The sequence below is a fragment of the Buttiauxella sp. 3AFRM03 genome (assembly GCF_003675305.1).
GTDB classification, from domain to species: Bacteria; Pseudomonadota; Gammaproteobacteria; order Enterobacterales; family Enterobacteriaceae; genus Buttiauxella; species Buttiauxella ferragutiae.
On the sequence record NZ_CP033076.1, the window covers coordinates 3,799,651 to 3,857,321 of the forward strand.

51 protein-coding genes, 1 other RNA gene and 1 pseudogene (1 of these 53 running past the window's edge) are annotated in these 57,671 nt (G+C 50.4%); 34 read left to right on the forward strand and 19 right to left on the reverse strand.

What is annotated here, in order from left to right; all coding sequences use genetic code 11:
• Positions 1 to 159 precede the first annotated feature (159 nt).
• Positions 160 to 1,338, forward strand: coding sequence for a sugar efflux transporter (locus D8682_RS19250; protein ID WP_064543515.1), 1,179 nt, complete (start codon positions 160 to 162; stop codon positions 1,336 to 1,338).
• A 203-nt stretch (positions 1,339 to 1,541) separates the two neighbouring features.
• Here D8682_RS19250 and hemW read toward each other — a convergent pair whose 3' ends face one another.
• The 5 genes from hemW to D8682_RS19275 are packed head-to-tail and all read right to left on the reverse strand — an operon-like array spanning position 1,542 to position 4,863.
• Complete coding sequence (hemW, locus tag D8682_RS19255; RefSeq protein ID WP_121814905.1) at positions 1,542 to 2,678, reverse strand: radical SAM family heme chaperone HemW; 1,137 nt, start codon at positions 2,676 to 2,678, stop codon at positions 1,542 to 1,544.
• On the reverse strand, positions 2,671 to 3,264 hold the full coding sequence (locus D8682_RS19260) for an XTP/dITP diphosphatase (RefSeq protein ID WP_064543521.1): 594 nt from the start codon (positions 3,262 to 3,264) through the stop codon (positions 2,671 to 2,673). The genes hemW and D8682_RS19260 overlap by 8 nt, the downstream gene beginning before the upstream one ends.
• 28 nt (positions 3,265 to 3,292) lie before the next feature.
• Positions 3,293 to 3,583: a DUF167 family protein YggU gene (gene yggU, locus D8682_RS19265; RefSeq protein ID WP_121814906.1), complete on the reverse strand. Its 291-nt coding sequence runs from the start codon at positions 3,581 to 3,583 to the stop codon at positions 3,293 to 3,295.
• Positions 3,580 to 4,134 (reverse strand): YggT family protein, encoded by a 555-nt coding sequence (locus tag D8682_RS19270; protein WP_064543525.1) that lies wholly within the window; start codon positions 4,132 to 4,134, stop codon positions 3,580 to 3,582. The genes yggU and D8682_RS19270 overlap by 4 nt, the downstream gene beginning before the upstream one ends.
• 24 nt (positions 4,135 to 4,158) lie before the next feature.
• Complete coding sequence (locus D8682_RS19275; RefSeq protein WP_121815739.1) at positions 4,159 to 4,863, reverse strand: YggS family pyridoxal phosphate-dependent enzyme; 705 nt, start codon at positions 4,861 to 4,863, stop codon at positions 4,159 to 4,161.
• Between the two features lie 15 nt (positions 4,864 to 4,878).
• Here D8682_RS19275 and D8682_RS19280 point away from each other — a divergent pair, with 15 nt between their 5' ends.
• Both D8682_RS19280 and D8682_RS19285 read left to right on the forward strand, forming a co-directional pair.
• Complete coding sequence (locus D8682_RS19280) at positions 4,879 to 5,913, forward strand: type IV pilus twitching motility protein PilT (protein WP_121814907.1); 1,035 nt, start codon at positions 4,879 to 4,881, stop codon at positions 5,911 to 5,913.
• Between the two features lie 84 nt (positions 5,914 to 5,997).
• Positions 5,998 to 6,462 (forward strand): type II toxin-antitoxin system HicB family antitoxin, encoded by a 465-nt coding sequence (locus D8682_RS19285; protein WP_121814908.1) that lies wholly within the window; start codon positions 5,998 to 6,000, stop codon positions 6,460 to 6,462.
• Here the strand turns inward: D8682_RS19285 and ruvX are convergent.
• The 8 genes from ruvX to metK all read right to left on the reverse strand — a co-directional run bounded on the left by ruvX (position 6,459) and on the right by metK (position 14,493).
• Positions 6,459 to 6,878: a Holliday junction resolvase RuvX gene (ruvX, locus tag D8682_RS19290; RefSeq protein ID WP_064543531.1), complete on the reverse strand. Its 420-nt coding sequence runs from the start codon at positions 6,876 to 6,878 to the stop codon at positions 6,459 to 6,461. The genes D8682_RS19285 and ruvX overlap by 4 nt on opposite strands.
• Positions 6,878 to 7,441 carry a YqgE/AlgH family protein gene (locus tag D8682_RS19295; RefSeq protein ID WP_064543533.1) on the reverse strand — a complete coding sequence of 188 codons (564 nt, stop codon included), beginning with the start codon at positions 7,439 to 7,441 and terminating at the stop codon, positions 6,878 to 6,880. Before D8682_RS19295 ends, ruvX begins: the two co-directional genes overlap by 1 nt.
• A 117-nt stretch (positions 7,442 to 7,558) precedes the next feature.
• Entirely contained in the window at positions 7,559 to 8,506 is a 948-nt protein-coding gene (gshB, locus tag D8682_RS19300) for a glutathione synthase (protein WP_121814909.1), read from the reverse strand.
• A gap of 14 nt (positions 8,507 to 8,520) precedes the next feature.
• Positions 8,521 to 9,252, reverse strand: coding sequence for a 16S rRNA (uracil(1498)-N(3))-methyltransferase (gene rsmE, locus D8682_RS19305; RefSeq protein WP_121814910.1), 732 nt, complete (start codon positions 9,250 to 9,252; stop codon positions 8,521 to 8,523).
• 75 nt (positions 9,253 to 9,327) lie between these two features.
• On the reverse strand, positions 9,328 to 10,035 hold the full coding sequence (endA, locus tag D8682_RS19310; RefSeq protein ID WP_064543538.1) for a deoxyribonuclease I: 708 nt from the start codon (positions 10,033 to 10,035) through the stop codon (positions 9,328 to 9,330).
• A gap of 92 nt (positions 10,036 to 10,127) precedes the next feature.
• Positions 10,128 to 10,643 carry a SprT family zinc-dependent metalloprotease gene (locus D8682_RS19315; protein WP_121814911.1) on the reverse strand — a complete coding sequence of 172 codons (516 nt, stop codon included), beginning with the start codon at positions 10,641 to 10,643 and terminating at the stop codon, positions 10,128 to 10,130.
• Positions 10,644 to 10,714: 71 nt separating this feature from the next.
• The gene (locus D8682_RS19320; protein WP_121814912.1) at positions 10,715 to 12,109 is read right to left on the reverse strand and encodes a sugar porter family MFS transporter; all 1,395 of its coding nucleotides are present in this window, start codon (positions 12,107 to 12,109) and stop codon (positions 10,715 to 10,717) included.
• A 1,229-nt stretch (positions 12,110 to 13,338) separates the two neighbouring features.
• Positions 13,339 to 14,493, reverse strand: coding sequence for a methionine adenosyltransferase (gene metK, locus D8682_RS19325; protein ID WP_064543569.1), 1,155 nt, complete (start codon positions 14,491 to 14,493; stop codon positions 13,339 to 13,341).
• Positions 14,494 to 15,201: 708 nt separating this feature from the next.
• On the opposite strand from metK, the gene D8682_RS19335 reads away from it, so the two are divergent.
• The 3 genes from D8682_RS19335 to speB all read left to right on the forward strand — a co-directional run bounded on the left by D8682_RS19335 (position 15,202) and on the right by speB (position 18,459).
• The gene (locus tag D8682_RS19335; protein ID WP_370090879.1) at positions 15,202 to 15,306 is read left to right on the forward strand and encodes a virulence promoting factor; all 105 of its coding nucleotides are present in this window, start codon (positions 15,202 to 15,204) and stop codon (positions 15,304 to 15,306) included.
• On the forward strand, positions 15,299 to 17,275 hold the full coding sequence (gene speA / locus D8682_RS19340; protein WP_074388524.1) for a biosynthetic arginine decarboxylase: 1,977 nt from the start codon (positions 15,299 to 15,301) through the stop codon (positions 17,273 to 17,275). Before D8682_RS19335 ends, speA begins: the two co-directional genes overlap by 8 nt.
• 263 nt (positions 17,276 to 17,538) lie before the next feature.
• Complete coding sequence (speB, locus tag D8682_RS19345; protein ID WP_064543574.1) at positions 17,539 to 18,459, forward strand: agmatinase; 921 nt, start codon at positions 17,539 to 17,541, stop codon at positions 18,457 to 18,459.
• A gap of 136 nt (positions 18,460 to 18,595) precedes the next feature.
• Here the strand turns inward: speB and D8682_RS19350 are convergent, their stop codons facing one another.
• Positions 18,596 to 19,354, reverse strand: coding sequence for a M48 family metallopeptidase (locus D8682_RS19350; protein WP_121814914.1), 759 nt, complete (start codon positions 19,352 to 19,354; stop codon positions 18,596 to 18,598).
• Positions 19,355 to 19,618: 264 nt separating this feature from the next.
• On the opposite strand from D8682_RS19350, the gene tkt reads away from it, so the two are divergent.
• The 18 genes from tkt to D8682_RS19440 all read left to right on the forward strand — a co-directional run bounded on the left by tkt (position 19,619) and on the right by D8682_RS19440 (position 41,687).
• Positions 19,619 to 21,610 carry a transketolase gene (gene tkt / locus D8682_RS19355; RefSeq protein ID WP_064543579.1) on the forward strand — a complete coding sequence of 664 codons (1,992 nt, stop codon included), beginning with the start codon at positions 19,619 to 19,621 and terminating at the stop codon, positions 21,608 to 21,610.
• A gap of 344 nt (positions 21,611 to 21,954) precedes the next feature.
• Entirely contained in the window at positions 21,955 to 22,398 is a 444-nt protein-coding gene (cmtB, locus tag D8682_RS19360; RefSeq protein WP_121814915.1) for a PTS mannitol transporter subunit IIA, read from the forward strand.
• Positions 22,399 to 22,420: 22 nt separating this feature from the next.
• Positions 22,421 to 23,803, forward strand: coding sequence for a PTS mannitol transporter subunit IICB (locus D8682_RS19365; RefSeq protein ID WP_064543584.1), 1,383 nt, complete (start codon positions 22,421 to 22,423; stop codon positions 23,801 to 23,803).
• A gap of 14 nt (positions 23,804 to 23,817) precedes the next feature.
• A complete protein-coding gene (locus tag D8682_RS19370; RefSeq protein ID WP_064543586.1) occupies positions 23,818 to 25,092 on the forward strand; it encodes a zinc-binding dehydrogenase in 1,275 nt (424 codons plus the stop codon).
• 2 nt (positions 25,093 to 25,094) lie between these two features.
• Positions 25,095 to 26,066, forward strand: a complete 972-nt coding sequence (gene glpX / locus D8682_RS19375) for a class II fructose-bisphosphatase (protein WP_121814916.1) — start codon at positions 25,095 to 25,097, stop codon at positions 26,064 to 26,066.
• Positions 26,067 to 26,081: 15 nt separating this feature from the next.
• The gene (locus D8682_RS19380; protein WP_121814917.1) at positions 26,082 to 26,591 is read left to right on the forward strand and encodes an MltR family transcriptional regulator; all 510 of its coding nucleotides are present in this window, start codon (positions 26,082 to 26,084) and stop codon (positions 26,589 to 26,591) included.
• The gene (locus tag D8682_RS19385; protein WP_064543592.1) at positions 26,588 to 27,295 is read left to right on the forward strand and encodes a nucleoside/nucleotide kinase family protein; all 708 of its coding nucleotides are present in this window, start codon (positions 26,588 to 26,590) and stop codon (positions 27,293 to 27,295) included. The genes D8682_RS19380 and D8682_RS19385 overlap by 4 nt, the downstream gene beginning before the upstream one ends.
• A 317-nt stretch (positions 27,296 to 27,612) precedes the next feature.
• Positions 27,613 to 28,632 carry an erythrose-4-phosphate dehydrogenase gene (epd, locus tag D8682_RS19390; RefSeq protein ID WP_121814918.1) on the forward strand — a complete coding sequence of 340 codons (1,020 nt, stop codon included), beginning with the start codon at positions 27,613 to 27,615 and terminating at the stop codon, positions 28,630 to 28,632.
• A gap of 49 nt (positions 28,633 to 28,681) precedes the next feature.
• A complete protein-coding gene (gene pgk, locus D8682_RS19395; protein ID WP_064543596.1) occupies positions 28,682 to 29,845 on the forward strand; it encodes a phosphoglycerate kinase in 1,164 nt (387 codons plus the stop codon).
• A gap of 102 nt (positions 29,846 to 29,947) precedes the next feature.
• Positions 29,948 to 31,024: a class II fructose-bisphosphate aldolase gene (gene fbaA, locus D8682_RS19400; protein WP_064543598.1), complete on the forward strand. Its 1,077-nt coding sequence runs from the start codon at positions 29,948 to 29,950 to the stop codon at positions 31,022 to 31,024.
• Between the two features lie 518 nt (positions 31,025 to 31,542).
• Positions 31,543 to 32,481, forward strand: a complete 939-nt coding sequence (gene tdcA / locus D8682_RS19405) for a transcriptional regulator TdcA (RefSeq protein ID WP_064543600.1) — start codon at positions 31,543 to 31,545, stop codon at positions 32,479 to 32,481.
• Between the two features lie 101 nt (positions 32,482 to 32,582).
• On the forward strand, positions 32,583 to 33,569 hold the full coding sequence (tdcB, locus tag D8682_RS19410; protein WP_121814919.1) for a bifunctional threonine ammonia-lyase/L-serine ammonia-lyase TdcB: 987 nt from the start codon (positions 32,583 to 32,585) through the stop codon (positions 33,567 to 33,569).
• Positions 33,570 to 33,656: 87 nt separating this feature from the next.
• Positions 33,657 to 34,988: a threonine/serine transporter TdcC gene (tdcC, locus tag D8682_RS19415; protein ID WP_064543604.1), complete on the forward strand. Its 1,332-nt coding sequence runs from the start codon at positions 33,657 to 33,659 to the stop codon at positions 34,986 to 34,988.
• A gap of 41 nt (positions 34,989 to 35,029) precedes the next feature.
• A complete protein-coding gene (gene tdcD / locus D8682_RS19420; RefSeq protein WP_121814920.1) occupies positions 35,030 to 36,238 on the forward strand; it encodes a propionate kinase in 1,209 nt (402 codons plus the stop codon).
• Positions 36,239 to 36,267: 29 nt separating this feature from the next.
• Positions 36,268 to 38,562 (forward strand): formate C-acetyltransferase, encoded by a 2,295-nt coding sequence (pflB, locus tag D8682_RS19425; protein WP_064543607.1) that lies wholly within the window; start codon positions 36,268 to 36,270, stop codon positions 38,560 to 38,562.
• 642 nt (positions 38,563 to 39,204) lie between these two features.
• The gene (locus D8682_RS19430) at positions 39,205 to 40,065 is read left to right on the forward strand and encodes a small-conductance mechanosensitive channel MscS (RefSeq protein ID WP_064543608.1); all 861 of its coding nucleotides are present in this window, start codon (positions 39,205 to 39,207) and stop codon (positions 40,063 to 40,065) included.
• Between the two features lie 134 nt (positions 40,066 to 40,199).
• Positions 40,200 to 40,835, forward strand: a complete 636-nt coding sequence (argO, locus tag D8682_RS19435) for an arginine exporter ArgO (RefSeq protein ID WP_064543610.1) — start codon at positions 40,200 to 40,202, stop codon at positions 40,833 to 40,835.
• A 108-nt stretch (positions 40,836 to 40,943) separates the two neighbouring features.
• Positions 40,944 to 41,687: an oxidative stress defense protein gene (locus D8682_RS19440; protein WP_064543611.1), complete on the forward strand. Its 744-nt coding sequence runs from the start codon at positions 40,944 to 40,946 to the stop codon at positions 41,685 to 41,687.
• Between the two features lie 85 nt (positions 41,688 to 41,772).
• On the opposite strand, the pseudogene D8682_RS19445 reads toward D8682_RS19440, so the two are convergent.
• Positions 41,773 to 42,758: pseudogene (locus tag D8682_RS19445) on the reverse strand (IS110 family transposase).
• Between the two features lie 319 nt (positions 42,759 to 43,077).
• Positions 43,078 to 43,977, reverse strand: coding sequence for a DNA-binding transcriptional regulator ArgP (argP, locus tag D8682_RS19450; RefSeq protein ID WP_064543613.1), 900 nt, complete (start codon positions 43,975 to 43,977; stop codon positions 43,078 to 43,080).
• A 167-nt stretch (positions 43,978 to 44,144) separates the two neighbouring features.
• Here argP and rpiA point away from each other — a divergent pair, with 167 nt between their 5' ends.
• The 3 genes from rpiA to D8682_RS19465 all read left to right on the forward strand — a co-directional run bounded on the left by rpiA (position 44,145) and on the right by D8682_RS19465 (position 47,174).
• Positions 44,145 to 44,804: a ribose-5-phosphate isomerase RpiA gene (rpiA, locus tag D8682_RS19455; protein WP_064543615.1), complete on the forward strand. Its 660-nt coding sequence runs from the start codon at positions 44,145 to 44,147 to the stop codon at positions 44,802 to 44,804.
• Between the two features lie 403 nt (positions 44,805 to 45,207).
• Positions 45,208 to 46,446, forward strand: a complete 1,239-nt coding sequence (gene serA / locus D8682_RS19460) for a phosphoglycerate dehydrogenase (RefSeq protein ID WP_064543617.1) — start codon at positions 45,208 to 45,210, stop codon at positions 46,444 to 46,446.
• Between the two features lie 116 nt (positions 46,447 to 46,562).
• Positions 46,563 to 47,174, forward strand: coding sequence for a DUF2238 domain-containing protein (locus D8682_RS19465; RefSeq protein WP_064543619.1), 612 nt, complete (start codon positions 46,563 to 46,565; stop codon positions 47,172 to 47,174).
• Between the two features lie 2 nt (positions 47,175 to 47,176).
• Here the strand turns inward: D8682_RS19465 and D8682_RS19470 are convergent, their stop codons facing one another.
• The 3 genes from D8682_RS19470 to zapA all read right to left on the reverse strand — a co-directional run bounded on the left by D8682_RS19470 (position 47,177) and on the right by zapA (position 48,353).
• Positions 47,177 to 47,773, reverse strand: coding sequence for a 5-formyltetrahydrofolate cyclo-ligase (locus D8682_RS19470; RefSeq protein ID WP_121814921.1), 597 nt, complete (start codon positions 47,771 to 47,773; stop codon positions 47,177 to 47,179).
• 25 nt (positions 47,774 to 47,798) lie between these two features.
• Positions 47,799 to 47,982, reverse strand: a non-coding RNA gene (gene ssrS / locus D8682_RS19475) — 6S RNA.
• A gap of 41 nt (positions 47,983 to 48,023) precedes the next feature.
• Complete coding sequence (zapA, locus tag D8682_RS19480; RefSeq protein ID WP_034498319.1) at positions 48,024 to 48,353, reverse strand: cell division protein ZapA; 330 nt, start codon at positions 48,351 to 48,353, stop codon at positions 48,024 to 48,026.
• Positions 48,354 to 48,521: 168 nt separating this feature from the next.
• On the opposite strand from zapA, the gene D8682_RS19485 reads away from it, so the two are divergent.
• From D8682_RS19485 to gcvP, 7 genes are all read left to right on the forward strand, one after another.
• The gene (locus D8682_RS19485; RefSeq protein ID WP_064543623.1) at positions 48,522 to 49,100 is read left to right on the forward strand and encodes a YecA family protein; all 579 of its coding nucleotides are present in this window, start codon (positions 48,522 to 48,524) and stop codon (positions 49,098 to 49,100) included.
• 24 nt (positions 49,101 to 49,124) lie between these two features.
• A complete protein-coding gene (gene pepP, locus D8682_RS19490) occupies positions 49,125 to 50,441 on the forward strand; it encodes a Xaa-Pro aminopeptidase (RefSeq protein WP_121814922.1) in 1,317 nt (438 codons plus the stop codon).
• Complete coding sequence (gene ubiH, locus D8682_RS19495) at positions 50,438 to 51,616, forward strand: 2-octaprenyl-6-methoxyphenyl hydroxylase (protein ID WP_121814923.1); 1,179 nt, start codon at positions 50,438 to 50,440, stop codon at positions 51,614 to 51,616. The genes pepP and ubiH overlap by 4 nt, the downstream gene beginning before the upstream one ends.
• A 25-nt stretch (positions 51,617 to 51,641) precedes the next feature.
• Complete coding sequence (gene ubiI / locus D8682_RS19500) at positions 51,642 to 52,844, forward strand: FAD-dependent 2-octaprenylphenol hydroxylase (protein ID WP_121814924.1); 1,203 nt, start codon at positions 51,642 to 51,644, stop codon at positions 52,842 to 52,844.
• 458 nt (positions 52,845 to 53,302) lie between these two features.
• On the forward strand, positions 53,303 to 54,400 hold the full coding sequence (gene gcvT / locus D8682_RS19510) for a glycine cleavage system aminomethyltransferase GcvT (RefSeq protein WP_064543775.1): 1,098 nt from the start codon (positions 53,303 to 53,305) through the stop codon (positions 54,398 to 54,400).
• A 23-nt stretch (positions 54,401 to 54,423) separates the two neighbouring features.
• Positions 54,424 to 54,813 carry a glycine cleavage system protein GcvH gene (gcvH, locus tag D8682_RS19515; RefSeq protein WP_064543631.1) on the forward strand — a complete coding sequence of 130 codons (390 nt, stop codon included), beginning with the start codon at positions 54,424 to 54,426 and terminating at the stop codon, positions 54,811 to 54,813.
• Between the two features lie 129 nt (positions 54,814 to 54,942).
• Positions 54,943 to 57,671 carry the 5' portion of an aminomethyl-transferring glycine dehydrogenase gene (gcvP, locus tag D8682_RS19520; protein WP_121814926.1) on the forward strand. 145 nt of this gene lie beyond the right edge of the window, so the window shows 2,729 of its 2,874 coding nt (coding positions 1-2,729); its start codon is at positions 54,943 to 54,945; its stop codon lies off the right edge, out of view.

Below are 57,671 nucleotides of genomic sequence, written 5' to 3' on the forward strand. Positions count from 1 at the left end.
ATTGGTGGTTTTCACCTGGCCAGCAGATTAATACTGCTGGCTTTTTTATACCCGTCATTCTTCGAGCCGCAGTGCCGCCTTCTCGCAACTCGAATTATTTAGGGTATAGTCGAGGCCTTGCACACTTATCACCCGCTTAAGTAAAAAGGATCTTGCTGCATGATTTGGTTTCTGACCAAAGGACGACGCCTTAACCCGGTGTACGCCGCATTTATGATTGTGGCTTTCATGATGGGGATTGCGGGGGCACTCCAGGCGCCCACTCTTAGCCTGTTTTTAAGTCGCGAAGTGGAAGTGCGCCCATTCTGGGTTGGCCTGTTTTATACCGTCAATGCGATAGCCGGGATCCTCGTCAGTCTGGCGTTGGCGAAGCGTTCAGATAACCGGGGCGATCGTCGCAAACTGATTATGGTTTGTTGCGTGATGGCTGTAGCAAACTGTGTGCTTTTTGCTTTTAACCGTCATTACCTGACGTTAATCACCGTTGGCGTGATGTTCGCCTCTATTGCCAACACCGCGATGCCGCAAATATTTGCCCTTGCCCGTGAATATGCCGATAACTCAGCGCGTGAAGTGGTGATGTTCAGCTCGATAATGCGTGCGCAGCTCTCGCTTGCCTGGGTTATTGGCCCGCCGCTATCGTTTATGCTGGCATTAAACTACGGCTTCACCACTATGTTTCTTATCGCCGCGGGGATATTTGTTATCTCGCTGGCGTTGATTTTCTTCGCATTACCCTCGGTCGCAAGGATTGAGCAGCCCGCAGATGTGGCGCTTACCCAGGTCAGCGGCTGGAAAGATAAAAACGTCCGTCTGTTGTTTATTGCTTCGATGCTGATGTGGACCTGCAACACCATGTATATCATCGACATGCCGTTGTGGATCAGCAGTGATTTAGGCCTGCCCGAATCGCTGGCTGGGCTGTTGATGGGGACGGCGGCGGGGCTTGAGATCCCGGCGATGATCCTTGCGGGCTATTATGTAAAGCGTTTTGGTAAACGGCGCATGATGGTGATTGCCGTAGCCGCCGGCGTGTTGTTCTACGTCGGACTGATTATGTTCCACAGCCGTACGGCGCTGCTGTTGCTTCAGCTATTTAACGCGGTATTTATCGGCATTGTTGCCGGGATTGGCATGTTGTGGTTCCAGGATTTGATGCCGGGCAGGCCGGGGTCGGCGACCACGTTGTTCACCAATAGTATTTCGACGGGCGTGATTCTGGCGGGGGTTTTACAAGGCGCGCTGACCGAGAGTTTTGGGCATTATTCAGTGTATTGGTTGATTGCCGGGTTAGCGGTGTTTGCGTTGGTTTTGACCAGCCGGGTGAAGAATATTTAAGTTTTGGTGTTGGAGTAATGTCGGATGACGCTTGCGCTTATCCGACCTACAACTGCATTACTGGCGGATAAGCGCAGCGTCATCCGCCAGTAATGCAAATCGGTTTTCGTAGGGGGGATAAGCGCAAGCGTCATCCGCCAGTAATGCAAATCGGTTTTCGTAGGGCGGATAAGCGCAAGCGTCATCCGCCAGACAATGCCTGATTATTCAGCCAAAAACAGCTCCAACAGCGAATTCAAAAACAGCTTCCCGTGCTCGGTAATCTGCCAATAATCCTCAGTCTCAACCAGGTAATCTTTAGCTATCGCTTCATCTAACTGCGCGCGAATCACCGACTCATCAAGCCCGGTATATAAGCTAAATTCGTTGCGTGGCGCCGCTTCGAGCAAACGAAAACGATTCATAAAGAACTCGAACGGTTTATCGGCTTGTTCCACATCGTGCTGCTTGTCGAGGTATTTACCTTCCATATAACCGCGTGGATGGCGTGTTTTCGCGGTACGAACAATGCGCCCGTCCTCGAACGTTACCTTGCCGTGTGCGCCACAGCCAATCCCCAGGTAATCGCCAAAGCGCCAGTAGTTCAGGTTGTGCTGGCACTGGTAACCCGGTTTAGCATAGGCCGAGGTTTCATATTGCTGATAACCTGCCGCAGTCAGCAGCTTATCGCCTTGCTCGAAAATATCCCACAATGCGTCGTCGTCCGGCAGTTTTGGCGGACGCGAACTAAACAAAGTGTTCGGCTCAATCGTTAACTGATACCAGGAAAGATGCGGCGGGTTGAGTGCAATTGCCTGGCGCAAATCGTCCAGCGCTTCTTCTAGCGATTGATCCGGCAGGCCGTGCATCAAATCGAGGTTAAAGCTGCGCAAACCGAGTCCGCTTGCCAGATTCGCCGCGCGTTTCGCTTCACCAGAATCATGAATACGCCCCAGACGTTTGAGCTTAGGCTCGCTGAAACTCTGCACACCAATAGAAATACGGTTCACGCCAGCACGCTGATAACTCACGAAACGGTCAGCTTCTACCGTTCCGGGGTTAGCTTCCATTGTGATTTCCGCATCGGCTGCCAGCGGCAGGCGCGCACGCACACCGTCCAGCAGGTTTTGCATCGCCTCTCCTGAAAGCAGGCTAGGCGTACCACCACCAATAAAGATGGTCTTTATTTCACGTCCTTGTGCCATTGGCGCGTCGATATCCAGATCGCGCAACAGGTGGGCGACATACTCATCGTGCGGCACGTCGCCCTTAAGTGCATGGGAATTGAAGTCACAGTAGGGGCACTTCTGCACGCACCACGGGATGTGAATATAGAGACTCAGTGGTGGCAAATTAGCCATTTTTCATTGCTTCCAGTAACAGTTTTAGCGCTTGCCCGCGGTGGGAAATGGCGCGTTTTTCGTCACGAGTCAATTCAGCGGCAGTTTTGCCTTCACTCGGGACAAAGAAAATAGGATCGTAGCCGAAGCCACCGGCACCCGCAGCTTCACGGGTAATCTGGCCTTCCCAACTGCCGTGGCAAACCAGCGGAGTGGGGTCTTCTGCATGACGCATATAAACCAGCACACAATGGAAACGCGCTTTGCGTTGCTCGTCTGGTACATCTTTCAGTGTAGCCAGAAGCTTTTCGAGGTTCTGCTGATCGGAGGCTTCTAAGCCTGCGTAGCGGGCAGAATAAATCCCCGGCGCACCACCCAACACATCAACCGCCAGACCTGAATCGTCAGCAATGGCTGGCAAACCCGTTATCTGCGCCGCATGGCGTGCTTTCAGAATGGCGTTCTCGATAAATGTCAGGCCCGTTTCTTCGGCAGACTCCACACCCAGTTCGGTTTGCGCCACGACATCCAGACCAAAATTGCTCAGTAAATCGGCGAGTTCACGCACTTTACCGGCGTTACCGGTCGCGAGGACAACTTTTTGCATAGTGAGAAAATCCTGTGAAATTAGGTAATTATTCGAGCAATGCCGCGACTTCCGTCGGGATGTGTTGCGGGTCGATAATTTTAATTTGTTTATGGCGGCCCAGATCGCCTTTCTCAAGCAGCACCTGACTTTTGGCGACTTTCAACTGTTTAGCCAGATATTTTACCAGATGGGCGTTAGCTTTGCCGTCAATCGGTGGGGCAGTGATGGCGACTTTTAGTTCGTCGCCATGCAGCCCGACAATACTATCGCGGCTGGCTTTCGGCTGAATGTACAGCCGTAAAACCAGCCCGTCTGCGGTTTGACTCACTGCACTCACAGCAAGAACCAAAGCCCCGGGAACAGATCCATACCAAGGTAGTTCAGCGCATACAGAATCAAAATCACCACCATCGCGGAGAAATCAATCCCGCCCATTGCCGGGATAATGCGACGAATCGGTGCCATCATCGGTTCAGTTAATTGCATCAGCACATATTCTACTGGGCTGCGACCCTGGCTAATCCAGCTCATCAGCGAACGAATAATAATCACCCAGAATACCAGCGTACCGGCGGACTTGAGCAACGATAACAAGCCAACCAGCAGGTTCATTGGGTCAAGTGATAGCGCACCGACCTGAATAAGCAGCAGGATCGGGTACTTCAGCGTGGTGAGAATAAACGCCACCAACAGGGAAGAAGTATCGATCGGCCCAATTGAAGGGATTATCCGACGCAGTGGCCCGACAATCGGCTGGGTAATCTTGACGATAAACTGTGCAAAAGGGTTGTAAAAATCACAACGCGACCACTGCATCCAGATGCGAATCAATAGCACCATCACATACAGTTCAATCAGTGTTTTGACCAGGAAAGTCAACGTCAGCATGGCGTTCCTCAATAATTATGGTGATTAACGAGCGGAGTAATCCCGCGCGCCGAAAATAGCGGTTCCAATGCGCACCATGGTGCTGCCTGCGGCAATCGCGGCGTCCATGTCATCGGTCATGCCCAGGGACAACGTATCAACCGTTGCATAGCGGTTTTTGAGCGATTCGAAAGCCGCTGCCATCTTCTGGCAAACCGCTAACTGATGCTCGTAATCAGGCTCAGGGGCAGGGATCGCCATTAAACCTCGTAATACCAAACCCGGTAATTCAGCGACACCAGCCGCAAGCGTTTCAAGCTCGCTCAGCGCAATACCAGACTTGCTTTGTTCATCACTGATGTTGATTTGAATCAGCACGTTAAGCGGTGGAAGCTCAACCGGGCGTTGTTCGCTTAAACGAGTAGCAATGCGTAACCTGTCGACGGTGTGGCACCAGTCAAAATGTTCAGCCACCAGACGGCTTTTGTTCGACTGCAAAGGGCCAATAAAGTGCCATTCCAGTGTGGCTTCACTGTTATCGGCAAAGTAACGAATTTTATCCACGCCTTCCTGCACGTAGTTTTCACCGAATGCGCGTTGGCCGGCAGCAATCGCTTCTGCGAGAGCGCTTGCAGGCTTGGTTTTGCTTACTGCAAGCAAAGTAACTTCTTCTGGAGCACGGCCGCAGCGTTCAGTTGCCGCTAAGATTTTGTGCTGAACCTGTGCCAGATTGTGCGTTATCTCGTTCATAGGTTGGAAAGTGATATGGATATCGAAGAAATTGTGGCCCTTAGTGTAAAGCATAATGTCTCTGATCTACACCTGTGCGCGCAGCTTCCTGCTCGTTGGCGGCGGCAAGGACGGCTTGAACTACTGCCTGGCGGCGCGCCTGAACCACAAGCATTGCTTGATGACTGGCTGTCAAAAGCACAAAAGGAACAACTGGAAGAAAGCGGGCAAGTGGATTTCGCCGTGACGCTAAAGTCAGGGGTACGGTTGCGGGCGAACGCTTTTCACCAGCTGCAAGGCAACTCACTTGCCTTGCGGTTATTGGCGTCGGACTGTCCCAAACTCGAGGCGCTAAACGTTCCACCGTTGATCCCCGAATTGTTGCAATCCCCAGACGGGCTAATTCTGGTGACTGGCGCGACAGGCAGCGGTAAATCCACCACGCTTGCGGCGATGGTTGAGCATCTCAACCATCAGCTAGATGGGCATATCCTGACACTGGAAGATCCTATTGAGTTCGTCCATCAATCAAAGCGCTGCCTGATTCAACAACGAGAACCTGGCACACATTGCCGCTCGTTTGCTGCAGCGTTACGTGCGGCATTGCGTGAAGATCCCGATGTGATTTTGTTGGGGGAATTACGCGATAGCGAAACCATACGCCTGGCGCTCACCGCTGCGGAAACAGGCCATCTGGTACTGGCAACATTGCATACTCGCGGAGCCGCACAAGCTGTAGAACGGCTGGTGGATGTCTTTCCTGCGGAAGAAAAAAACATGGTGCGCAGCCAATTGGCCGGCAGTTTAAAAGCGGTGCTGGCGCAGAAATTACAGCCTGATGCCCAGGGTGGAAGGGTGGCTTTGTTCGAGTTGTTGGTGAATACACCAGCCGTAGCGAGCCTTATCCGTGAAGGGAAAGCTCATCAGTTGCCCGGGCAGATTCAAACCGGGCAGCAATATGGTATGCAGAGTTTTTCGCACAGCGAAGCGCGGTTACGTGCGGAAGGTCGTATTGGTATTGCTCCCTCTCCTGGGGGAGAGGGCTGGGGTGAGGGATATTCCGATGATTAGAATTATTGCTTCTGTGTGTTTGCGTGTGTATGATTTTCATCTCAGAGAAGGTCAATGGATTCTTCCAATTCAGGAGTAAAGCCTATGTTTTTTTCTGTTGGCGTGGAGATGCCTGCAAACGATAACGAAGCGTATGGCATGATTGTTCCTGCGTTATGCAATGATGATTTCGGCTGTATTTCAGCGGCAGATAATCAAGATGAAATTGCACTGATGGTACGCGAGGCGATTTTATCGATTGTTGATTTCATGGTTGAGCGAGGAATGGATATCACCCAACTTAAAGATGCCGGGCCATTTGTTTATGCGGCAAATCCAGAATATGCGTACTGTAATCAGTGGCTGCTGGTGGATGTGGATTTGTCAGCTTTGGAGGGGAAGCAGCAGCGAATCAATATTTCTCTGCCAGATGCACTTTTGGAGCGGATTGATAACCGTGTAAAACAGCCGTCATCTGGTTACAAGGATCGCAGCCATTTTCTGGCAGTCGCGGCAAGGCATGAGCTGATCGGTGCGTCTTCAGACATGCCTGATAGCAAAAAAGACTAAGGGTTATAGTCAAACCAGCTTTCAAGAATGATGACCGCAGAGGCTGAATCAATGCTGCCTTTGTTAAGCGCGCGGAAACCGCCGTGTTCAAACAAACCAGCACGGGCTTCAACGGTACTCAGGCGCTCATCTTGCAACGAAACTTTTACACCAAAACGGCCATGCAGGCGATTGGCAAACTTTCTTGCGCGGACAGTAAGCGGTTGCTCGGTACCGTCCATATTCAGAGGTAAGCCAACAATCACTTCGTCGGGTTGCCACTCTTTAAGGATTTTCTCGATGACGTTCCAGTCAGGGGTACCGTCTTGTGCTTTCAGTGCTGTTAAAGGCCGTGCCGTTCGGGTAATACGCTGACCGATGGCGACACCAATACTTTTGGTGCCGAAATCAAAGGATAACAGTGTTCCGCTGCTCATTAAGCGTGCCCCGCTTCACTAGGCATATTATGAATATCAATGCCGATTAATTTTGCTGCTTCACGCCAGCGTTCAGAAATAGGGGTGTGGAAAAGAATCGACGCGTCTGCTGGTGCTGTGAGCCAGGCGTTGTCTAAAATCTCTTGTTCCAGTTGCCCTTTTTCCCACGACGAGTAGCCGAGCGCGACAATAATATCGGCTGGCTGCTTTGCGGTGCCAATGGTTTCGAGTACATCACGGGATGTGGTGATCACTGTGTCATCTGAAATTCGGATGCTTGAAGCAAAACAGTCCGGTGGGGAGTGCAGAATAAAACCACGGTCTTCTGCCAGTGGGCCGCCAATAAACACCGGTTTATCAAGGCGAATGGCTGGGTCACGCGGCTCTGGATCGATTTTGAGTTTTTCCAGAACACCGTCAACCTGAAGATTTTCGAGAGGTTTATTGATGATTATCCCCATTGCGCCATCTTCGCTGTATTCACAGATATAAACGACTGCACGCTTAAACAGAGGGTCCTGGAGCGCCGGCATGGCAATTAGAAAGTGATGCTGTAAATTCATTGTCAGAGGTTCTGGTTCCGGTTGAAAAAGCGGCATTAGATGCGCGAGGAATAGTCAGTTTATCACTTTTGAACTGCACTGGACACTCGGCCCATCCTTGGGCCGGGGTGGTGCAGGCTATTTCGCCAGACGTACTTCGATAGCGTCGAACAGCATACCCGTGATCGATACAGGGAACTCGGCTTCGATTTCGCGGATGCAGGTTGGGCTGGTGACATTAATCTCAGTGAGGCGGTCACCGATGATATCCAGACCAACAAAAATCAATCCTTTGGCTTTCAATGTTGGGCCGACACGGCGGGCAATTTCCCAATCGCTTTCAGTCAATGGACGTGGTTCGCCACGACCGCCAGCCGCCAGGTTACCACGAGTCTCACCACCTTGCGGAATACGCGCCAGGCAATATGGAACAGGTTCACCATCAACAACCAGAACACGTTTGTCGCCATCAACAATGGCTGGCAGGTAGTTTTGCGCCATGCAGTAACGATTGCCCAGCTCTGTTAGTGTTTCAGCAATAACGCCAATGTTAGGGTCGCCTTCTTTGACGCGGAAAATCGACGTACCGCCCATGCCATCTAACGGCTTGAGGATAATGTCGCCATGCTTTTGCCAGAATGCTTTCAACTGTGCTTTGTTGCGAGTGACAAGTGTTTCTGGGGTTAAATCAGCAAACCAAGCGGTGAACAACTTTTCGTTACAGTCGCGCAGGCTCTGCGGTTTGTTAACGATCAGCGTGCCTTGTTCTTCGGCGCGCTCAAGAATATAGGTAGCGTAGATAAACTCGGTATCAAACGGCGGGTCTTTGCGCATCAACACCACGTCGAGATCGGCAAGCTGAATATCTTGCTCGCTGCCAAATTCGTACCATTTATCGTAGTTCTGCTCGACAGTGACCAGACGGGTGCGCGCATGCGCTTCACCGTTGATCAAATACAGATCGGCCATTTCCATATAGTGGAGTTCGTAACCACGGCGCTGGGCTTCCAGCAGCATGGCAAAACTGGAGTCTTTCTTGATGTTAATGTTTGCGATGGGATCCATCACGATGCCAAGCTTGATCATTGTTTTCTCCGGTTTTAGCCCAGGTCGCCAAAACGCACTTGCAGTGCGGTAATCGCGGTGAGCGCGGTAGTCTCAGTACGCAGAACGCGAGGTCCCAACAGAATATCAGTAAATTGATGGCGCGAGGTCATGGCGATTTCGTCAGCAGTTAAACCGCCTTCCGGGCCAATCAGCAGGCGCACACGTTCAACAGGTTGCGGCAAGGTATTAATACTGGCGTTAGCGCGTGGATGCAGATTGAGCTTGAGACTTGCATCGTCCTCAGCACACCACGCTTCAAGATCCATCGCCGGGCGCACTTCCGGCACCACATTGCGTCCACACTGTTCACAGGCAGCAATGGCAATTTTCTGCCACTGCGAGAGCTTTTTATTCAGCCGCTCGGCATCCAGTTTTACGCCACAGCGTTCAGAAAACAAAGGGGTAATCACATTCACACCCAGCTCAACGGCCTTCTGAATGGTGAACTCCATTTTCTCGCCACGCGACATGACCTGACCAAGATGCAGATGCAGTGGGGATTCGCGGTTATCGATGGTGGCACTAAGCACTTTCACCCGCACACTTTTCTTATCTGCCTGAACGATTTCAGCATCAAAAACTTGATTGCTGCCATCGAACAACTGCAGTGCGTGGCCTGCATTCATGCGCAGTACACGGCCGACGTGGTTAGCCGCATCTTCACAAAGTGCCACGTCCTGGCCAACGGTGAGTAATTCAGGATGGTGAATGCGGGGTATACGCATGGTTTTTAATATCCAAAAGAGGTCGTGTTTTTCTCCCTCCCCCTGAGGGAGAGGGGACTAAACCGCTAGTGTAGGTTAGCTGTTTTGCGCCTGGCAAGCTCGTAGCACATAAGGGTTATGATTACCCTGAACTTTGGATATGCGCTCATCGCGCTCACATTCCCAGGCAGTGACCGGATATTGCTTGTTCCACGCCTCAAATAGCTGGGTTTGCTGGCGAGAAAGGTTGAGCTGATATTGGTCACGCATGTAGAAATAAGTACGGGCAATAGCACCACGCGCACGCGCAGGTGGCTCGGCAATCTTATCTTTGAAGTCGACTTTCATTTCACATTGCCCGTACTGACCTTCGCCGCCATTCCACTGGCTATACATGAAGTTGTTACGGTCAGCATTCACTTCGCCTACTGCGGGTTGCAGGTTGTGCATATCGCTTTCCATCTTGCGATATTCCGGATCTTTGGAGCAGTTTTTACGGCCGCCATCTTGCCAACACTGGCGCTGATGGCCGAACTGCCAGGCCGGTACGACATGCTCCCACTCTATGCGTGTCGCACGGTTTTCATTCTTACGGACTTTGTAACCGCAGGATTCGAGATCGGGAACGCCCTTTTTCCCTTCCCAGCTGATTTTACATCCGCAATAGAAGTCACCCGGCGCGTCGGCATTCACTTTGACGCCAGCGGCTTTAGCTTGAGAGAAATTATTAATACCGGCACTGAGTGCGGAAAAAGAGGAGAGGGCTGCAACAACTGCAACAGCCAAAGAATATTTGCGAGACATTTCCAGAATCCTTACTAAAACGTGCTCGCACCCTAACTGATGGGTTATCAGGATTCAATAAGCTAAATCAGGAAACTTTCCGATTATTATTTTTAATTACAGGAGGTTGTAGCGTCTGCTTTTAACAGGTCGCCGCACTGAACACAGCGGTATTCTGCTTCGCCACGCACCACACGGTTATGGCGTCGGACGGTAAGCTGATGCAACTGGCAGCGGCAGCGATAGGGAAAGGTGTTCTTACGCACGGATTGCACTTCAAACTTATGCGTGCGACGAGCGGGGACGCCAAGCACCGCTTCCATCATCCATTTCCACTCTTTGCCGTGTGGTGCTACGCGGCCAAAGTGTTTCCAGACCAACAGATGTGCCAGTTCATGCGGCACAACTTCATCAATGAAAGTTTGCTGATTTTCCATCAGCAATACCGGATTTAGACGAATTTCGTAGCTATCCATCCATGCGGTACCCGCAGCAGTGCCGCGCTGCTGATAGACCAGTTTCGGTTCAGGATAGTTTCGGCCCAACTGCTGATTGGCTTGTTGGAGTTTTTCTCGCAGGCAGCGCATAACGGCCTGTTGGAGTGCGATGGGGAGTCTTGGGGATTTCATAACGGCACAGATTAGTGCCAGGCGAAGCAGGGTGCAAGCCCCTCTCCATTGTGGAAAGGGGCGAGTGTGGTTTATTCGTGAGCGCCAATCTCACGTAAGCGGCGGCCTTTCATCAAGTTACGTTCGATGTGTTCCAGGGAAACGTGTTTGGTTTCTGGAATCAGCCACAGAGTGAGCACAATAAAGAACAGATTTAACGCCGCGTAGACCCAGAAGGTATTCGCGTTACCCAGAGTGTTAAGCATGGTCAGGAATGTTGCGCCGACGATCATGTTGGCAATCCAGTTGGTGGCGGTAGAGCAGGTGATACCAAAATCGCGGCCTTTCAGCGGTTGGATTTCAGAACACAGCACCCAAATCAGTGGACCCGCACTCATTGCAAAACCGACGATAAACATCAACAGCATTGCGATGGCGAAGTATTGCGCGCCCTGGGAGTGAATACCAATGTGCAGCATGGTACCCAGTATGCCCATGCCAACAGCCATCACCATGAAGCCCAGTACCAGCGTCGGTTTACGGCCCCAGCGGTCCACCAGACCGATCGCAATAAATGTCGCCAGTACGTTGATAAGCCCAACAATTACGGTGCCCCACATTTGTTGAGTGGTGTTGGTAAAGCCCGCTATTTCGAAGATTTTCGGCGCGTAATACATGATCACGTTCATACCGGTGAACTGCTGCATCACCTGAAGCAGAATGCCGAGGAACACCGCACGGCGGAAGTTGCTGTTGTCTTTAAACAGCGACCAACCGCTTTGTTTAACTTTCAGGCTTTCACGGATTTCTTCCAGTTCACGTTTGGCTTCGGCACTGGTATCACGCAGGCGCAACAGGACGCGCTCGGCATCGTGGAAACGACGTTTAGCAGCGAACCAGCGCGGGCTGTCTGGCAGGAAGAACACGCCAACCAGAAGAATCAGGGCTGGAATAGTAATGACGCCCAGCATCCAGCGCCATGAGCCGCTGTAGCTGAATGCGGTATCAGAAAGGTAAGCACCGAGAATCCCGATGGTAATCATCAGCTGGTACATCGAAATCATGCTGCCACGAATTTTTTCTGGAGCAATTTCAGACAGATAAAGCGGTGCGGTATAAGACGCAACACCGACTGCCAGCCCAAGCAACACGCGGGAAAGAATCAGGATTTCAGTATTCGGTGCAAACGCAGAACAGAGCGAGCCTGCAACGAATAGCACTGCGCCAATCATCAGGCTGTATTTGCGCCCGATACGGAACGAGAGCCAGCCACTACCCACTGCACCGACTGCTGCGCCAAACATCATCGAGCTGACAACCCACTCTTGTTGATGTGCGGTTATCTGGAAATCTTTCGCGATAAACGGCAACGCACCGGCAATAACGCCGATATCAAGGCCAAACAACAAACCTGCCAGGGCCGCAAGGAAACAGACGAAAAAGGTCATGCTTTTGTTCGAGCGCCCTTGTTTTTTTATGTCAGGCATAGTGCTCTCCAGTTGAATTATTTGGGGGTGTCTCGCTATTAAGGGTAGGGCAACGCTACGTGAAATTATGTGATGCAACTCACGTTAGTGTAATCGCTTACACTAATGTCAAGAAGTGTATGTATAAATTTATTATATAAAACATAGCATTAAATGCGGATAATAAAAGAGAAAATAAGTAATCCGGACTAGTCTGAACATTTATGTAAACAGTGCGTCAACATTAATCTGTCATGAGGATTAATCTTAATTAACTATCTTTTAACGCATATGTAATCGCTTTCACTGGGCGTTTGTTGGAGATGGCTGGGGGGCAGATGGGGGTTGTGGAAATAAAAAAGACCAGCAGAGCGCTGGCCTTTTAGATTGCTGACAAAGGTCACTAAACAGGTGTTGTAGGGTGGATAAGCGATAGCGCCATCCACCATTTTCGCCTGTTGTTGCAGATAAAAGTGTCGGATGACGCTGCGCTTATCCGACCTACGAAGAGGTTCGTCATCGGTCTAAAAGACCAGCAGAGCGCTGGCCTTTTAGATTGCTGACAAAGGTCACTAAACAGGTGTTGTAGGGGGGATAAGCGATAGCGCCATCCACCATTTTCACCTGTTGTTGCAGATAAAAGTGTCGGATGACGCTGCGCTTATCCGACCTACGAAGAGATTTGTCATCGCTCTTAAAGACCAGCAGAGCGCTGGCCTTTTAGATTGCTGACAAAGGTCACTAAACAGGTGTTGTAGGGGGGATAAGCGATAGCGCCATCCACCATTTTCGCCTGTTGTTGCAGATAAAAGTGTCGGATGACGCTGCGCTTATCCAACCTACGAAGAGGTTCGTCATCGGTCTTAAAGACCAGTAGAGCGCTGGCCTTTTAGATTGCTGACAAAGGTCACTAAACAGGTGTTGTAGGGGGGATAAGCGATAGCGCCATCCACCATTTTCGCCTGTTGTTGCAGATAAAAGTGTCGGATGACGCTGCGCTTATCCGACCTACGAAGAGGTTCGTCATCGGTCTAAAAGACCAGCAGAGCGCTGGCCTTTTAGATTGCTGACAAAGGTCACTAAACAGGTGTTGTAGGGGGATAAGCGATAGCGCCATCCACCATTTTCGCCTGTTGTTGCAGATAAAAGTGTCGGAAGACGCTGCGCTTATCCGACCTACGAAGAGGTTTGTCATCGGTCTAAAAGACCAGCAGAGCGCTGGCCTTTAATGTCTGGAGCTCTGACGGATTTTACTTCAGGCCGGCAGCATCACGCAGCAATTCTGCTTTGTCGGTTTTTTCCCAAGGGAAATGCTCACGACCAAAGTGACCGTATGCGGCAGTTTCTTTGTAGATTGGGTGCAGCAGATCCAGCATCTGAATCAGGCCGTACGGACGCAGGTCGAAGAACTCGCGCACCAGCAGAGTCAGTTGTTCGGTAGAGATTTTCTCGGTACCGAAGGTTTCAACCATGATAGAAGTCGGTTCTGCCACGCCGATGGCGTAAGACACCTGGATTTCACAGCGGTCAGCCAGACCCGCAGCAACGATGTTTTTCGCGACATAACGCGCCGCGTACGCCGCAGAACGGTCAACTTTAGACGGATCTTTACCGGAGAACGCGCCGCCACCGTGACGAGCCATGCCGCCGTATGTATCAACGATAATTTTACGACCGGTCAGACCGCAGTCACCCATTGGGCCACCGATAACAAAACGGCCTGTTGGGTTGATGTGATATTTGGTAGATGCATTCAACCATTCTGCTGGCAGAACTGGCTTGATGATCTCTTCCATCACCGCTTCTTGCAGCGTTTTCAGCTGTACATCTTCAGAGTGCTGGGTAGACAGAACCACGGCATCAATACCGACGATTTTACCGTCGTCGTACTGGAACGTGATTTGGCTTTTTGCATCCGGACGCAACCATGGCAGTGAGCCATTCTTACGAACTTCAGCCTGGCGTTGAACCAGAAGGTGCGCGTAAGTGATTGGCGCTGGCATCAGCACTTCGGTTTCGTTGGTTGCATAACCAAACATCAGGCCCTGGTCGCCCGCACCTTGTTCCAGTGGATCGGTACGGTCAACGCCCTGGTTGATGTCCGGGGACTGCTTACCAATCGCGCTTAACACGGCACAAGAATTGGCATCAAAGCCCATATCAGAATGCACGTAGCCGATGTCACGAATCGTTTGGCGAGTGATTTCTTCGATATCAACCCAGGCGCTGGTGGTGATTTCACCGCCAACCAGAACCATGCCGGTTTTAACGTAAGTCTCACAAGCTACGCGTGCTTTTGGATCCTGCTCGAGGATCGCATCGAGGACCGCATCAGAGATTTGGTCAGCGATTTTATCGGGATGCCCTTCTGATACAGACTCGGACGTAAAGAGGTGCTTGGCCATATTTTATTCACCCTAAGAGAATTAGGTTAGTGCAGACTGCCGCTAATTGGCGCTCGTATCAGTGCGATATACTGATATTCGGAGTTTTAGCCACAGGATTAATTTCAGGCAGTCTAACAGTTAATCGGTATAGATGGATTAACATCTGGACGGCTATTCTAGGTTATCCCTTAATCAGATTACCAGTGATTTTTCTACCCGCAAGTTTCTAAGCATAATCTTGGATGGCAATTTTTACTGACAGTGCCGCAAAGCAGGGATTTTTGTTTTGCAATTTTTGGCTGTTATCGGTATAAAGCGGCGCGCGCGGCTCATTCAACAAGCACACATTTCTACGTGTTGCCCACTTCCAGCCGGGTTGAGCAAATTTCTTAGCTTTGGCTTGTCGCATGCCCTAAATGGTATGTGTGGAGGTGTCAGGATTGAAAAACCGCTGTAATTCACAGAATCTGGCTCACCAGTCTGGTGTGCATTTGCCTCTCTCAATAAGCATCTCTTTGCTGCATTCCTGCCGATGTTATACCCATCTCGGCGCTTCTCAGGACTCTCGGGCCGGTTTTTAAACCCGTGAAATTCTGAACAAGGGCTCTCTTGTCATCGATAAGAGTATTCTCGTGGTTTCGCCGACTCGTTCTACGAAGCTCGGTTACGTGTTTTTACAATGATATGAAAAAGAAACCGGTCGCACAGTTTGTCTGTCAGCGTCTTATGCTGCCGATACGCGCTGTTAATGGGTTGTTATTGCGGGATACCCCTGCGATAGTAGTCAACTGTTTTGCACATTCGTTTAAATTTGAGGTTCGCCATGTCTGACAAAATCTCTTCTGTTTCGGGTTCGTCAGTGGGCGAGCAGGATGTACACCGCTCCATGCAGGAGGTTGCCATGAGCTCCCAGGAAGCCAGCAAAATGCTGCGTACTTACAATATTGCCTGGTGGGGCAATAACTATTACGACGTCAATGAGCTCGGTCATATCACCGTTTGCCCGGACCCGGATGTCCCGGAAGCGCGTGTTGATCTCGCTGAACTCGTAAAAGCCCGTGAAGCACAGGGGCAGCGTTTGCCTGCACTGTTCTGCTTCCCGCAGATTTTGCAGCACCGCCTGCGTTCTATTAATGCAGCGTTCAAACGTGCTCGCGAATCCTATGGTTATAACGGCAACTATTTCCTCGTTTACCCAATCAAGGTGAACCAGCACCGTCGCGTGATTGAATCACTGATTCATTCCGGCGAACCGCTGGGCCTGGAAGCAGGTTCTAAAGCAGAACTGATGGCTGTGCTGGCGCATGCGGGCATGACGCGTTCGGTCATTGTGTGTAACGGTTATAAAGACCGTGAATACATCCGCCTGGCGTTGATCGGCGAGAAGATGGGCCACAAGGTTTATCTGGTCATCGAGAAGATGTCTGAAATTCGCATTGTGCTGGAAGAAGCCGAGCGCCTGAATGTGGTACCGCGCCTTGGCGTGCGTGCGCGTCTGGCATCGCAAGGTTCGGGCAAATGGCAGTCTTCAGGCGGCGAGAAATCAAAATTTGGTCTGGCGGCGACGCAGGTTCTGCAACTGGTTGAAATGTTGCGTGAAGCCGGTCGTATCGACAGCCTGCAATTACTGCACTTCCACCTCGGTTCGCAAATGGCGAATATTCGCGATATCGCCACCGGCGTGCGTGAATCAGCGCGTTTCTATGTTGAGCTGCACAAGATGGGCGTTAACATCGAATGCTTCGATGTGGGCGGCGGTCTGGGCGTGGACTATGAAGGCACGCGTTCGCAGTCAGATTGTTCGGTCAACTATGGCCTGAACGAATATGCGAACAACATCATTTGGGCGATTGGCGACGCATGTGAAGAAAACGGCCTGCCGCACCCGACGGTTATCACCGAGTCTGGCCGTGCGGTGACCGCGCACCACACCGTGCTGGTGTCTAACATCATTGGTGTTGAGCGCAACGAATACACCACGCCAACAGCTCCGGCTGCAGACGCGTCCCGTGCACTGCAAAGCATGTGGGAAACCTGGGGCGAAATGCACGAGCCGAACAACCGTCGCTCGCTGCGTGAATGGCTGCACGATAGCCAGAACGATCTGCATGATATCCATACCGGCTACTCGGCGGGGAGTTTCTCTTTGCAGGAGCGTGCCTGGGCGGAGCAGCTTTATCTGAGCATGTGCCACGAAATTCAACGCCTGCTTGACCCTAGCAACCGCGCACACCGCCCGATCATCGACGAACTGCAAGAACGTATGGCGGATAAGATTTACGTCAACTTCTCGCTGTTCCAGTCCATGCCGGATGCGTGGGGTATCGATCAGCTGTTCCCGGTACTGCCGCTTGAAGGGCTGAATCAGATCCCAGAGCGTCGTGCGGTACTGCTGGATATCACCTGTGATTCCGACGGTGCTATCGATCACTACATCGATGGTGACGGTATTGCGACAACTATGCCGATGCCAGAATACGATGCGGAAAACCCGCCGTTGCTGGGCTTCTTTATGGTTGGGGCATACCAGGAAATCCTTGGCAACATGCACAACCTGTTTGGCGATACCGAAGCGGTTGACGTGTTCGTCTTCCCTGACGGCAGCGTAGAGGTGGAGCTTTCTGATGAAGGCGATACCGTTGCGGACATGCTGGAATACGTTCAGCTTGATCCAAAAACTCTGCTCAAGCATTTCCGTGATCAGGTCAAACAGACCGATCTGGATGCCGGTTTGCAGCAGCAGTTCCTCGAAGAGTTTGAGGCTGGGTTGTATGGCTATACTTATTTAGAAGACGAGTAAATTACTCGGCGTACTTCGAGTCGCAGGGGTGTTGGCCGCACTCACTTACCCCAGTCACTTACTTAAGTAAGCTCCCGGGGATAAGCTCCTTTGCCGCCTACCTGTAACGCGAATTACTAGAGTAATTAGTATACAAATAAGGTTACATTCGGCGATAATCCGCCAACAAGCAGTCTGAATGAATCCAGTCCCTTCCTCGTCGGGTTAACGACGCGGAAGGGACTTTTTTTTGCAAATAATTACCATCATCGTGAGGTCAAACCATGAGCACCTTAGGCCATCAGTACGACAATTCCCTGGTATCCAATGCCTTCGGTTTTTTACGTTTTCCACTGAACTTCATGCCGTATGACAGCGATGCCGATTGGGTGATCACTGGCGTTCCTTTTGATGCGGCAACCTCTGGCCGTGCAGGCGGGCGTCATGGCCCTGCGGCTATTCGTCAGGTTTCTACCAACCTGGCGTGGGAAGGTAACCGCTTCCCGTGGAATTTCGACATGCGTGAGCGTCTGAACGTTGTTGACTGTGGCGACCTGGTTTATGCCTTCGGTGATGCGCGTGATATGAGCGAACGCCTGCAAGCTCACGCAGAAAAACTGCTGGCTGCCGGTAAGCGTATGCTGTCTTTCGGTGGTGACCACTTCGTGACTCTGCCGCTGTTGCGCGCTCACGCTAAGCACTTTGGTAAAATGGCGCTGGTGCATTTCGATGCGCACACTGACACCTATGCGAACGGCTGCGAGTTCGACCACGGCACCATGTTCTACACCGCACCAAAAGAAGGTCTGATCGACCCGAATCATTCTGTGCAGATTGGTATTCGTACCGAGTTCGACAAAGATAATGGCTTTACCGTGCTGGATGCAGGCCAGGTGAACGACCGTACTGTTGACGATGTGCTGGCGCAGGTGAAGCAAATTGTTGGCGATATGCCAGTTTATCTGACCTTTGATATCGACTGCATCGATCCTGCTTTCGCACCAGGCACCGGTACGCCGGTTATCGGTGGTCTGACTACCGATCGCGCGCTGAAACTGGTTCGTGGTTTGAAAGATTTGAACATCGTTGGTATGGACGTTGTAGAAGTGGCTCCGGCTTACGACCAGTCTGAAATTACTGCTTTGGCGGGCGCGACGTTGGCGCTGGAGATGTTGTATATCCAGGCGGCTAAGAAAGGCGAGTAATCAGGCTATTTTACTTGCCATTTTGAACCCGGGCAGTGCTCGCCATCCTCACGTACTTTGTGTACGCTCCGGTGGCTGCGCGCTGCCCGAGTCCAAACTGCTTGCGACAATTACGCCTGAGGCAGTCATTTGAAAATTACTTCAGCCCATCTGCCGCCATACGGTCGCGAATATGTTGCGCACGTTCGGCTGAAGCCGGGTGGTCGTCAAGCATCGAGCTTTGGCGGCCTTCTTCTTGCTTCGCTAGCTTCTCAAAACTGGTTGCCAGGCCAATTGGGTTGATGCCACGTTTTCTCAACAAATCATACGAATAGTCATCTGCTTCCGATTCCTGACGCTGGGAGAACTGTGCATTTACCAATTTCTCACCCAAATCGCCAAGCTGTGACTGTGACAAACTGCCAATCATTCCGCCCGCAGAGGCCGCTGCAACACGAGCTGCGTTAGTCCCCAGCGCCACCTGCATCCCTTTCTTCACATGGCCGAGCGCCACGTGGCCCATTTCGTGGCCGATAACCGCTTCGACTTCGTTATCGTTCATCATATCCATCAGGCCGCTGTACACGCGGATACAACCGTTGGCCATCGCAAAGGCGTTCACGTCTTTGGTGACGTAAACCTTGTAGTTCACCGGCATGCCGTTGATGTTATCGCCCAATGCCGCAGCGATTTTGTTCAGGCGTTGCGCATACTCGCTACTGGCCGGTGCGATAGACGCTTTGCTGTCCAGTTCGGCACAGGATTTGTCGCTCAGCTCTTTGACCTGCGCATCACTTAATGTGTACGCCTGAAAGACTTCAGCACCGGAAGCCAGCAGGCCGTTGGAATCCATATTCTGGCAACCACTCACCAGGACTGCAACGCTCAGGCTCAGTAAAATTGGGCGCATCTTCATGCCAATATCCTTAATAAATGACAACTACTCTGGGGGATCGAGCCACATATCGCTGGCTGGTGGCTTGAGTATAAAGAAGTTAACGCATGCTGCGCATCAACATGCGCAACATGCGAGCAGCTTCCAGAGATTTCTTAACCGGACAAAAGGATGCTCCATGTACATGGCACACGGCTTGCGGTACATTGATGGCAATTTTTTGGGCGTAGCCCATAACGCATAGTAGTCAAGGCCTGACCTTCAACCATCCGATCTGGAGTCAAAATGTCCTCTCGTAAAGAGCTTGCCAATGCTATTCGTGCACTCAGCATGGACGCAGTACAAAAAGCCAAATCCGGTCACCCGGGTGCCCCTATGGGTATGGCCGACATTGCCGAAGTCCTGTGGCGCGATTTCCTGAACCATAACCCGCAGAACCCTGCATGGGCTGACCGTGACCGCTTCGTGCTGTCTAACGGCCATGGTTCAATGCTGATTTACAGCTTGCTGCACCTCACAGGCTATGACCTGCCGATTGAAGAACTGAAAAACTTCCGTCAGCTGCATTCCAAAACTCCGGGTCACCCGGAAGTGGGTTACACCGCAGGCGTAGAAACCACCACGGGTCCACTGGGTCAGGGTGTGGCAAACGCAGTCGGTATGGCCATTGCTGAACGCACCATGGCAGCACAGTTCAACCGCCCTGGTCACGATATCGTTGACCACTTCACCTACACCTTTATGGGTGATGGCTGCATGATGGAAGGCATTTCCCACGAAGTTTGCTCGCTGGCGGGTACGCTGGGTCTGGGTAAACTGGTTGCCTTCTATGATGACAACGGTATCTCTATCGACGGCCACGTTGAAGGCTGGTTCACAGACGATACGGCGAAACGCTTTGAAGCCTACGGCTGGCACGTTGTGCGCGGCGTTGACGGCCACGATGCAGACGCTATCAAACGCGCTGTTGAAGAAGCCAAAGCGGTTACCGACAAACCTTCACTGCTGATGTGCAAAACCATCATCGGTTTCGGTTCACCAAACAAAGCCGGTACCCACGATTCCCACGGCGCACCTTTGGGTGACGCAGAAATCGCACTGACCCGTGAAGCACTGGGCTGGAAACACGCGCCATTCGAAATCCCGCAAGACATTTATGCTCAGTGGGATGCTCGCGAAGCAGGCCAGGCGAAAGAAGCAGCATGGAACGAGAAGTTCGCTGCCTACGCTCGCGCCTTCCCGCAAGAAGCCGCAGAATTTATCCGTCGTATGAAAGGCGACATGCCTGCTGATTTCGCAGCTAAAGCGCAAGAGTTCATCAAGAACCTGCAAGCTAACCCTGCGAAAATCGCCAGCCGTAAAGCGTCCCAGAACACCATCGAAGCATTCGGTCACTTGTTGCCTGAATTCCTTGGCGGCTCTGCTGACCTTGCACCGTCTAACCTGACTATCTGGTCTGGTTCTAAAGCCATCAACGAAGACCTGGCCGGTAACTACATCCATTACGGTGTACGTGAATTCGGTATGACGGCGATTGCCAACGGTATCGCGCTGCACGGTGGTTTCCTGCCGTACACCTCTACCTTCCTGATGTTTGTTGAATATGCCCGTAACGCGGTGCGTATGGCAGCACTGATGAAGCAACGCCAGGTGATGGTCTACACCCATGACTCAATCGGTCTGGGTGAAGACGGCCCGACTCACCAGCCAGTGGAGCAGCTTGCTGCCCTGCGTGTGACGCCGAACATGAGCACATGGCGTCCATGTGACCAGGTTGAGTCTGCGGTGGCGTGGAAATACGCTGTAGAACGTCACGACGGCCCGACCGCGCTGATTTTCTCCCGTCAGAACCTGGCACAGCAAGATCGTACTGAACAGCAACTGGCGGATATCGCCCGTGGCGCATACGTTCTGAAAGACTGCGCAGGCACGCCTGAGCTTATCCTGATTGCCACCGGTTCTGAAGTTGAACTGGCGGTTGCAGCCTGGGATCAACTGACTGCTGAAGGCATTAAAGCGCGCGTGGTTTCCATGCCGTCTACCGATGCATTCGACAAACAGGACCCTGCTTACCGTGAAGCGGTACTGCCGAAAGCGGTTGCTGCGCGTGTTGCTATCGAAGCCAGCATCGCTGACTACTGGTACAAATACGTTGGTCTGAATGGTGCGGTTGTGGGTATGACCACCTTTGGTGAGTCTGCTCCAGCTGAACTGCTGTTCGAAGAGTTTGGTTTCACTGTTGCAAACGTAGTGAAACAGGCTAAAGCAGTTCTGTAATCGCTTCATGCTAGTTAAGCGGGTCGCTCAGGCGACCCGTTTTTTATGGTTATCCTCAATAAAACGGGTTGTCTTGCATTGCAAAAGTATAATCAATCAAGTATCAAATCGTGATCTTCATAGCATAATCGTAAATAACACAAAACATGAATTTGTGATTAGGTTAAAATTATTGCTATTGACATGTTTATATTTGATTTTTTTGTATTTTTAATTCTTTGAATTTATTGATTAAAATTTTTCTCACTCAATAAATAACATTTCCCCGCCCTCATTTGATTTATTTTCCACGCCGTCATACTTTAATTGAAAATAAAAACACCCTACAAAATGAGGAAGACAGTATGCGGTTAATAGATTATTTCCCTGATGCTGCCATATCTATAAAAAACTCTGCCGATGACTGGCAACAGGCAATAGATTATTCAATGGAAGTGCTATTGCAAAAAGGCTATGTCACCGCTTCATACATTGATGCAATTAAAAAGACCACCCAGGAAACTGGCCCATATTATATTCTGGCTCCTTTTGTTGCGATGCCTCATGCCAGGCCAGAATGCGGCGCAATTAAAACAGGTTTATCTCTTACGCTATTAAAAAACACCGTGGGTTTTGGCGATAACCACGAACCGGTGAAATTATTAATCGGGTTGTCAGCGGCTGATTCAGATGAGCATATCGGTGCTATTCAGGCATTAAGCGAAATGTTCTGTGAAGAATCAACAATTGAAGCTTTGCTGAATGCGAATACCGATCAGCAACTCAAGGATATTATCACTCAAGAGTAATCATTCTCTCGTCAGGATAAATATGAAAAATAAATCAGCTCGTGCCAAAGTCCAGGCTTTCGGCGGATTTCTTACAGCTATGGTTATCCCCAATATCGGCGCATTTATCGCGTGGGGTTTTATTACCGCGTTATTTATTCCAACCGGCTGGATGCCTAATGAACATTTCGCCAAAATAGTCGGCCCAATGATCACCTATTTGCTACCGGTGATGATTGGCTCAACCGGTGGCCATTTAATTGGTGGGAAACGCGGTGCGGTGATGGGCGGAATTGGTACCATCGGCGTGATAGTCGGTGCCGATATTCCGATGTTCATCGGTGCGATGATCATGGGGCCACTCGGTGGCTGGGTGATTAAAGTTATCGACCGCACGCTGGAGAAGCGTATTCCGCCAGGCTTTGAGATGGTGATTAATAACTTCTCATTGGGTATTGCCGGGATGCTGCTTTGCCTGTTTGCCTTTGAAATTATTGGCCCTGCGGTGTTAGTGGCGAACAATTTCGTGAAAGAGTGCATTGAAGCGTTGGTCAGCACCGGTTATTTACCGTTGTTGTCGCTGATTAACGAACCCGCGAAGATCCTGTTCCTGAACAATGCAATCGATCAGGGTGTTTACTACCCATTAGGCATGCAGCAAGCGTCTGACACCGGGAAATCTATCTTCTTTATGGTGGCGTCGAATCCAGGCCCTGGGCTCGGTTTGCTGCTTGGTTTTGCAGTGTTTGGCAAAGGAATGGCAAAAAAATCCGCACCAGGTGCGATGATCATTCACTTCCTGGGCGGTATTCACGAACTCTACTTCCCGTATGTTTTAATGAAGCCGTTGACGCTGATTGCCATGATTGCGGGCGGGATGTCCGGAATTTATACCTTTAATCTGTTGGGTGGCGGCCTGGTTGCAGGGCCAAGTCCGGGTTCCATCTTTGCTTATCTCGCCCTCACGCCGCGTGGTGCATTCTTTGCCACCATTGCCGGTGTCACCGTGGCGACAGCCGTTTCATTTGTGATTACCGCATTCATTCTGAAACTGGATCGCAGCAAAGAAGTCGAGAAAGAGGACAACTTTGATGAGACTGCCAGCGCCATGAAAGCGATGAAACAGGAAGGGGCGTGGAGTACCGGTCCAGTGAAATTGGTCGCGTTTGTTTGCGATGCGGGCATGGGCTCAAGCGCTATGGGAGCCACCACGTTTCGTAAGCGTCTGCAAAAACAGGGCATAGAAACAGAAGTTAAACACTACGCCATAGAAAATGTACCTGAACACGCAGAGATAATCGTCACGCATGCCAGCCTGGAAGGGCGCGTCAAACTGGTGACTAACAAACCGCTGATCCTGATTAATAACTATATTGGCGACCCGAAACTCGATGCGTTATTTAATGAATTAACCGCTAAGGCTTAATAATAAGGATTCTTATGAAAACTAAAGTTGCAGCCATTTATGGCAAGCGGGACGTCCGTATCCGTGAGTTTGAATTACCGGCAATCACTGATGATGAGTTATTAGTGAGCGTTATTTCAGATAGCGTGTGTTTATCAACATGGAAAGCGGCGCTACTGGCGAGTGACCATAAACGTGTACCAGATGATTTAAATAACCACCCAGTAATTACCGGGCATGAATGCGCAGGAGTCATTGTCGAAGTCGGGAATAATCTTCTCGGCCAATATAAGAAAGGCCAGCGTTATGTATTACAACCGGCAATGGGTTTGCCGAGTGGATATTCAGCCGGTTATAGCTATGAATACTTCGGTGGCAATGCCACGTATATGATTATCCCAAAACAGGCTATCGATCTGGGCTGTGTTTTACCTTATAGAGGATCATATTTTGCAGCCGCCTCTTTAGCGGAGCCAATGTGCTGTATTATTGGGGCTTATAAAGCGAACTATCACACCACGCAATACGTTTATGAACATCGCATGGGAATTAAACCCGGTGGCAACCTGGCATTATTAGCCTGTGCCGGGCCGATGGGCATCGGTGCCATTGATTATGCAATTAACGGCAATATCAAACCGGGCAAAGTGGTGGTGGTTGATATTGATGAAGCCAGACTGGCACAGGCACAAAAACTCTTGCCTGTAGAGCTGGCGGCCAAAAACGGTATCGAGTTGGTGTATGTGAACAGCAAAGAACTGGATAACCCTGCGGCGGCGTTACGTGAGATGACCGGTGGTACGGGCTTTGATGACGTCTTCGTTTATGCCGCCGTACCTGCGGTGATTGAGCTGGGTGATGACCTGCTCGCTGACGACGGCTGCCTGAATTTCTTCGCCGGACCAACGGATAAAAACTTCAAGGTGCCGTTTAATTTCTACAACGTGCATTACGGCAGCACGCATATTGTTGGCACATCTGGCGGCTCCGCCGATGACATGATTGAAGCCATTGAACTTGCTGCCAGCGGGCGATTACAGCCTTCGTTTATGGTTACGCATGTGGGTGGCCTGGATGCGGTTCCTGAAACCGTGCTGAATCTGCCGGATATCCCGGGCGGTAAAAAGCTGATTTACAACGGTGTCACCATGCCGCTGACGGCAATCACTGAATTCGCCAGCCTGGGTGAAACCGATCCATTATTTAAACGCCTTGCCGAACTGGTGGCTGAAACACACGGCGTCTGGAACGAAGCGGCGGAAAAGCATCTGTTAGCCCATTTTGGCGTTGATATCGGTGTGGAGGCGTAACCATGAAAACGCTGGCTTATCCATTTTTCCGCACCACGGAACGGGCCGCGCTTGCAGCCTGGCCATTGATCGGCTGCGGCGATAAGAATCAGATTGATGGCGTGGCGGTGCAGGCAATGCGTGATGCACTTAATCAAATTGATATGCAGGGGCGGATTGTCATTGGCGAAGGGGAGATTGACCACGCGCCGATGCTGTATATCGGCGAGATGTTAGGAAAGGGTAATTCCCCGCAAATCGATATCGCCGTTGACCCCATCGAAGGCACGCGCATGGTGGCGATGGGGCAAAATAATGCGCTGGCGGTGATGGCCTGCGCACCGGTTGGTACCTTGCTGCATTCCCCCGATATGTATATGAAGAAAATCGTGGTGGGCAAGAAAGCCAAAGGGGTGATTAGCCTTGCGGCAACGCTCGCAGATAACCTAAAAAATATTGCCAACGCGCTCGGCAAACCGCTGGAGCGTTTGCGGATGGTGACCCTCGATAAACCCCGCCACCAGGCAATAATTGCCGAAGCTACAAGCCTGGGCGTGAAAGTGATTGCATTACCGGATGGTGACGTGGCTGCAAGCGTGATGACTTGCTTGCTGGATAATCAATACGACGTGATGTACAGCATTGGCGGCGCACCAGAGGGCGTAATTTCTGCCTGTGCGGTGAAAGCATTAGGTGGCGAAATGCAGGTGGAATTAATGGATTTCTGCCAGGCAAAAGGGGAGACGCCTGAACATCGCCAAATTGCTGATTCTGAGCAACGCCGCTGCCGTGAAATGGGCGTCGAAATCAATCGTATTTACAGCCTTGATGAAATCGTCAAAAGCGACGAGGTATTATTTTCCGCAACCGGCGTAACCGGCGGGGATATTTTGCAGGGAGTGCGCGAAGAAGGTGATGTTGTACGCACTCAAACGCTCTTGATTAATGGTATAGAGCGCACCTGTAATATTATAGACTCTTTACATCACCTCTAATGTACTGAGCTATTAATGACCACCTTGAACGAAGATGAAGTACTTGAACAACTGGAAGCGCAAAGTGATTTGGCCTCATTTATGAGCGTCGCGCACGATATTTTGCTTTCCGGCATCAGGCAATTTCTACCTTCGTTATTTGTTGATAATGATGAAGAGATCGTTGAGTACGCGGTTAAGCCTTTGCTTGCCAGAAGTGGGCCGCTGGATGATATCGACGTTGCGCTGCGCCTGATTTACGCGCTGGGGAAAATGGATAAATGGCTGTATGCCGATATTACCTGTTTTTCCCAGTTCTGTGATTTTGTGCAACACAGCAAAGTGGCAATTCAGTTTCATGATGACCTCACTTACGATTTTATTGCGAACCTCAATTCGATTACCCAAAACGCGACATTGTTTAATGCAATAAAAAGCATGAAGTATTCGGATTTCTCAATCTATTCCGAAGCGCGTTATGGCGGCTTAGTGAAAACGGCGTTATCTCTGGCGGTGACTTCATTATTGAAGGAGCTAGTCTGGTGAAAGTCACATTAATTATTAATGGATTAGAGACACAAGCCTGTTTTAAAGAACAAGAAGTCGAAGCGTTACATAAGCCTTTATTAAAGCAACTCGCCGCAAAGCAAAAGCAATTACAGCGTCGGCTGGTGGTATTTTTGGCGGCTCCACCCGGCACCGGTAAGTCAACGCTGGTGGCGTTTTGGGAATATTTGTCTTCGCTCGATCCGGCATTACCTGCGATACAGGCTTTACCGATGGATGGCTTCCATCACTACAACGAATATCTGCTTGCGAACAATCTCAAGCAACATAAAGGCGCACCGCAAACGTTTAATATTCAGAAGCTAACTGGTGCATTGCAGGATCTGCAAAAGCCTGGCAGTCGCTGGCCGCAGTACGATCGTAATCTGCACGATCCGCTGGAAAATGCGATTACCGTTGAAGCGCCCATTGTGGTGGTTGAAGGCAATTGGCTGCTGCTCAATCAGCCAGAGTGGCAGGCATTGCGCCCCCTTTGCGATTTTTCTGTGTTTATCGCTGCTCCTGCGGAATTGCTTTCCGAACGATTGATTAGCCGAAAAATACGTGGCGGCTTGAGCCGTGAGCAGGCGGAGGAATTTTTCCACGCCACTGATGGGCCGAATGTTTTACGTGTGCTCGAAGGAAGCCTGTCTGCCGATATGCAGTTAGTTATGGATGAGCAGGGTGGCTATCATCTCAATTGATACCGGCAGGGTCGTGTGAACGACTCTGTGGTATTTCCATTATTCCTGCTGATAGCTGGTTGTTATTCATTCAACGTGGGTTTCTTGTTGCATTTATTCCATCAAATTTGTGACGTATGTCAGAAGATCGGTTGCCTGTCATGGGGTAACGTTCCATTTATTCCCCGTATCGCTTAACATGGCTGAAGCGTTTCAGTCGAATAAATGTTCGACAATTAAGCAAACAATTGCAGTTTCGAGAGTGCGAGGATTCCCCTCAGATGATTGCTGGATTACTCTGTCAGCCACTTAGTCTCAGGGATTCTGGCAGGAGAGATATGACCGTTCGCATAGCAATTAATGGCTTCGGTCGCATTGGGCGCAACGTGGTACGTGCATTGTACGAATCCGGTCGCCGTGCGGAAATTACCGTCGTAGCAATCAATGAACTGGCTGATGCTGCGGGCATGGCGCATCTGTTGAAGTATGACACTAGCCATGGTCGTTTCGCCTGGGACGTTCGTCAGGAACGCAACCAGTTATGGGTAGGTGATGACACCGTCCGTATTCTGCACGAATCGGATATTGCTGATTTACCGTGGCGTGAACTGGGCGTGGATGTGGTGCTGGATTGTACCGGTGTGTTTGGCTCCCGTGCAGACGGTGAAGCGCATCTGGCTGCCGGTGCCAAAAAAGTCCTCTTCTCTCATCCCGGCGGTAACGACCTCGACGCCACCGTGGTTTACGGTGTGAATCATGAAAGTGTGGTTGCTGAACATCGCATTGTTTCGAATGCTTCCTGCACCACAAACTGCATTATTCCTATTATCAAATTGCTTGATGATGCGTACGGTATTGAATGGGGCACAGTGACCACCATCCATTCCGCGATGCACGATCAACAAGTTATCGACGCCTATCATCCAGACTTGCGCCGCACACGTGCCGCCAGCCAGTCTATTATTCCTGTTGATACGCGTCTTGCTGCTGGTATCACACGTATTTTCCCGCAATTTAACGATCGTTTCGAGGCGATTGCGGTACGTGTTCCGACCATTAACGTCACGGCGATCGATTTAAGCGTGACGGTGAAAAAAGCAGTCAATGCTAATGAAGTCAATAGGTTGCTGCAAAAAGAAGCACGTGATTCATTTCATGGTATAGTTGACTATACGGAATTACCGTTGGTCTCGACTGATTTTAACCATGATCCGCACAGTGCCATTGTTGATGGCACACAAACGCGGGTCAGTGGGCAACATCTGATTAAAACTTTAGTCTGGTGTGATAACGAATGGGGCTTTGCTAACCGAATGCTCGACACGACGTTAGTCATGGCCGCAAGTGGTTTCAGGTAAGGCGCATAAAGCGTCCGCAAAACTTTAAGAATCAACGAGAGGATTCACCATGTCTGTAATTAAGATGACCGATCTGGATCTGGCTGGAAAACGTGTTCTGATCCGTGCAGATTTGAACGTACCAGTTAAAGAAGGGAAAGTGACATCTGACGCACGTATCCGTGCATCACTGCCAACTATCGAATTAGCCCTGAAACAAGGCGCTAAAGTGATGGTAACTTCTCACCTGGGTCGTCCGACTGAAGGCGAGTACAACGAAGAATTCTCTCTGCTGCCGGTTGTTAACTACCTGAAAGACAAATTGTCTGCTCCGGTTCGCCTGGCTAAAGATTACCTCGATGGCGTTGAAGTTGCTGCGGGTGAACTGGTTGTTCTGGAAAACGTTCGCTTTAACAAAGGCGAAAAGAAAGACGACGAAACCCTGTCTAAAAAATACGCTGCACTGTGCGACGTATTCGTCATGGACGCTTTCGGTACTGCACACCGTGCACAGGCTTCTACCCACGGCGTTGGCAAATTCGCAGATATCGCTTGTGCTGGCCCGCTGCTGGCTGAAGAGCTGAGCGCACTGGGTAAAGCATTGAAAGAACCTGCTCGCCCAATGGTGGCTATCGTTGGCGGTTCTAAAGTTTCTACCAAGCTGACCGTTCTGGATTCCCTGTCCAAAATTGCTGACCAGCTGATTGTTGGTGGTGGCATCGCGAACACTTTCGTTGCTGCTCAAGGCCACAACGTCGGTAAATCCCTGTACGAAGCAGACCTGGTTGACGAAGCTAAACGCCTGCTGACTATTTGTGACATCCCAGTTCCTGCTGATGTTCGCGTAGCGACTGAGTTCTCTGAGACTGCTACGGCAACTCTGAAATCTGTCAACGACGTGAAATCTGACGAGCAGATTCTGGATATCGGTGATGCTTCTGCGCAGCAACTGGCTGAAATCCTGAAGAATGCAAAAACCATTCTGTGGAACGGCCCGGTTGGCGTGTTCGAATTCCCGAACTTCCGTAAAGGTACTGAAATCGTTGCCAATGCAATCGCAGACAGCGAAGCGTTCTCTATTGCAGGCGGCGGTGACACCCTGGCAGCTATCGACCTGTTCGGTATTGCAGACAAAATCTCCTACATCTCCACTGGTGGCGGCGCTTTCCTCGAATTCGTGGAAGGCAAAGTTCTGCCAGCAGTAGCTATGCTCGAAGAGCGCGCTAAGAAGTAATGATGATGGGCAGGGTCTCCTGCCCGTTTAATTTTTGCCGCCGCTAAGTCTTAGGTGGCACAAACGTTTTTTCTAACGGCCGACGATACAGGACAACCAAACATGTCTAAGATTTTTGATTTCGTAAAACCAGGTGTTATCACCGGTGATGACGTACAGAAAGTTTTCCAGGTAGCAAAAGAAAACAATTTTGCTCTGCCAGCAGTTAACTGCGTAGGCACTGACTCTATCAACGCCGTTATCGAAACTGCTGCAAAAGTTAAAGCACCAGTTATCGTTCAGTTCTCCAACGGTGGCGCAGCGTTCATGGCGGGTAAAGGCCTGAAAGCTGAAGGCCAACAAGCTGCAATCCTCGGTGGTATCTCTGGTGCGCACCATGTGCATCTGATGGCTGAACATTACGGTGTTCCAGTTATCCTGCACACTGACCACTGCGCTAAGAAACTGCTGCCATGGTTAGACGGCCTGTTGGACGCTGGCGAAAAACACTTCGCAGCAACTGGCAAACCACTGTTCTCTTCTCACATGATTGACCTGTCAGAAGAGTCCCTGGAAGAGAACATCGAAATCTGTTCTAAGTATCTGGAGCGTATGTCTAAAATCGGCATGACTCTGGAAATCGAACTGGGTTGCACCGGTGGCGAAGAAGATGGCGTAGATAACAGCCATATGGACGCATCTTCTCTGTACACTCAGCCAGAAGACGTTGATTACGCTTACGAAAAACTGAATGCTATTAGCCCACGCTTCACTATCGCGGCTTCTTTCGGTAACGTTCACGGCGTTTACAAACCAGGTAACGTGGTTCTGACCCCAACTATCCTGCGCGATTCTCAGGACTATGTTTCTAAGAAACATAATCTGCCGCACAACAGCCTGAACTTCGTATTCCACGGTGGTTCTGGTTCTTCTGCTCAAGAAATCAAAGACTCCGTAAGCTACGGCGTAGTGAAAATGAACATCGATACCGATACCCAGTGGGCAACATGGGAAGGTATCCTGAACTACTACAAAGCGAACGAAGCTTACCTGCAAGGCCAGTTGGGCAACCCGAAAGGCGAAGACCAACCGAACAAGAAATACTACGATCCACGCGTATGGCTGCGTTCTGCTCAGACTTCTATGATCACCCGTCTGGAGCAAGCATTCAAAGAACTGAACGCGATCGACGTTCTGTAATTTGAAGTAGTCAATGCTTGAATCAAGCCCGCCTCGTGCGGGCTTTTTTATCACGATGAGAGCGCAATCGCTTTTATCTCAAGATTTATTATTGAAATATCGATCCATATTCACTTTTATTAATTTTTATATAAAAAATCTTACTTAAATACACATTCAAATATTATTAGAACTTTCATTAATTAAATTTTAAAAATAACAAAATTAGTTTAATATCGTGAAGTCCACTTAAGATAAATCTTCTCTTGCCATAATAAAAAACAGCATAAACAGCGGCTTATTTAAGCTTATATGTTTAAATTATCTCCATAACTTTATTTTATCAGGGTATATAAGGTTGATATTCATCATGTTAAGGGCAGATCGCCATTCTGTAATTCATTGTTTTTAAATGATATTTTTTATTTGACTGCTTTGTATGCAATTGATGGTCGAGTATTTGTGAGTCAAGCCACATAACATCGGTATCACTATTCGTTATGATCTGCGGCATGGAAATTAATTAGGCGCAGAACTTCATGGACAATAATACATTACCTAAAACACAACAGTTGCTTGTCTTTCAGGAAGTGGTGAGGAGTGGTTCATTTGGTTCTGCTGCAAAACAACTTAGTCTGACTCAGCCTGCGGTCAGCAAAATTATTAGTGATATGGAAGCCTATTTTGGCTTAGAACTTATCATCAGAAAAAATACCGGTGTAAAATTAACCGAAGCAGGCAAAGTTCTACTGACTTACTCAGAGTCCATCACACGTGAGTTGAGAAATCTGTGTAGTGAAATGAATCAAATGGTCGGCAACGGTGTGGTCGATGTTTCATTCGGTTACCCCTCTCTGATTGGTTTTACTTTTTTGCCAGGGATGATGAAAGAGTTTAAAGAAGTTTTCCCACAGGCTCAGGTTTCGATGTTCGAAGCTCAACTGTCCTCTTTCTTACCTGCAATCCGCGATGGTCGTCTGGATTTTGCGATTGGTACATTGAGCGACGAGATGTTGTTACAGGATCTGCATATCGAACCATTGTTTGAGTCAGAGTTCATTCTGGTAGCGAACCGAACCCGGAAGATTCAAGGGACAACAACGCTTAGCGATCTGACGCAAGAACAATGGGTGTTGCCGCAAACGGAAATGGGATATTACAGTGAACTTCTCACCACGCTGCAAAAAAATAATATTAAGAGTGAAAACATCGTTAAAACAGACTCAGTCGTCACGATTTATAATCTCGTATTGAATGCTGATTTCCTGACGGTCATTCCACGAGATATGATTTCTCCATTTGGCTCCAACTCATTTATTAAAATCCCTGTGGAAGATAAATTACCCATCGCTCGTTATGCCGCCGTATGGTCTAAAAATTATCGAATTACTCAATCGGCAGCAACATTAGTTGAGCTTGCGAAAAAACATTCATTACGTACTCGGTTTCAATTTAATCAATTAACTGAAGTAGCTTAATTAAACTCAGTAATTGAACTGAATTCTATAAACAATTCCCAGTGATAATTTGATTATATTATCACCACCTATATTTCTGTTTTTAAAATGTTGAGGTCAACATGCATATCGACTATGAACTTCCTGTCACTATTATTGATGTACTAGAAGCAAAGAAAAGACTTGCTGGTTATATCTATAAAACAGGAATGCCACGCTCAAATTATCTTAGCGAATGCTGCAAGGGCGAAATATTTTTAAAGTTTGAAAATATGCAGCGTACCGGTTCATTTAAAATACGCGGTGCCTTTAATAAGCTGAGTTCTTTAACCGAAGAAGAAAAAAACAAAGGGGTAGTAGCGTGTTCTGCAGGTAACCACGCGCAGGGTGTTTCACTATCTTGTGCCATCCTTGGTATTAACGGCAAAGTTGTGATGCCTAATGGCGCACCAAAATCTAAAGTTGCCGCAACCTCTGACTACTCTGCCGAAGTTGTGATGCACGGCGATAACTTCAACGACACTATCGCCAAAGTGAGTGAAATCGTTGAGATGGAAGGACGTATCTTCATTCCACCGTATGACGATGAAAAAGTGATTGCTGGTCAGGGGACTATCGGCCTCGAAATCCTCGAAGATTTATACGACGTCGATAACGTGATTGTACCTATTGGCGGCGGTGGTTTAATTGCCGGTATTGCGCTGGCGATTAAATCCATTAACCCGACAATTAATATCATCGGCGTTCAGGCTGAAAACGTGCATGGTATGGCAGCCTCGTTCTATAAAGGTGAGCTTATGTCGCATCGTACATCAGGTACTTTAGCTGATGGTTGTGATGTTGCGCGCCCTGGCCGAATCACTTATGAAATTGTCAAGAAATTAGTGACTGATATTGTATTAGTGAGTGAAGATGATATTCGTAATAGCATGGTGGCACTGATTCAACGTAATAAAGTCGTCACTGAAGGTGCTGGCGCATTAGCCACTGCGGCATTATTAAGCGGCAAGTTAGATCACTATATTAAAGGGCGTAAGACAGTCAGTATTATTTCTGGCGGGAACATCGACCTTTCGCGTGTTTCGCAGATTACAGGCTCAGTAGATTAATCCCCCTAATAATTAAAGCTGCATCACAGATAATAGCGATGCAGCTTGAAATATAACGCGTATAAAATTACTTAAAGGAATTTTATTATGAGTAATACAGATGCAACACTTGTTGGTCAAAAAGTTACATCGCAATGGCGCAAATCTGACACTACCTGGACATTAGGTTTATTTGGAACGGCCATCGGTGCCGGGGTTTTATTTTTCCCTATTCGTGCCGGTTATGGCGGTTTAATTCCAATTCTCATCATGTTGTTTCTTGCCTTTCCGATAGCATTCTATTGCCACCGGGCGCTCGCGCGTTTGTGTCTTTCAGGCAGCAATCCCTCCGGAAATATCACTGAAACAGTTGAAGAACATTTTGGTAAAACAGGTGGTGTGGTCATTACCTTCCTGTACTTTTTCGCCATCTGCCCATTGTTGTGGATATACGGTGTCACCATCACCAACACCTTCATGACATTCTGGGAAAACCAGCTCCAGCTCATGCCGCTTAACCGTGGTGTGGTGGCACTGTTCCTGCTGTTGTTAATGGCTTTTGTTATCTACTTTGGCAAAGACCTGATGGTCAAAGTGATGAGCTATTTGGTGTTCCCTTTCATTGCCTGCTTAATCTTGATCTCCGTGTCGCTGATTCCTTACTGGAACTCTGCGGTTATCGATCAAGTCAGTCTAAGTGATATTTCGTTTACCGGCAGTGATGGCATTCTGGTGACCGTATGGCTGGGTATTTCCATCATGGTCTTCTCCTTTAACTTTTCACCGATTGTCTCTTCGTTCGTGGTTTCCAAACGTGAAGAGTATGAGCAAGATTTTGGCAAGCAGTACACTGAAGACAAATGTTCGAAGATTATCTCTCGCGCCAGCATGCTGATGGTTGCCGTCGTGATGTTCTTCGCCTTTAGCTGTCTGTTCACGCTTTCTCCACAAAATATGGCGGAAGCCAAAGCGCAAAACATTCCTGTGCTTTCATACCTGGCGAACCACTTCTCCTCAATGTCTGGCACAAAATCGACTTTCGCCACCACGCTTGAATATGGCGCATCGATTATTGCTCTGGTGGCAATTTTCAAATCCTTCTTTGGTCACTATCTTGGCACCCTCGAAGGGCTCAATGGCCTGGTCCTCAAGTTTGGCTACAAAGGGGATAAAACCAAAGTATCCGGTGGGAAGCTCAACCTCATCAGCATGGTGTTTATCATGGGGTCGACCTGGGTTGTGGCTTACGCAAACCCGAACATCCTCGATTTAATCGAAGCCATGGGGGCACCGATTATCGCTTCACTGCTTTGCCTGCTGCCAATGTATGCGATTCGCAAAACACCTGCGCTGGCGAAATATAAAGGAAAAACTGAAAACATTTTTGTCACAGTAATTGGTTTGCTGACCATTCTTAATATTGTTTACAAGCTTATCTAATTATTTTGGGTATATTGGCTCAGGATGAGTGGGATTTAAAAATGAATGATTATCCGGTAGTGTTGACGATTAACTGTGGTTCTTCTTCGGTTAAGTTCTCAGTATTAGATGCAGAAACTTGCGATGTACTTTTAGCCGGAATTTGTGAGGGTATTAATACTGAGAAAGCTTTTTTAACGGTCAATGATGGAGAGCCAGTTATTCTGGCTCACCAGAATTATGAAGAAGCGCTTTCTGCAATAGCCGCTGAACTTGAGATACGGAATTTAATCGATAGTGTGGCTTTTGTCGGTCACCGTATTGCCCACGGTGGATCTTTATTTAGTGAGTCAGTCTTAATTACCGATGAGGTTATAGAACAGATTCGCCAGGTTTCACCGTTGGCACCATTGCACAATTACGCCAATTTACACGGGGTGGAATCTGCGCGGACTCGTTTCCCGGATGTTCCACAGGTCGCGGTATTTGATACCAGTTTCCATCAGACATTAAAGCCCGAAGCTTATCTGTACGGCCTGCCATACCGCTATTTTGAAGAGTACGGGGTTCGCCGTTATGGGTTCCACGGCACGTCGCATCGCTATGTCTCCCAGCAAGCGGGTGAGTTACCTGGCTTGAACCCAGTAAATTCAGGGTTGGTGATTGCTCACTTAGGAAATGGAGCTTCGGTTTGTGCGGTTCAAAATGGTGAAAGCGTTGATACCTCAATGGGTATGACACCGCTCGAGGGGCTGATTATGGGCACCCGTTGCGGAGACGTGGATTTTGGCGCAATGGCCTGGCTTGCTCGTCAGACCCAGCAATCGATGGACGACCTTGAACAAGTCGTCAATAAAGAGTCCGGCCTGCTGGGTCTTTCGGGTTTATCGTCAGATTTGCGCACTCTGGAAAAAGCCTGGCATGATGGCGATGTGCGTGCGCAATTAGCGATTAAAACTTTTGTTCACCGCATTGCCCGAACCATAGGCGCCCATGCTGCTTCGTTAAATAATTTTGATGGCGTTATTTTTACCGGCGGTATTGGTGAGAATTCAATACTGATTCGTCGCCTGGTGGCAGAACGGTTGCGTGTATTTGGTATCGATCTGGATATTGAAAGAAATAACCAACCTAATCGTATCGGGCAGCGAATTATTTCCAGCGACAGCTCTGCCATCGTTTGCGCGGTCATTCCGACTAACGAAGAAAAAATGATTGCGCTTGATGCCCTGCATTTAGGAAAAGAATGTCGTATCACGGAATACGCCTGAATTAATAATGTTGTACAGAGGATGAAGTAATGAAAGTGGATGTTGATATTACCAACGAAAATTATTCCCATGCCTGGCAGCAATTCTCGGGCGTTGAATGGAAAACGGCAATTAATGTTCGGGATTTTATCCAGCAGAACTATACGCCGTATGAGGGTGATGAATCATTCTTAGCGGGCGCAACTCCGGCGACCACCGCACTGTGGGAAAAGGTGATGGATGGCATTCGCATCGAAAATGCTACCCATGCGCCAGTCGATTTCGATACCAATATTGCCACGACGATTACTGCGCATGCTCCGGGTTACATCGTCAAAGAACATGAAAAAATCGTCGGTTTGCAAACCGACAAGCCGCTGAAACGCGCCTTACATCCGTATGGCGGCATCAACATGATCAAAAGCTCGTTTGAAGCTTATGGTCGTGAAATGGACTCAGACTTCGAATACCAGTTTACTTCGTTGCGTAAGACACATAATCAGGGGGTGTTTGACGTCTACTCACCAGATATTTTGCGCTGCCGCAAATCGGGTGTTTTGACCGGCCTGCCGGACGGTTATGGGCGCGGTCGCATTATTGGCGACTATCGCCGCGTGGCGTTGTACGGCATCGCTTATTTAGTGCGCGAACGTGAATTGCAGTTTGCTGACTTGCAAAATCAACTGGAGCGCGGTGAAAAGCTTGAGGATGTCATCCGTCTGCGCGAGGAGCTGTCGGAGCATCGCCGTGCTTTGTTGCAAATTCAGGAAATGGCGGCAAATTACGGCTTTGATATTTCTCGTCCGGCAGGCAATGCGCAGGAAGCATTGCAGTGGCTCTATTTTGCCTACCTGGCCGCGGTGAAATCACAAAATGGTGGGGCGATGTCACTGGGCCGCACTACCTCGTTTATCGATATTTATATCGAGCGTGACCTCAAAGCGGGTGTGCTGACAGAGCTTCAGGCACAAGAGTTAGTCGATCATTTCATTATGAAGATCCGTATGGTGCGTTTCCTGCGTACCCCGGAATTTGACTCTCTGTTCTCCGGCGACCCAATTTGGGCGACAGAAGTTATCGGCGGTATGGGGCTTGATGGGCGCACACTGGTCACCAAAAACGCCTACCGCTATTTGAACACGCTTTACACCATGGGGCCGGCACCAGAACCGAATCTGACTATCCTGTGGTCGGAAGCTTTACCGAAGCCGTTCAAGGTTTATGCGGCCAAAGTGTCCATCGAAACTTCATCGTTACAGTACGAAAACGACGATCTGATGCGCTGTGATTTTGACAGTGATGACTACGCTATTGCCTGCTGCGTCAGCCCAATGGTGATCGGCAAACAGATGCAGTTCTTCGGAGCACGTGCCAACCTGGCAAAAACGCTGTTGTATTGCATCAACGGCGGCATGGACGAAAAGCTAAAAATCCAGGTTGGGCCGAAAATGCCGATGTTGCTGGATGACGTGCTGGACTATGACAAGGTGATGAATAGCCTCGATCACTTTATGGACTGGCTGGCGACGCAATACGTGACTGCGCTCAATCTTATTCACTACATGCACGACAAATACAGCTACGAAGCGTCGCTGATGGCACTGCACGACAGAGATGTTTATCGCACTATGGCGTGTGGAATTGCCGGTTTGTCAGTCGCGGTGGATTCGCTTTCTGCGATTAAGTACGCCACGGTAAAACCGGTGCGTGACCAGACTGGGCTGGCGGTTGATTTCGTTATTGAAGGTGAATATCCGCAATATGGTAATAATGACGATCGCGTTGATGCCATTGCCTGCGATCTGGTTGAGCGCTTTATGAAGAAGATCCAGGCGCTGCCAACCTATCGCAATGCGGTGCCGACACAATCGATCCTGACGATCACCTCAAACGTGGTGTATGGACAGAAAACCGGTAACACGCCAGATGGCCGTCGTGCCGGAATGCCATTTGCCCCGGGCGCAAATCCGATGCACGGCAGGGATCGTAAAGGTGCGGTCGCGTCATTAACCTCTGTCGCTAAACTTCCGTTCAGTTATGCGAAAGATGGCATCTCTTACACCTTCTCAATTGTGCCTGCCGCGCTGGGACGAGATGACGCAGTGCGCCAGTTAAACCTAGTGGGTCTGCTGGATGGATATTTCCATCACGATGTAAGAACCGAGGGCGGGCAGCACTTGAACGTTAACGTGATGAACCGTGAAATGCTGATGGATGCCGTCGAGCACCCAGAAAATTACCCGACGCTGACCATTCGCGTTTCTGGATACGCGGTGCGCTTTAATGCGTTAACGCGTGAACAGCAGCAGGATGTGATTTCTCGTACCTTTACGCACTCGATTTAATCTCTCATCCTGAAATCGCAGAGAAGTGAGTGCCATTTTAAACCCCGCCTTGTGCGGGGTTTGAGACTGATGACAAACGTCTTCGTAGGTCGGATAAGCGCAGCGTCATCCGACACAACTGGCGTAAATGGTGGATGACGCTAACGCTTATCCACCCTACAAAACACATTTATCACCCTTTGTCAGCAATCTGAAACCCTGCCTTGTGCGCGGTTTGAGACTGATGACAAACGTCTTCGTAGGTCGGATAAGCGCAGCGTCATCCGACATAACTGGCGTAAATGGTGGATGACGCTAACGCTTATCCACCCTACAAAACACATTTATCACCCTTTGTCAGTAATCTGAAACCCTGCCTTGTGCGGGGTTTGAGACTGATGACAAACTTCATCGTAGGTCGGATAAGCGCCGCGTCATCCGACACAACTGGCGTAAATGGTGGATGACGCTAACGCTTATCCACCCTACAAAACACATTTATCACCCTTTGTCAGCAATCTGAAACCCTGCCTTGTGCGGGGTTTTTTGCATTTTTGTGGCAAAATTGTGACTAAGTTGGCATATTCTATTGTTTTGTTTAATCTTTAAAGTCTCTGTTGTGCCTTTGAGGCGCAGAATTTTGGTAATGACAAGGAACAGTGAATGGAAGATCTCAACGTAGTAGACAGTATTAATAATGCCGGAGGCTGGTTGGTGCGCAACCAGGCGTTACTGCTGAGCTATGCCGTCAACATTGTGGCGGCACTGGCGATTATTATCGTCGGGATGATTGTCGCTCGCGTGGTTTCCAATACCATCAACCGCGTGATGGTAGCGCGTAGTATTGATGCCACTGTAGCTGATTTCCTTTGTGCTCTGGTGCGTTACGGCATCATCGCTTTCACTTTAATTGCCGCTTTAGGGCGCGTGGGTGTCCAGACTGCGTCCGTCATCGCGGTGTTGGGTGCCGCAGGTTTGGCTATCGGCCTGGCGCTGCAAGGTTCGCTCTCTAACCTGGCGGCTGGCGTACTGCTGGTTACCTTCCGTCCATTCCGCGCGGGCGAGTATGTCGATCTCGGCGGTATTGCAGGCTCGGTACTGAATGTGCAGATTTTCTCCACCACGTTACGCACACTGGATGGCAAGATTGTCGTCGTGCCAAACGGCAAAATTATCGCCGGGAATATCATTAACTTCTCCCGCGAACCGGTGCGCCGCAACGAATTCATCATCGGTGTGGCATACGATTCGGATATCGACAAGGTTAAACAAATTCTGACCGACATCATCACTAGTGATGAGCGTGTGCTGAAAGACCGGGATATTACCGTGCGACTTAATGAGCTTGGGCCTTCTGCGATTAATTTTGTGGTGCGTGCCTGGAGCAACAGCAGCGATCTGCAAAACGTCTATTGGGATGTGCTGGAACGTGTTAAACGTGAGTTTGATGCGCAAGGGATCAGCTTCCCTTACCCGCAAATGGATGTGAATTTCAAACGCGTGAAAGAACCTGCGCAAGAGTGATTTTTCTGGGCCAGTTTCGGCTGGCCCCTGTTTTATTAGTTCTGCTTATAAACCATTAAAATTATCCATTTCCTCTAATAATATTTCCCCACTAAACTCTTCTTCAATTGATACAAATTGAAGAGTAAATCACCGTGTTATCTTATTTCTTTCAAGGTCTTACATTGGGTGCTGCGTTAATTCTGCCTCTCGGGCCGCAAAACGCTTTTGTTATGAACCAGGGGATTCGTCGCCAATACCATCTGATGATTGCTTCGCTTTGTGCAATCAGCGATTTGCTGCTGATTTGTGCTGGTATCTTTGGCGGTAGCGCGCTGTTGATGCAGTCACCGTGGTTGCTGGCCATTGTGACCTGGGGCGGCGTGGCATTTTTGCTGTGGTACGGCTGGGGCGCGTTGCGTACCGCGATGAGCAGCAGCGTGGAACTGGCTTCAGCGGAAGTTCTGAAACAGGGACGCTGGAAAATTGTCGCCACTGTGCTGGCTGTCACCTGGCTTAATCCGCATGTTTATCTGGATACTTTTGTAGTGCTCGGTAGCCTCGGTGGGCAACTGGCCGATGAACCAAAGCGTTGGTTTGCGTTGGGTACCGTGAGTGCATCAATTCTGTGGTTCTACGGCCTGGCCCTTCTCGCCGCCTGGCTTGCTCCCCGGTTACGCACTGCTAAAGCGCAGCGTATTATTAACGGCGTTGTCGGGTTGGTGATGTGGTTTATCGCATTGCAACTGGCGGCGGATGGGGTGCACCATATTTCTTCGCTGATAGGCTAATTCGCCTTAATCCGATAGACAAGTTACCATTACAGGCTAAGCTTGCTGCCAGACGCCCGTGGATTTTACGGGCGGAATGACAGTGGAATGTAGCATGGAGGTATTACAGTGAAGTTGAAAACTCTGGCATTAGCCGCTTTAGTTGGATTTGGTTCGGTTCCGGCATTGGCCGATGAGTTGCCAAATGGCCCGCATATCGTAACATCCGGCACTGCAAGCGTGGATGCTGTTCCTGACATTGCCACGCTCGCCATTGAAGTCAATGTGTCTGCTAAAGATGCGGTATCAGCTAAGAAACAAGCTGACGATCGCGTTGCACAGTATCTGACCTTCTTGCAGCAAAGTGGTGTCGAGAAGAAAGACATCAATGCCGCCAACCTGCGCACTCAACCAGAATACGAATATCTGAAAGATGGCAAAACGCAGCTGAAAGGCTATCGTGCCGTGCGTCAGGTTGAAGTCACACTGCGTAAACTCGACAAAATGAACGAGTTGCTTGATGGCGCGCTGAAAGCGGGTCTGAACGAAATTCGTTCCGTATCGCTTGGTGTAGCAAACCCAGAACAATACAAAGATAAAGCGCGTAAAGCGGCTATCGACGATGCATCTCGTCAGGCGAAACTGTTAGCCGAAGGCTTCAACAGTAAGCTGGGGCCGGTATATAGCGTGCGTTATCATGTTTCTAACTATCAGCCGGCGCCGATGGTGCGGATGATGAAAGCTGACGCAGCTGCACCAGTTTCTGCTCAGGATACCTACGATCAGCAGACTATTCAGTTTGATGACCAGGTTGATGTGGTGTTTGAACTGGGAGCGGCTTCCGCTCCGGCTACAGCCCCAGCAGCACAGTAAGACATTGATAGATGGTGGATGACGCTTGCGCTTATCCATCCTACAAAATCGTAAAATCGTAAAATCGTAGCTACCGTCTTGGACGTCAAGCGGTAGCTGCATAATTTTCATCCCATGGTAATCGGGTTTTCAGTACGCCGAAGCACATATGTACCAGCTTACGCATCACTGCACCCAGCGCCGCTTTTTTCGCCTTACCTTTCGCTACCAGCCTTTCATATATCGCCTTCGCGGGTTTATTCCACCGGATTGCACTCAGGGCTGCTACATACAGTTTGGCTCTGACTATTGAGGGGCCTGTTTTTGACATATGTGCCCGCCCGCGTACCGAACTGCCGGACACTCTCTCCACCGGTGTTATTCCCAGATACGCTGCCACCTGCGAGGCACTTTTGAACGTCCCGTCTTTCAGTAGTGCCAGCATCTCCCGTCCCACCTGCTCCTTCACACATTTATCGATTTCAGCAGCTCCAGATCGGCCTTCAGTCCCGGGTCGTTATCTGTGTGGTCAGTAATGAGCTTTTCTATCCGTTCCAGTTCATCACTCAGCCAGCCGTTTGTCCGCTCCAGTGAGCCTATGACCTCCCGTGGTGTCGAGGTTGAATGCGCTTTTTCAAGCCGGTTGGCCGTCCTCTGCACATCCTCTTTCAGCGCGTCGCGCTGACGCAACAACGCCCTGAGTTTACGGACTTCAACTGACGGTGGGACCCAGGCATCGGGATGCTTCAGCTCGCCATAACAGGCCAGCACAAATGCGTCCACTGTGTCATTTTTCGTGAGGATATCCATTCCGCAGGCAAACTCACGGACACGGTATGGATTGGCCATGCAGACAGAAATCCCCGCATCATGAAGCCCATACGCCAGATTCTCATGGTAGATACCCGTGGCTTCCATCACGACTGTCATATTATCAGAGGCGCATTTTTGGGCCTCCAGCCAGTCGATGATTTTGCGGGCCACACAGGGTTCATTGGTGAAGACTTTCTGCTTTTTCTTACCCTTAATACCGGCAACAAGCAGACAGACATCTATTTTATTTTTGCTGATATCAGCACCGAGAAAAGCCATATTTCATCTCCTTCCACGTGAACCAACACGCCATTCCAGCCTTGTACATGCGAAGTCAGAGCTTCTGGTTACCGTTCGGATTTTGAGTGGCGTGAAAGGTGAAACGGAGGGCTTAAGCTACGTCGGAAGATCGAGGTCTTCAGGTCGGATACAAGCTTCCTCCGTTTCATGTAACCGGTAGCTAACCAGCTACCGGTTCAAGATACAAGGTCGGATGACGCTTGCGCTTATCCACCCTACAAAATCGTAAAATCGTAGGTCGGATAAGCGTTAGCGCCATCCGACAAAAAAAAGGCCGCTATTGGATTGCGGCCTTTTTCTATTCTGCGTCCTGCCGTAGAACCTTATGCCCGTACTCAAGCAGCGCGTCGGTGACATTTCTCATCATGCGGCTTTCTGGTGCGAAGCGGTGCCAGTACAGCATGCGGCGCTGCATCAAGCCTGGCGTCAGGTCGATCAATTCGCCGTTTTTCAGCTCTCTTTCGATTTGCAGATGCGGGATCATGCAGCATGTGGTGCCCTGACGTGCCAATTGTACAAACGCTTCCGATGAGTTAACGATGTGGCACGGGACGCTACCCGGCGACAGATCGAAGTTCTGTTGTAAGAACGCCTGGTGCATATCATCGAGATGGTCGAACGCCACGGCAGGGGCTTTTAACAGTGCCGAGCGGGTAACTCCGTTCGGGAAATAACGCGCGGCAAAGTCTTTCGAACCGACAAACAGATAATCCAGCGCTCCAAGTCTGTCGACCAGGCAGCTTGGCAATGGCTGTGGTTGAATAGAAACCGCGCCAACCACTTCACCACGGCGCAGGCGTTCCTGGGTTCGGGTTTCATCTTCAACCTGAAGATTCAGACGAATAGGGGAGTCGGCCAGAACCGGCGCTAAAGCAGGCAGCAACCAGGTTGCCAGGCTGTCGGCGTTGACCGCAAGTGACAGCAGTAGCGGGGTAGAACCGGTTTGTTCATCGCCCAGCCACTCTTCTTCAAGCAGTTCGACCTGACGCAGTAATGCCAGCAACTTTTGCCCTTGCTCGGTTGGACGAGGCGGAACAGTGCGTACTAACAATGGCTGGCCGAACATATTTTCCAGTTGCTTGATACGTTGCGAGACGGCGGATTGAGTAATACAGAGTTTTTGAGCGGCGCGCTCAAACCCTCGTTCACGAATTACGGCATCCAACGCCTGTAGCGTTCTATAGTCCGGGCGTTTCATTGTTGTTTGCTGACTCCTGTTTTTGTTATGGCTGCACTATGACATAAATTTGCCGCTGATCCAGACCAAATCCGCAATGTTCGTCCGAGTTCTGCGCCAATCGCAGGACATTTTTTGGCGGCTTGCTCTATAATGCGCGTCAGTTTTCACAGCACAGGCAATTAACCATGACGCAGGATGAACTGAAAAAAGCAGTCGGCTGGGCAGCATTACAATACGTGCAACCAGGCACTATCGTCGGTGTGGGTACCGGCTCAACCGCCGCACACTTTATTGATGCTCTTGGGACTATCAAACATCAGATTGATGGTGCCGTTTCTAGCTCCGACGCTTCCACCGCCAAACTGAAAAGCCTTGGTATCACTGTTTACGATCTCAACGAAGTGGATACCCTCGGTATCTATGTCGATGGTGCAGATGAGATCAACGGCCAGATGCAAATGATTAAAGGCGGCGGTGCAGCACTGACCCGCGAAAAGATCATCGCGTCTGTCGCGGAAAAGTTTATTTGTATCGCCGATTCGTCCAAGCAGGTAGGCATCCTGGGTAACTTCCCACTGCCAGTGGAAGTCATTCCAATGGCTCGTAGTTGCGTGGCGCGCGCACTGGTCAAGCTGGGCGGTCGCCCGGAATACCGCCAGGGCGTAGTAACCGATAACGGCAACATCATTCTTGATGTTTACGGCCTCAGCATCGTTGAGCCTATCGCGCTCGAAAATGCGATTAACGGTTTGCCAGGCGTGGTCACCGTGGGGCTGTTTGCTAACCGTGGTGCGGATGTTGCGTTGATTGGTACTGCTGATGGTGTGAAAACCATTGTGAAATGATCTGGGGGGCGTTTTATACCCGTCATACTTCAAGTTGCAGGGGTGTTGGCTGCACTCACAAACCCGAATCACTTACCTGAGTAAGCTCATCGGGATTTGCTCACTTGCCGCCTACCTACAACTCGAATTATTTTGGGTATATACGCCCCATATCCATATAAAAAATGACAAAATAATCTAACGCTAAATTTGGTGACATATGTCACATTCATGCCAACCACCTGCTGTTCATTCCTGATTCTCTCTGCTACTCAGAGTTTTGTGCTGCCCCATGCCGCTTATTCCTTTTTTGCTTTGCGGACTGCGCAATCGTTTATATTGCCCCGCCCGTATTTTTTGATATTTTGGCAGAAGGGTGTCTTATCACACAGCACAACATCAGTACTAAAAATAGGGTCGGGAAATGGCAAAAGTATCACTGGATAAAGACAAGATTAAATTCCTGCTGGTGGAAGGTGTACACCAGAAAGCCGTGGATAACCTTCGCGCAGCAGGCTATACCAACATCGAATACCATAAAGGCGCGCTGGACAGCGATGCCCTGAAAGAGTCGATCCGTGATGCGCATTTCATCGGTCTGCGTTCCCGTACCAACTTAACTGAAGATGTTCTGGCCGTGGCTGAAAGGCTGGTGGCTGTCGGCTGCTTCTGTATTGGTACAAACCAGGTCGACCTGGATGCTGCCGCTAAACGTGGCGTTCCGGTGTTTAATGCCCCATTCTCTAACACGCGTTCTGTAGCAGAACTGGTTATCGGCCAACTGCTATTACTGCTGCGTGGCGTTCCGGAAGCTAACGCCAAAGCACACCGTGGTGTGTGGAATAAACTGGCGGTTGGCTCTTATGAAGCACGCGGTAAAAAACTCGGCATTATTGGTTACGGCCATATCGGGACTCAGTTGGGGATTCTGGCTGAAGCGCTGGGTATGCACGTTTACTTCTACGATATCGAAAACAAACTGACGCTGGGTAACGCGACTCAGGTTCAGCATCTTTCTGACCTGCTCAACATGAGCGATGTGGTGAGTCTGCATGTGCCTGAAAATGCCTCTACCAAGAACATGATTGGCGTCAACGAACTGGCGCTGATGAAGCCGGGCGCACTGCTGATCAACTGCGCACGTGGCACGGTTGTTGATATTCCTGCATTGTGTGATTCGCTGGCGCGTAAGCATCTGGCAGGTGCTGCAATCGACGTATTCCCGACTGAACCGGCAACTAACAGCGATCCATTCACTTCGCCACTGTGTGAGTTTGATAACGTGATCCTGACTCCGCACATTGGCGGCTCGACTCAGGAAGCACAGGAAAACATCGGTCTGGAAGTGGCTGGCAAACTGGCTAAATATTCCGATAACGGTTCTACACTCTCTGCGGTGAATTTCCCGGAAGTTTCTCTGCCGTTACACGGTGGCAGCACCAGCCGTTTACTGCACATTCACGAAAACCGCCCGGGGATTTTGACCGCGCTGAACCAGATTTTTGCCGAGCAGGGTATCAACATCGCCGCTCAGTATCTGCAAACCACTCCGCAGATGGGCTATGTGGTTATTGATGTCGATGCCGAAGAAGATGTTGCTGAAGCTGCGCTGAAATCGATGAAGGCGATTCCGGGGACTATCCGCGCCCGTCTGCTGTACTAATTAAATAATTGGGGAGCTAATCTGGCTCCCCACTTGACTCTTAAAATCCGTTTCCAGAGTTGTTTTTTTCGCGTGTCCCACTGATAGTTAAGCTTTTAGTCATACGGCGAAGCTACATGACCAGTACATTCTTAAAATCCGGTGCCTTTATACTTCTGCTGATTCTCATCTATACGGGGTTTAGCACTACGGATCGGCTCACCTGGCTGATGGAAGTGACTCCAGTCATTATCATTGTTCCTCTGCTTTTAGCGACCCACTCGCGTTTTCCCCTTACGCCATTGCTCTATTTTTTGATTTTCCTGCATGCCATTATTTTGATGGTTGGCGGTTTATACACCTACGCCAAAGTGCCGATGGGTTTTGAGGTTCAGGAGTGGTTGGGTCTGAGTCGTAATCCCTATGACAAACTTGGCCATTTTTTCCAGGGGCTAGTTCCTGCGCTGGCGGCACGTGAGATTTTGATTCGTGGTGGCTATGTTCATGGGCGCAAAATGGTCGCGTTTCTGGTGTGTTGCATAGCACTCGCCATCAGTGCCGTATATGAACTGATTGAATGGGCGGCAGCGCTGGCATTGGGGCAGGGGGCTGACGAGTTTTTGGGGACTCAGGGTGATATTTGGGACACGCAATCAGATATGTTTTGTGCGCTTCTTGGCGCACTGACCACGGTCTTGATATTGCAATACTGGCATACCAAACAACTGCTCAAGCTGCGTATCGCCTGACGCTACCATTCCCAAACTCGCGATGGCGTCACCACTGTGGGCAAGGGAATATCCCACTCTTCAGCGGGTAAGGCCGGAACATGCTGGCAATCATGTGCCAGCCCAACCGGCCACAAACCATGCTGCTGCCAGTTTTGCAACGTCCTGTCGTAGAAACCACCGCCCATTCCCAGCCTTTGTCCTTGCTCATCAAACGCGACTAATGGCGTAATCAGCACATCCAGTTTATCCAGCGGCAATACATCACGGACATCAAGCTTCGGCTCAAGAATTTTCAGGCGATTCATCACCAAATGGCTATTTTCGCTATAGCGCAAAAACAACAGATTGCCTTTGCTGAATGGATGAAGCACCGGTAGATAGACCGATTTTCCTGCTCGCCATAACGCACGGATGAGTGGTGTGGTGTCCAGTTCGCCATCAAATGACAAAAACAGGGCGACGGTACCGGCATCGGTTACCGGCTGATATGCCAGCATTCGTTCGGCTGCAAGATGAGCAAAGTGTTGTTGTTCAGTGGGGGTAAGCGCACGGCGTCGTTGCCGAATGTGTTGTCTGATTTCTTGTCGAAGCGATGGAATTAGCTGAATTTTCGTCATAGCGATGACTGGTTGGTAGAAAGAGGGAATCTCCGAGATGCCGCCGCAGGCTGTAACCCTTGAACCCTTGGTTCAAGGTGAATGCAGCGTCAGAATCATCAGGCTTCTCGGACGGACCGAGCATGCTCACAGAATCTGGAGCACCACATTCTTGTGGTATGAAATATCGGCTCAGGGGACTGGCCCGCATGCAAACATCTCAGAGAAATTTGGTCTTCAAAGTTACTCTACCATAGGTAACCGTGAAGTGTTATTCAAAATTTGGACCCTGTCTTTCAGTTATGCGACCTTGCTCAAGCAACGCTTGTTCGATGGTCTGCTGTAACATCCGAATACGTTCTTCCATGTTAGAAGCGTAGTCGCGGGTTTTCGATTTTTCCTGAGCCAATTCGTAGCAAATGTTCAATGCTGCGATGAAAACTAACTGCTCAGTATTTGTGACTCTAGTGCGAACTTTTAAATCTTGCAACCGCTGATCAAGCTCTTGAGCCGCAAGATTCAGTGCATCCTGTTGTTCAGGCGGACAATTCACGCGCAATGAACGACCGAAAATTTGGATATCGACTGGTTGTGCAGACATGCCACCTTCCTGCTGTTAACTCGCCTGCCTCTCGCTAACCTGTGCCAGGCTACGAAAGGGGCGTCACTATAGCTATCCCGAAATGAAGATACAAGCCCTTTTCTGGTGCCTTGGGGTCCCTGGTGGTAGCATAACATGAACTCTCACAGCCAACGATGGCGAATGCGCATGTCTATACAGAACACTATGCCTGACTACGACTTAGTCGGCCAACTATTGAACCAACAAGGTGTCGGTATGACGCCTTCAGAAATGCACGGCTTAATCAGCGGTATGCTATGCGGTGGTAATCAAGACACCAGCTGGCAACCGCTGCTTCATGACCTGACAAACGAAGGCCTGGCCTTCAGCCAAAACCTTGCGGATACTCTGCGCCAGATGCATGGTGCAACCGGTGATTCGCTTGAAGATGACGGTTTTCTGTTCCAGCTTTACCTGCCAGATGGCGACGACGTAACGGTATTCCAGCGAGCTGATGCGCTGGCGGGGTGGGTAAACCATTTCTTACTTGGCCTGGGTGTCACGCAACCTAAGCTCGATAAAGTGACCGGTGAAACCGGTGAAGCTATCGACGATTTGCGTAACATCGCGCAATTGGGTTACGACGAAGACGAAGATCAAGAAGAGCTGGAAATGTCGCTCGAAGAGATCGTCGAGTACGTGCGCGTGGCGGCATTGCTGTGTCACGACACCTTTACCCGCCCGGTTCCGACCGCGCCAGAAGTGCAAAAACCAACGCTACACTAAAAATAATAAGCTTCAGGAGGTGTGATGAATCAGCACGAATTTCTCCGGCGCCGCCAGGCGTTGTTGGCCAAAATGGCTCCGGCAAGCGCCGCGCTCATCTTTGCCGCTCCCGAGGTAACACGCAGTGCCGACAGCGAATACCCGTATCGCCAGAATAGCGATTTCTGGTACTTCACCGGTTTTAACGAACCTGAAGCGGTATTGGTGTTGATTAAAAGCGACGAAACCCACAACCACAGCGTTCTGTTTAACCGCCTGCGCGATAAAACCGCTGAAATATGGTTTGGTCGCCGTCTGGGCCAGGAAGCCGCACCAGAAAAACTGGGCGTTGACCGTGCGCTGGCGTTCTCCGAAATCGGCGAACAGTTGCACCAACTGCTTAATGGCCTCGATGTGGTTTACCACGCGCAGGGCGAATATGCCTGGGCTGACACCATCGTTTTTGCTGCACTCGATAAACTACGCCGCGGCTCTCGCCAGAATCTCACCGCTCCGGCTACCTTAACTGACTGGCGTCCGTGGGTTCACGAACAGCGTCTGTTTAAGTCGGAAGAAGAAATTGCGCTGATGCGTCGTGCCGGTGAAATCACCGCACTTGGGCATACCCGAGCGATGGAAAAATGCCGTCCAGGGATGTTTGAATATCAGCTCGAAGGTGAAATCCTTCACGAATTTAACCGCCACGGTGCGCGCTTCCCGTCTTACAACACCATTGTTGGCAGCGGTGAAAATGCCTGCATTCTGCATTACACCGAAAACGAGAGCCAAATGCGCGATGGTGATTTGGTGTTGATCGATGCCGGTTGCGAATACCACGGCTATGCGGGCGATATCACGCGTACCTTCCCGGTGAACGGTAAATTTAGCGCACCGCAGCGGGCGATTTACGACATCGTGCTCGAATCCCTCGAAACCTCTCTGCAACTCTACCGTCCAGGCACCTCAATGCAGGAAGTCACCGCGCAAGTGATTCGCATTATGGTGACGGGCCTGGTCAAGCTCGGCATTCTCCACGGCGACGTAGATAAGTTGATCGCCGAAAACGCGCACCGTCCGTTCTTTATGCATGGTCTGAGCCATTGGTTAGGGCTGGATGTTCACGACGTCGGCGTTTATGGCGCGGATCGTTCACGCAAGCTTGAGCCTGGAATGGTGATTACCGTGGAGCCTGGTTTGTATATCGCGCCTGATGCAGATGTTCCCGCCGAGTACCGCGGTATTGGGATTCGTATTGAAGACGATATCCTCATCACCGCCACCGGCAATGAAAACCTGACAGCCAGCGTAGTGAAGTCGGCAGACGACATCGAAGCGTTAATGGCGGCGGCGCGTCACTCATGAGCGTGATTATTGTCGGCGGAGGCATGGCTGGGGCGACGCTGGCGCTGGCTATTTCCCGTTTAACTCACGGTAAGTTGCCGGTTCATTTAATTGAAGCGGTGGCCCCGGAATCTGCGGCACATCCTGGTTTTGATGCGCGAGCTATCGCGATTGCGCAGGGGACTTGCCAGCAATTGACGCGTATCGGCGTGTGGCCTGCCATCAAAGACTGTGCAACCCCGATTACCACGGTTCATGTCAGCGATCGCGGCCATGCCGGTTTCGTCACGCTGGATGCGCAGGATTATCAGATTCCGGCACTAGGGCAAGTCGTGGAACTGCATGATGTCGGGCTGCGTTTGTTCGCTTTACTGCGCAAAGCACCGGGTGTGACATTACATTGCCCGCAGCGCGTTGCCTCGTTCACCCGTGAAACCGATAAAGTCAGCGTCCAGTTGGATAACGGTGAGCGTATTGAAGGTAAATTGCTGGTGGCGGCGGATGGCTCTCGCTCGCCGCTCGCCGCGCAATCTGGCATTACCTGGCAGCAACAGGATTACCATCAGGTTGCGGTGATTGCCAACATCACCACTTCACAACCGCACAACGGGCGCGCGTTTGAGCGTTTTACCGAGCACGGCCCGCTGGCGATGTTACCGATGTCCGACGGACGTTGTTCTCTGGTGTGGTGTCATCCATTATCCGCACAGTCTGAAATTGCCCGCTGGGATGACGAGCAATTTTGTAATGAACTGCAACGCGCATTTGGCTGGCGGCTTGGGCGAATCACACATGCAGGCGTACGGGCGCAATATCCACTGGCACTGACCACGGCGACGCAGTCGGTTTCTCACCGCGTTGCGCTAGTGGGCAATGCTGCGCAAACGCTACATCCGATTGCCGGGCAAGGCTTTAACCTCGGCCTGCGCGATGTGATGTCTCTGGCTGAAAACCTCGCCGCTGCACATGAAGCTGCCCAGGATATTGGCAGTTATGCAGTTCTGGCTGAATATCAGCAACGTCGTAGCGAAGATAAAATTGCCACCATTGGCGTGACCGATGGCTTAGTCCAGGTATTCGCTAACCATTGGGCTCCACTGGTGGTGGGGCGCAATCTTGGGCTGATGGCGATAGAACATTTTACCCCAGCGCGAGACGCGCTGGCTGAGCGTACTCTCGGCTGGGTTGCGCGTTAAAACAGGTTTGTTAAAGGAGAGTAATTTGCAAAGCGTTGATGTGGCGATTGTTGGTGGTGGCATGGTGGGTCTGGCGGTTGCCTGCGGCCTGCAAGGCAGCGGTTTACGTGTTGCGGTGCTGGAGAACCATCTTCCACAGCCGCAAGCACCTGAATCTGCCCCGGCTTTACGTGTCTCGGCCATCAATGCCGCCAGCGAAAAGTTGCTGACTCACCTTGGCGCGTGGCCGAAAATTATCGCCCAGCGTGCCAGTTGTTATCACGGCATGGAAGTGTGGGATCAAGACAGCTTTGGGCATATCGCTTTTGACGATAAAACCTTTGGCTTCAGTCACCTTGGTCACATCGTCGAAAACGCCGTTATCCATCATGCTTTATGGCAGCGCGCGGAACAATGCAGCGATGTCACCCTGATGGCGCCTGCCGAATTGCAGCAAGTCGCATGGGGTGAAAACGAAGCGTTTATTACCCTTAAAGACGGTGCGATGCTGACTGCACGCTTAGTGGTTGGTGCTGATGGCGCAAACTCCTGGCTGCGTAACCAGGCGGATATTCCACTGACGTTTTGGGATTATCGCCATCATGCACTGGTGGCGACCATTCGCACTACTGAACCCCATCAAGCGGTGGCTCGCCAGATATTTCACGGCGAGGGCATTCTGGCTTTCCTGCCGTTAAGCGACCCACATTTATGTTCGATTGTCTGGTCGTTGTCACCGCTGGAAGCGGAACGTCTGCAACAGGCGAGTGCTGAAGAATTTAACCAGGCGCTGTCGGTGGCATTCGATATGCGCCTTGGATTGTGTCACGTTGAAAGTGAACGCCAGGTGTTCCCGTTGACTGGCCGCTACGCGCGTAATTTTGCCGCGCACCGTCTGGCGCTGGTGGGCGACGCCGCACACACCATCCATCCGTTAGCCGGACAGGGTGTGAACCTTGGGTTTATGGATGCCGCTGAACTGATTGATGAAGTGCGTCGTTTGCACCGCCAGGGTAAAGACATCGGCCAGTATTTATATCTACGGCGTTACGAGCGCAGCCGCAAGCACAGTGCGGCGATGATGCTTGCCAGCATGCAGGGTTTCCGTGACCTATTTGCCGGTCAAAATCCGGCGAAGAAACTGCTGCGTGATATTGGCCTGAAACTGGCTGATACCCTTCCTGGTGTGAAATCAAAGCTTGTCCGTCAGGCGATGGGGCTACACGATTTACCGAGCTGGCTTCGTTAAACACTCCTCATACTTGCGAGTTGCAGCCGCAGCGCTGTAACTCGCATGACTTAGCGCATCCAGTGTGACTGAGATCACCTTCCCTCATTTGAAAAATTCTAATCTCACCCCTTATCTCGGATTACTTTTTCTCATCCCACGTTTTTAGCGTTGTAGTGAAATTGTTTCTGAAATGGTCGTAAATGTTAGCTAACACTAAATTTTGACTTAAACACTTCTTAATTATGCGCAGCGTCTCGCATTTTTGCAGTCGAATACTCTGCATCATGCCTCCCTGGTTTTGGTCATAAGCTAATGCAATGACGGTTTGTGCCTTATGGTTTACTCCCCCATTCAGTGGTAAGTTCAGACAAAAGGTAACGTTTGCGTCGCCCTCGGGATCGATGGTGATGCTGGGTTTCGTCTGACGAAAAGAAAAGCGAACAGCGCTTTTCAACCAGATGGTTAAAGAGGAAAAAATGACTCAAAAGACCCCTTTGTTTGAACAGCACAATCTCTGCGGTGCACGTATGGTGGATTTCCATGGCTGGATGATGCCATTGCACTATGGGTCGCAGATTGATGAGCACCACGCAGTGCGCAACGATGCCGGTATGTTTGATGTTTCACACATGACCATTGTTGATCTTAAAGGCAGCCGTACCCGCGAATTCCTCCGTTACTTAGTGGCAAACGACGTTGCCAAACTGACCCAGCCGGGTAAAGCCCTCTACACCGCCATGCTCAACGCCTCCGGCGGTGTCATCGATGACCTGATTATCTATTTCCAGAGCGAAGATTATTTCCGCCTGGTGGTGAATTCCGCCACGCGTGAAAAAGACCTGGCCTGGATTAATCAACACGCCGAACCGTTCAGCGTTTCTGTCACCGTGCGTGATGACCTGGCGCTGATTGCCGTTCAGGGGCCAAACGCTCAGGCCAAAGCTGCGCAGCTGTTTACCGAAGAACAGCGTAAAGCAGTGGCAGGCATGAAACCCTTCTTCGGTGTTCAGGCGGGTGACCTGTTTGTTGCGACCACCGGTTATACCGGCGAAGCGGGTTACGAAATTGCTATGCCAAATGAGAAAGCGGCCGAATTTTGGGCGCAACTCGTTGAGGTTGGCGTGAAGCCTTGCGGACTGGGCGCGCGTGACACACTACGTCTGGAATCCGGCATGAACCTCTACAGCCAGGAAATGGATGAAAGCGTTTCTCCGCTGGCCGCCAATATGGGCTGGACCATCGCCTGGCAGCCAGAAGACCGCGATTTCATTGGCCGTGAAGCACTGGAACTCCAGCGCGAGAAAGGCACCGACCAGCTCGTTGGCTTGATCATGACCGAAAAAGGCGTATTACGTAATGAGCTGCCTGTTCGCTTTACGGATGAATCAGGCAACATTCATGAAGGCGTAATCACCAGCGGGACATTCTCACCAACGTTGGGCTACAGCATTGCTCTGGCACGCGTTCCTGCGGGCATTGGCGAAACAGCCATTGTGCAAATCCGTAACCGAGAAATGCCGGTGAAAGTGACTAAACCTATTTTTGTTCGCGGCGGTAAAGCTGTCGCGCAGTGAATTTCGAAATCAGGAGAAAAACAATGAGCAATGTGCCGAACGAATTGAAATACAGCAAAGAACACGAATGGCTGCGTAAAGAAGCTGATGGGTCTTACACCGTAGGTATCACCGAACACGCGCAAGAGCTGCTGGGCGATATGGTGTTTGTCGACCTGCCAGACGTTGGCTCCACGGTCAGCACTGGCGATGATTGCGCCGTGGCTGAATCTGTAAAAGCGGCCTCTGACATTTACGCACCTATCAGCGGTGAAATCATCGCTGTGAACAACGAGCTGAGCGATACGCCAGAGCTTATCAACAGCGAGCCATACACTGGCGGTTGGATCTTCAAAATCAAAGCTAGCGACGAATCCGAACTGGACGAATTGCTGGATGCAACGGCGTACGAAGCGCTGTTAGAAGACGAGTAATCGACACCGACTCATCCCCTCGCCCCTTTGGGGAGAGGGTTAGGGTGAGGGGAATATCAGCACATCAACCCTCACCCCGGCCCTCTCCCTGAGGGAGAAGGGGGAAACACACATCAGGAATCACCGCTCATGACCCAGTCTTTACGTCAGCTTGAAAATCACGAAGCGTTTATCGACCGTCACATTGGACCGAACGCACAACAGCAACATGAAATGCTGGAAACAGTAGGTGCTCGTTCGCTTAACGAGCTGATTGCTTCAATCGTTCCTGCTGATATCCAGCTTGCTGAGCCACCGCAGGTGGGTGAGGCTGCTACGGAATTCGCGGCCCTGGCTGAATTAAAGACCATTGCCGGACGTAACAAGTGTTTTAAAACCTATATCGGCATGGGTTACACAGCGGTGCAAACGCCACCTGTCATCTTGCGTAACATGCTCGAAAACCCAGGCTGGTATACCGCGTACACCCCGTACCAGCCTGAAGTTTCACAAGGCCGTCTTGAAGCTCTGCTTAACTTCCAGCAAGTGACTCTGGATTTAACCGGTCTTGATATCGCCTCGGCTTCTTTGCTGGACGAAGCAACCGCTGCCGCAGAAGCGATGGCGATGGCTAAACGCGTCAGCAAACTGAAGAACGCCAACCGCTTCTTTGTTGCCGCCGACGTACATCCACAGACGCTGGACGTAGTACGCACCCGTGCTGAAACCTTCGGCTTCGACGTCATCGTTGATGACGCGGCGAAAGTGCTCGATCATCAGGACGTGTTTGGCGTGCTGCTGCAACAAGTGGGTACCACCGGTGAAGTCCATGACTACCGCGCTCTGATTGTTGAGCTGAAACAGCGTAAAGTCATCGTGAGTGTTGCCGCTGACTTTATGACACTGGTTCTGCTGACTGCACCTGGTAAACAAGGTGCTGACATCGTATTTGGTTCCGCACAGCGTTTTGGCGTGCCAATGGGTTACGGTGGCCCGCATGCTGCATTCTTCGCAGCCCGTGATGAATTCAAACGTTCTATGCCAGGCCGTATTATCGGTGTTTCCCGCGATGCTGCGGGCCGGACTGCGCTGCGCATGGCGATGCAAACTCGCGAGCAACATATCCGCCGCGAAAAAGCCAACTCCAATATTTGTACTTCCCAGGTTCTGCTGGCAAACATCGCCAGTCTGTATGCGGTGTTCCATGGCCCGGCTGGCCTGAAACGTATTGCCGGGCGTATCCACCGTCTGACCGATATTCTGGCGGCTGGCCTGCAACAAAAAGGTCTGGTGCTGCGTCACAAACATTGGTTCGACACTCTGTGTGTTGAAGTCAGCGATAAAGCCGCTGTGTTGGCACGCGCCGAAGCCAATGAAATCAACCTGCGTAGCGATATTCTGAACGCGGTTGGCATCACGCTGGATGAAGCGACTACCCGCGAAGATGTGCAGGCGCTGTTCACGGTGTTGCTGGGCGATAACCACGGTCTGGACATCGACAAATTAGATCAAAACGTTGCGGGTGACAGCCTGTCTATACCGGCAGCTATGGTGCGTAATGACGAATTCCTGACGCATCCGGTGTTCAATCGCTACCACAGCGAAACCGAAATGATGCGTTATATGCACTCGCTTGAGCGCAAAGATCTGGCGCTCAACCAGGCGATGATCCCACTCGGCTCTTGCACCATGAAGCTGAACGCGGCCGCTGAAATGATCCCAATCACCTGGCCGGAATTTGCCGAACTGCACCCGTTCTGCCCGGCAAACCAGGCGGAAGGTTACCATCAGATGATTTCCCAGCTGTCTGACTGGCTGGTGAAACTCACCGGTTACGATGCGCTGTGTATGCAGCCAAACTCCGGTGCTCAGGGCGAATATGCGGGCCTGCTGGCGATTCGTCGTTATCACGAAAGCCGTAACGAAGGCAGCCGTAATCTGTGCTTGATCCCAAGTTCTGCTCACGGCACCAACCCGGCGTCAGCGCAAATGGCTGGCATGGAAGTGGTCGTGGTGGCGTGTGATAAACAAGGCAATATCGATCTTCACGATCTGCGTCTGAAAGCCGAACAGGCTGGCGATGCGCTGTCTTGTATCATGGTGACTTACCCGTCAACCCACGGCGTGTACGAAGAAACGATCCGTGAAGTGTGTCAGATCGTGCATCAGTTCGGCGGCCAGGTTTATCTGGATGGCGCGAACATGAACGCACAGGTGGGGATCACTTCTCCGGGTTACATCGGCGCTGATGTTTCGCACCTTAACCTGCACAAAACCTTCTGCATTCCACACGGCGGTGGCGGCCCAGGTATGGGGCCAATCGGCGTGAAAGCGCACCTGGCACCGTTTGTACCAGGCCATAGCGTGGTGCAGATTGAAGAGATGCTGACTCAGCAGGGCGCGGTTTCCGCAGCACCATTTGGTAGCGCATCCATTCTGCCAATCAGCTGGATGTACATCCGCATGATGGGCGCGCAGGGTCTGAAGAAGGCAAGCCAGGTGGCAATCCTGAATGCCAACTATATTGCGACTCGCCTGAAATCTGCTTTCCCGATTCTCTATACCGGGCGCAGTGGGCATGTGGCGCATGAATGTATTCTCGACATTCGTCCATTGAAAGAAGAAACCGGCATCAGCGAGCTGGATATTGCTAAGCGCCTGATTGACTTCGGTTTCCACGCGCCAACGATGTCGTTCCCGGTAGCGGGTACGCTGATGGTTGAGCCAACGGAATCTGAAAGCAAACTGGAGCTGGATCGCTTTATCGACGCGATGCTGACTATTCGCACCGAAATCGACCGCGTTGCGCGTGGTGAATGGCCGCTGGAAGATAACCCACTGGTTAACGCACCGCACACTCAGGACGAAATCGTTGCTGA

Coding starts and splice junctions, on each gene's coding strand:
- D8682_RS19320 (WP_121814912.1), bottom strand. CDS start 12,109: ATGCCTGACATAAAAAAACAAGGGCGCTCGAACAAAAGCATGACCTTT.
- fbaA (WP_064543598.1), top strand. CDS start 29,948: ATGTCTAAGATTTTTGATTTCGTAAAACCAGGTGTTATCACCGGTGAT.
- D8682_RS19250 (WP_064543515.1), top strand. CDS start 160: ATGATTTGGTTTCTGACCAAAGGACGACGCCTTAACCCGGTGTACGCC.
- gcvH (WP_064543631.1), top strand. CDS start 54,424: ATGAGCAATGTGCCGAACGAATTGAAATACAGCAAAGAACACGAATGG.
- ubiH (WP_121814923.1), top strand. CDS start 50,438: ATGAGCGTGATTATTGTCGGCGGAGGCATGGCTGGGGCGACGCTGGCG.
- metK (WP_064543569.1), bottom strand. CDS start 14,493: ATGGCCAAGCACCTCTTTACGTCCGAGTCTGTATCAGAAGGGCATCCC.
- D8682_RS19295 (WP_064543533.1), bottom strand. CDS start 7,441: ATGAATTTACAGCATCACTTTCTAATTGCCATGCCGGCGCTCCAGGAC.
- D8682_RS19470 (WP_121814921.1), bottom strand. CDS start 47,773: ATGACGAAAATTCAGCTAATTCCATCGCTTCGACAAGAAATCAGACAA.
- rpiA (WP_064543615.1), top strand. CDS start 44,145: ATGACGCAGGATGAACTGAAAAAAGCAGTCGGCTGGGCAGCATTACAA.
- D8682_RS19370 (WP_064543586.1), top strand. CDS start 23,818: ATGAAAACTAAAGTTGCAGCCATTTATGGCAAGCGGGACGTCCGTATC.
- cmtB (WP_121814915.1), top strand. CDS start 21,955: ATGCGGTTAATAGATTATTTCCCTGATGCTGCCATATCTATAAAAAAC.
- zapA (WP_034498319.1), bottom strand. CDS start 48,353: ATGTCTGCACAACCAGTCGATATCCAAATTTTCGGTCGTTCATTGCGC.
- D8682_RS19335 (WP_370090879.1), top strand. CDS start 15,202: ATGCTGCCGATACGCGCTGTTAATGGGTTGTTATTGCGGGATACCCCT.
- D8682_RS19315 (WP_121814911.1), bottom strand. CDS start 10,643: ATGAAATCCCCAAGACTCCCCATCGCACTCCAACAGGCCGTTATGCGC.
- endA (WP_064543538.1), bottom strand. CDS start 10,035: ATGTCTCGCAAATATTCTTTGGCTGTTGCAGTTGTTGCAGCCCTCTCC.
- serA (WP_064543617.1), top strand. CDS start 45,208: ATGGCAAAAGTATCACTGGATAAAGACAAGATTAAATTCCTGCTGGTG.
- tdcA (WP_064543600.1), top strand. CDS start 31,543: ATGGACAATAATACATTACCTAAAACACAACAGTTGCTTGTCTTTCAG.
- pgk (WP_064543596.1), top strand. CDS start 28,682: ATGTCTGTAATTAAGATGACCGATCTGGATCTGGCTGGAAAACGTGTT.
- pepP (WP_121814922.1), top strand. CDS start 49,125: ATGAATCAGCACGAATTTCTCCGGCGCCGCCAGGCGTTGTTGGCCAAA.
- argP (WP_064543613.1), bottom strand. CDS start 43,977: ATGAAACGCCCGGACTATAGAACGCTACAGGCGTTGGATGCCGTAATT.
- tdcB (WP_121814919.1), top strand. CDS start 32,583: ATGCATATCGACTATGAACTTCCTGTCACTATTATTGATGTACTAGAA.
- rsmE (WP_121814910.1), bottom strand. CDS start 9,252: ATGCGTATACCCCGCATTCACCATCCTGAATTACTCACCGTTGGCCAG.
- tkt (WP_064543579.1), top strand. CDS start 19,619: ATGTCCTCTCGTAAAGAGCTTGCCAATGCTATTCGTGCACTCAGCATG.
- pflB (WP_064543607.1), top strand. CDS start 36,268: ATGAAAGTGGATGTTGATATTACCAACGAAAATTATTCCCATGCCTGG.
- D8682_RS19430 (WP_064543608.1), top strand. CDS start 39,205: ATGGAAGATCTCAACGTAGTAGACAGTATTAATAATGCCGGAGGCTGG.
- D8682_RS19285 (WP_121814908.1), top strand. CDS start 5,998: ATGTTTTTTTCTGTTGGCGTGGAGATGCCTGCAAACGATAACGAAGCG.
- tdcD (WP_121814920.1), top strand. CDS start 35,030: ATGAATGATTATCCGGTAGTGTTGACGATTAACTGTGGTTCTTCTTCG.
- ruvX (WP_064543531.1), bottom strand. CDS start 6,878: ATGAGCAGCGGAACACTGTTATCCTTTGATTTCGGCACCAAAAGTATT.
- speA (WP_074388524.1), top strand. CDS start 15,299: ATGTCTGACAAAATCTCTTCTGTTTCGGGTTCGTCAGTGGGCGAGCAG.
- tdcC (WP_064543604.1), top strand. CDS start 33,657: ATGAGTAATACAGATGCAACACTTGTTGGTCAAAAAGTTACATCGCAA.
- glpX (WP_121814916.1), top strand. CDS start 25,095: ATGAAAACGCTGGCTTATCCATTTTTCCGCACCACGGAACGGGCCGCG.
- D8682_RS19260 (WP_064543521.1), bottom strand. CDS start 3,264: ATGCAAAAAGTTGTCCTCGCGACCGGTAACGCCGGTAAAGTGCGTGAA.
- hemW (WP_121814905.1), bottom strand. CDS start 2,678: ATGGCTAATTTGCCACCACTGAGTCTCTATATTCACATCCCGTGGTGC.
- gshB (WP_121814909.1), bottom strand. CDS start 8,506: ATGATCAAGCTTGGCATCGTGATGGATCCCATCGCAAACATTAACATC.
- D8682_RS19270 (WP_064543525.1), bottom strand. CDS start 4,134: ATGCTGACGTTGACTTTCCTGGTCAAAACACTGATTGAACTGTATGTG.
- D8682_RS19380 (WP_121814917.1), top strand. CDS start 26,082: ATGACCACCTTGAACGAAGATGAAGTACTTGAACAACTGGAAGCGCAA.
- gcvT (WP_064543775.1), top strand. CDS start 53,303: ATGACTCAAAAGACCCCTTTGTTTGAACAGCACAATCTCTGCGGTGCA.
- speB (WP_064543574.1), top strand. CDS start 17,539: ATGAGCACCTTAGGCCATCAGTACGACAATTCCCTGGTATCCAATGCC.
- D8682_RS19275 (WP_121815739.1), bottom strand. CDS start 4,863: ATGAACGAGATAACGCACAATCTGGCACAGGTTCAGCACAAAATCTTA.
- D8682_RS19485 (WP_064543623.1), top strand. CDS start 48,522: ATGTCTATACAGAACACTATGCCTGACTACGACTTAGTCGGCCAACTA.
- D8682_RS19280 (WP_121814907.1), top strand. CDS start 4,879: ATGGATATCGAAGAAATTGTGGCCCTTAGTGTAAAGCATAATGTCTCT.
- D8682_RS19365 (WP_064543584.1), top strand. CDS start 22,421: ATGAAAAATAAATCAGCTCGTGCCAAAGTCCAGGCTTTCGGCGGATTT.
- epd (WP_121814918.1), top strand. CDS start 27,613: ATGACCGTTCGCATAGCAATTAATGGCTTCGGTCGCATTGGGCGCAAC.
- D8682_RS19350 (WP_121814914.1), bottom strand. CDS start 19,354: ATGAAGATGCGCCCAATTTTACTGAGCCTGAGCGTTGCAGTCCTGGTG.
- D8682_RS19465 (WP_064543619.1), top strand. CDS start 46,563: ATGACCAGTACATTCTTAAAATCCGGTGCCTTTATACTTCTGCTGATT.